The sequence below is a fragment of the Nitrospirillum amazonense genome (assembly GCF_007828045.1).
Taxonomy (GTDB): domain Bacteria; phylum Pseudomonadota; class Alphaproteobacteria; order Azospirillales; family Azospirillaceae; genus Nitrospirillum; species Nitrospirillum amazonense_C.
In genome coordinates, this window is record NZ_VITN01000002.1 from 398,388 (window position 1) to 454,809 (window position 56,422).

A 56,422-nucleotide genomic window follows, 5' to 3' on the forward strand; every position below is an offset into this window, starting at 1 on the left:
CCGCCGGCCCTGGTACAGGGCTATGCCGTGGTCAGCCAGGATTCCGGACACGACAATGGCCGCAACACCGATCCGACGCACGGCGGCACCACCGCCTTCGGCTTCGACCCGCAGGCGCGGGCGGACTACGGCAACGCCTCGCTGAAGCCCGTGGCCGATGCCGCCAAGGCCCTGGTCGCGGCCTTCTACGGTGCCGCCCCGCACCGCTCTTACTTCGTCGGCTGCTCGAAGGGCGGAGAGGAAGGCATGGTCTTCGCCCAACAGCATCCGGAGGAGTTCGACGGCATCCTGGCCAGCGCCCCCGGCTTCGCCCTGCCCCGCGCCGCCCTGGCCCAGGCGTGGGACGTGCAGGCCTTCGCCGGACTGGCCAAGGGGCCGGATGGCCAGCCGTCCTTCCCCTTGCTGTCCGCCGCCTTCAGCGACGCCGACCTGAACCTGGTCCGCGACGCGGTGCTGGAGGCGTGCGACGCCGACGATGGCGCCAAGGACGGTATCGTCGGCACCTTCGCCCAGTGCACCGCCGCCAAGGTGGCACCGGCGCTGAAGGCCCGCACCTGCGCCGGCGCCAAGGCGGACGGCTGCCTCAGCGCCGACCAGGTCACCGCCATCACCCGGTCCTATGGTGGACCGCGCACCAAGGCCGGGCAGGCGATCTACAGCGACTGGCCCTGGGATGCCGGCGTGGCCGCCCCGGGCTGGCGCATTTGGAAGCTGGGCCTGGCCGACAAGGTGCCCAGCCTGAACGTAGCCCTGGGCGGCGCCTCGCTGGCCTCGGTCTTCACCACGCCGCCCACGCCCCTGCCGCCGGATCCGCAGGCGCTGCTGCGCTGGCAAATGGGCCTTGACATCGACCAGACGGCGGCGCGGCTGACGGCCACCAGCGCCACCTTCCCCCGGTCCGCCTGGCAGGACGTGTCGGCACGCTCGGCTGATCTGTCCGGCCTCAAGGCACGGGGCGCCAAGCTGATGGTGCCGCACGGCGCCTCCGACCCCGTGTTCTCCATCAACGACACCCTGGCCTGGTGGCGGGAGGTGGACGGCCGCGAGGGGGGCAAGGCCGCCGCCTTCGTCCGTGTCTTCCCGGTGCCGGGCATGAACCATTGCGCCGGCGGCCCGGCGACCGCGCACTATGACGCCTTCGGCGCCCTGGTGCGCTGGGTGGAGCAGGGCCAGGCGCCGGACCGCATCCTGGCCAGCGCCGGGCCGGACACCCCCTGGCCCGGCCGCACCCGGCCCCTGTGCCCCTACCCCAAGGTGGCGCGCTATAAGGGCACGGGGGACCTCAACAGCGCCGACAGCTTCGACTGCGCGTTGTGAGGCCCTACGCCGCCACCCTACGCCGTCTCTGGGGCCCCAGCCTCGGGGGCGGCGCCTTCCGGCTGGCGATGATGCCGGCCGACGCACAAGCCCACGCTGATGACCAGGGCCAGGATGGCCAGGCCCTCCAGCACGGTGGGCCAGCGTTGGTCCCACAGGAATCCGTACAGCAGGGCGAACAGCGTCTCGAACAGGATCATCTGCCCCATCAGGGTCAGGGGCAGCAAGCGGCTGGCCCGGTTCCAGAGGGCGTTGCCTACCACGCTGGCGCCAATGGCCACGCCGGCGCTGACGCCCCAGAATAGGGCCCAATCGCCGACGGCATGCGGCGTGGGGTGCCAAAGGAAGGCAGGCGCGGCCAGCAGCAAGGCCAGGGCCCCGGTGGCGACACCGGTCAGCAGCGACCAGTCGTGCGCCGACACGGCCGGCAGGCGGGCCAGCCAGCGGCTGTTCAGCACGGCGTAGAGGGTCCAGGACGCCAGCGCGCCACCGGCGCACGCCAGGCCCAAGAATCGTTCCGTAATCGAAATAGACCCGATAACCGGCCGCCCCATCAGGTCGATGCCGATGAGCGACACCCCGGCCACCCCCAGAAGCAAGGGCAGGATCAAGGCCCGCAGCGGAACCGCCCCTTGCTCCCGGCTACCCACCAGGGTGACGGCCATGGGCAACAGGCCGATGACCAGCGAGGTGGCGGCGACGCCGGCCAGGTGCACGGCGCTGGCCAGGAAAATGTAATAGACGATGTTGCCCAGCAGGCTGAGGCGTAGCAGCGCCAGCCATTCCCCACGCCCCACCTGGCTTTTGAGCGTCGGCCAGCGCGATAGGATCAGCACCCCCGAAACCAGGCCGTACAGCAGATAGCGCGAGGCCGCCAGCTGCAGCGGGGAAAAAGCCTGGAGCACCCGGGGCCCCAGGAACACCACGCCCCAGAACGCCCCCGCCATCACGCCGCAGCCGATCCCGGCCAGCATGGTCCTATCCGTCTTCATGGCCCTTACCCTTTCGTCGCCCTGAAAATGGCGACGGGGCGGCCAAGCCTATAGACGGATCCTGTCATTGTTTGGGCTCGGACTATTGCCACTCAAGGATAATCCTGCCGCGTGTGCAGAACGGCCAGCACCTCAATGTGCGTGTCCAGCACCTGATAAATCACGATGTAATTCGGATGAGCGACGATCTCACGTGTGCCGGGAACCCGGCCGGGACGGAAGAGATACGGATGCTCGGCTGCCGGAAGGACGGCATCCTCAATGATCTGCCGCATCCGACGGGCAGCGAAGGGCCTACGTCGCGGACATGGCATTGCGCTGGGCGACACGCTCTTCAGCGCGCCGGATAATCTCATCCATCTCCGCCATGACAGCGTCATGCGGAATAAGGGGACGGCCATCTTCCTGGCTAGCGCGCACCTTCTCCCGGAACCAGCGGTCGTAGCGGGCCGCTGCTTCTTCGGATTCATGTTCCGACACAATGGGCGATAGGGCGCTCATGAATACATGAATAACAGAATTCGGGCCGGGGCACAGGCAGTCTTTGGAACCAGCACGTCCCTTACTGTCCCCTCCCATGCTGGCGGCGGTAGGCGGCGGGGGTCAGGCCCACGGCGCGGCGCAACGCGCGGGTCAGCGCGCTCTGGTCGGCGTAGCCGGACTGGTATGCGATCTGGGCGATGGGCAGGGTGGTGCCGGCCAGTTGGTCCATGACGCGGGCCAGGCGCAACGACGCGACGTAGGCCTGGGGGGTCTGGTCCAGTTCCTCCCGGAACAAGGCGTGCAGGCGGCTGGCGCTGAGACCCGCCGTGCGGGCCATGCCCTCCACCGTCCACGGCCGCTCCGGCGCCGCCTCCAGCCGGGCCAGCAGGGCATGCAGGCGCGAGGCCGGGCGGGCCGGTTCCGCCATTAGCGTATCCAGCAGCAGGGGCGTCCAGTGCCGGGCAAGGCCGTCCAGGGTCCGGCCGCCCCCATCGGCATTGCCCGCGGTCAGGGTGATGAAGTCCAGCAGGCGGCGCACGGCCGGCGTCATGGGCAGGAAAGTACGGCGGCCCAACCGTTCCAGCATGCGCTCGTCCGGCGCACCGGCCCCCTCGCCACCGGCGCAGTCCACGATCAGGAAGCGATTGTCGCCCTCGGCCCGCTGGCAGTGCACTTCCCCCGGCAGGACGAAGGCGGCGACAGCGGCATCCACCCGTCCCCCACGTCCGCCCACCTCCATCTCCAGGGTTCCCTGGCAAGGCAGCACGATCTGGGCATGGTCATGGGTATGGCAGAACCCGGCCGACTGATACCGGCGGAAGCTGAGATGGCTGTCGGCTGAGAGGGCGGTCATGGCATGCGGGCGCAAATGCGGCCAACGGGGGTTGAGAGGTCAACCCATGGTGTCACGGTTGGCAGGCCCGGGAAAGCGCCACCAAGGGCGAAGCCCCCATACCAGTCCGCCGATCGAAGGTTCCTCGGCGGGGTGATCGGGGGATGTAAAGGAAAAGATCCTGAAACGGCGGCGGCGGCAAGCGCACGCATTCGCCTGGCAACTATCTGTTAACCAATAATTTTCGGAAAAATAGCCAGAACTTGGCATCGCTATCGTCGATTAAAAATAAATTTAAACTCATGAAATCGTATTTAATTTCTTAAAACGCCATCACGCCCTCTAATCGAATGATTAGCGATATTGATTGTGACCGGCGCCGGAAAGGTCGGATCGACATACGCTAGAGAAACGACCCCAATTTCTCAAGCTTTAGTCTTTGGGAAATGCACCCTGTCGGCCCGGAAGCGGCTGCCGGGCGCGGCATTTCGATGCCGCGAACAAGAAAAACCATCAAATGTGGGAGGGACTCTCGTGACCTTGATGACGAACCATGGCTCCACGTCGGCATGCCGGGGCCCCCGCGGGCGCGTGACGCCCATGACCGGGGGCCTCTGGGCCATGACCGCCGTCTGCGCCCTGCTGGCCTTGGCGCCGGCCACGGCCCGCGCCAGCGACGCCGACGAACTGCGCAAGCTGCGCCAGCAGATGCAGGAGGCCCAGGCCCAGATGGCGGCCCAGGCCAAGGCCATGCAGGCGATGCAGGACCGGCTGAACACGCTGGAGGCGCAGCAGACCCAGACGGCAGGCCAGACAGCCGCCAGCACCCAGACGGCGGCACAGGCGGCCCAACAGGCCCAGGCCGCCCAGTCAGCGGCGCAAGCAGCGCAGAAGGTGGCGGACGCAGCCGCCCATCCTCAGTTGCCCAAGGACGGCAGCCTGACCTTCTACGGCATCACCCTCTACGGCACCGTCGACATGGGCTTCTCCTACCAGTCGCACGGCGCGCCGCTCAGTCCGTACTACCCGCCGGGGCTGGACTATCTGGTCAGCAAGAACGGCAACAAGGGCATCGCCTCACTGGCTCCCAACGGGCTCAGCCAATCCAAGGTCGGCCTGCGCGGGTCGGAGGAATTCGCCGACGGATGGTCAGCCCTGTTCAAGGTGGAGACGGGCTTCAATCCCCAGTCGGGCCAGTTGGCCGATGGACCGCGTTCCATGGCCGCCAACAATGGCCTGGCGCTGACCAAGCAGACGGCGAACGGCGATTCCAGCCACGCCGGCCAGGCGTTCAACCGTGCCGCCTATGTAGGGATCAGTTCTCGAGAGTGGGGCACCGTCACCGTCGGCCGCCAGAACACACTGCTGGCCGACAACATCTTCGCTTATGATCCGTTGCAGGCCTCCTACGCCTTTTCCGTCATCGGCTTCTCCGGCCTGACGGGCGGTGGGGGCAGCACGGAGGATTTCCGCCTCGACAACGCCGTCAAGTACACGAACCAGTTCGGCCCCCTGCGGGTCGGTGCCCTGTACCAGTTCGGCGAGGACAATGGCGGCATGCATGGCAATGCTCTGCAACTGGACGCGGGCGCCGATATCGGCGGCCTGTCGTTCGATGCAACCTACGCGCAGAAGCAGGACATGGTGTCGGCCGGCAACCTGACCGCGGCACAGATGACGCAGGCGACGGCGCTGGGCTACAACCCCGGCAACTCCTTGGCGGCCACTATTTCCGACAACACCTCGTACGCGCTGATGGGCTCGTACACGCTGGATCCGCAGTGGAAGCTGTTCGCCGGGTACGAGTACATCGACTTCGCCAATCCCTCGGTCCCCTTGCGCGCCGGCTCGACCGACATCGGCGGGTATACCCTGGCTTTCGTGAACAACAGTGCCTTCGTCCACGACAAGATCATCCAGATCACCTGGGCGGGCGCGCGCTACGCCGTCACGCCCAAGGTGGACTTGTCGGCAGGATTCTACCACTACGACCAGAACAGCTTCGGGGCCAAAAGCTGCGCCGACGCCAGCGCCGCCACCTGTTCCGGCACGCTCAATGCCTATTCCCTGGTGGCGGATTATCGCTTCGCCCGCCGCTTCGACGCCTATCTGGGCGTCATGTACTCGGAAGTCGCGGGCGGCATGGCGGCGGGCTATCTGCACACCGACAACATCTCTCCCACCACGGGTGTCCGGTTCAATTTCTAGGACCTGTCCCATGCTGAAGCGGGCGGCGGAAGCCGCCGCCCGCACGCCGCCTCATCAGTACCGATCCTCATCGATGCGCTTATCGTTGATGGCATGCTCCACCGCGTGCCGCGCCTCTTCCAGATGATGGAAGGCGGCATTGCGCCAACCCGCGGCATAGGGGTTGTCTTCCTCGGATCGCAAGTCATGCTCGGCGGTGGCGATCAGGTCCAGCGCCTTGGTGAGACGGCCCCGGTGGTTGATGTTGGTGTCGATGGGCGGGTTCCAGTTGGGGTCCCTGCCATCGTCATAGCTGGCGTGGCGGATTTCGCCGATGGCACCGTTCACATGGTCGATGGCGGCGAACTGGTCACGCACCACGTTGTATTCCGCCGGGCGATCCAGCAGGGCGCGGGCCATGCGCAGGTCCGACAGGGCGTGCAGATAGGCGGGGTGGGCCGGCTGCGCGTGCGCCGGATGGGGTGCGGTGGCGCAGGCCGACGCGGCCATCAGAACCAGGGCGGCACCCAAGACTTTGACATGCTTCATGATGGTTTGCTCCTTCCTTCCAGGCGGCGGTTACCCCCAACCGGGCCCGTCCGTCCTTTCGTCCGCCCACGGTCGCGGCGGATTGGAGCCGAAATGGGGCGCGGCAGCGGCGTGTCCACGGCACGCCCCGCGCCAAAACCGCGCACCCCAAAGATGCATGACCGATAGGCCAATACGCCAGCATCCAGCATAATCATTTGAAATATATAGATAATTGACGAAGGCTCAGCCCGCGCCTGTCGCAGCGGCCAGGCCTTTGGACGGCGACGGGTCGCCCTATTCCCGCCGTATCACCCAGCGAGAACCGGTCCACGACCTGCATCAACGCGAGGTGCCCGGCACCATGGAAAGCACTGTGATATTGGGCGGCCTGTCCGGAATAATGAGCGCCTACAACCTGTCCCAGGGCCAGCTGGGCTGGTCCATGCTGCTGGCCCTGAAGCAGACCCTGGACCGGCACCTGGCCCAGGATGAAGCCGAGGACGGAACGCCCGCCGACGGCGGGCCTTCTGGCACGCCCTCCTAACCCCGGCTCAGGCGGTCAGGCGGCCGCCGGCGCTGGCCTTTTCCCACAGCAGGGGCGCCGGTTTCCAGAACTGGCCCTGGTAGCCGTCCAAGAAGCCCTCCATCAGGCGCAGCACGTTCTCCAGCCCCAGGCCGTCGGCGTGGAACATCGGCCCGCCCTTGTGGGCCGGGAAGCCATAGCCGTTGAGATAGACGACATCGATGTCCGACGCGCGCTGGGCGATGCCCTCGCCCAGCAGGGCCGCCCCCTCGTTGGCCAGCGCCAGCAGGCAACGGGCCACGATCTCCTCATCCCCGACGACACGGGGGCTGAGGCCGAATTCCTGGGCGACTTCCTTGGCATGGGCCTGGGCCAGGGCATCGACCTCCGGGTCCGTTTCCCGCGCCCGGGTGGCCGGATCGTACTGGTAATAGCCCTTGCCCGTCTTCTGCCCGAACCGGCCAAGCGCGCAAATCTTGTCGGGGAAGGTGGAATAGGGGCGTTCATCGCCCAGCGCCTTGCGGCCGGCGCGGATGGCCCGGCCGATGTCGTTGCCCGCCAGATCCATCATGGCGAAGGGGCCCATGGCCATGCCCCAGCGTTCCAGGGCGCCGTCCACCTGCCAGGGCAGCACGCCTTCGTCCACCAGGAAGTAGGCCTGGCGCAGGTATTCCTCGACCATGCGGTTGCCGATGAAGCCGTTGCAGACACCGGCGACGACGCCGACCTTGCCCAGCTTGCGCGACAGCGCCATGGCCGTGGCCAGCACCTCGGGCGCGGTCTCGGCCCCCCGCACCACCTCCAGCAGGCGCATCACCGGCGCCGGGCTGAAGAAGTGCAGCCCCACCACCTTCTCCGGCCGGCAGGTGATGGCGGCGATAGCATCCAGGTCCAGGGTGGAGGTGTTGCTGGCCAGGATGGCGTCCGGCCCGCAGACCTTGTCGAGCGTGCGGAAGATGTCCTGCTTCACGCCCATATCCTCGAACGCGGCCTCGATCACCAAATCGACGGCGGCGCAGGCGGCCAGATCCGTGGCGGTGTGCAGGCGGCCCAGGCGGCGGTCGCGCTCCGCCTCATCCAGCCGGCCCTTAGCCACCGCGGCGTCGTAGCCCTTGGTGATGCCGGCGACACCCTTCCGCACCCCGGCCTCATCCCGGTCCAGCAGGATGACCTCCAGCCCGGCGTTGACGGCCACGGTGGCGATGCCCGCCCCCATGGTGCCGGCACCGATGACCGCCACGCGCTCGATGGCCCGGGGCTGCACGTCGGGGCTCAGCCCGTCGATGCGGGCGGCACGGCGCTCGGCGAAGAAGGCGTATTGCAGCGCCTTGGATTCCGGCGTCACCACCAGCTCGCGGAACAGGTTGAATTCCTTCTGCAGACCCTGGTTAAAGGGCAGCTCCACCGCCGCCCGCACCGCCTCGATGCAGGCCAGGGGCGCCGGCAGGGGGCGCTTCAGCCCATCAATCTGGCGCTGGAACCAGTCGGCGCCGGCGTCCGCCGGCAACGCCGCCCGTTGCAGGGACAGGCGCGGCTTGGCGCCGTCGCGCGCCGCCTGCCTGGCCACGGACACCGCGTCCTCGATCAGATCACCGGTGGACAAGGTGGCCAGGCCCAGCTTGGCCGCCGTGGCGGCGTTCACCGGCGTGCCGGACAAGATCATGTCCAGGGCCGCCTTCACCCCAATGGCGCGGGGCAGGCGCTGGGTGCCGCCGGCCCCCGGCAGGATGCCCAGCTTCACCTCCGGCAGGCCCAAGGTGGCATTGGCGGCGACCACGCGGTGGTGGCAGCCCAGCGCCACCTCCAGCCCGCCGCCCAGGCAGGTGCCGGCGATGGCGGCCACCACCGGCTTGGCCGCCTGGTCCAGGTCGATGATCACATCGGGCAGCGTGGGCACGGCCGTGGCCCCGCCCCGCGTGCCGGCGGCGAATTCCTCGATGTCCGCCCCGGCCGAGAAGTGGCGCGTGCCGCCGGTCAGCACCACGGCCTCCACGTCCGGCCGGGTCATGACCATCGCCAGGGCGGCGCGCAGATCGCGGCGCAGGGCCAGGTCGAAGCTGTTGACCGGGGGGCGGTTCAGGGTCAGGACGGCGACGCCGTCGCGGATATCGATGTGCACCGGCATGGGACGCGCTCCTTCTTGGCGGGGATTGGGCTCAGACGGACTCGACAAGGGCGGCGATACCCTGCCCGCCGCCGATGCACATGGTGACCAGCGCACGCCCGCCGCCCACTCGACGCAGCTCATAGACCGCCTTCACCAGGTTGATGGCGCCGGTGGCGCCCACGGGGTGGCCCAGGGAAATGCCGCTGCCGTTAGGGTTCACCCGGTCGGGGTCGAAGTCCAGTTCCCGCGCCACGGCGCAGGCCTGCGCCGCGAAGGCCTCATTGGATTCGATGACGGCCAGATCCTGGACCGACAGGCCGATGCGGGCCAGCAGCTTGCGCGTCGCCGGAATGGGCCCGATGCCCATGTAGGCCGGGTCCACCCCGGCGTGGGCATAGCCCATCAGGCGGGCCAGCGGCGTCAGGCCCAAGCGCTTCACCGCCTCGCCCGAGGCCAGCACGACGGCGGCGGCGCCATCGTTGATGCCCGAGGCGTTGCCGGCGGTGACGGTGCCGTCTTTCTTGAACACGGTGCGCAGCTTGGCCAAGTCGCCCGGCGCCAGGTCGGGGCGCACATGCTCATCCGTGGCGAACTGCACGGCCTGGCGCTTCACCGTGATCTCGATCGGCAGGATCTGTTCAGTGAAGCGCCCCTCGGCCTGGGCGCGGGCGGCGCGGCGGTGGCTTTCCAGGGCCAGCGCGTCCTGGTCATCGCGGCTGATGCCATAGCGCTGGGCCACGTTTTCCGCCGTCACGCCCATCAGATTGCGGTCGAAGGGATCGGACAGGGCGCCGTTGAGATAGTCGACCATCCGGGCGTCGCCCATCTTGCTGCCCCACCGGGCATCAGGCAGCAGGTAGGGGGCGCGGCTCATGTTCTCCGCCCCGCCGGCCACCGCCACGTCGCAGTCACCCAGCAGGATGGATTGCGCCGCCGACACCACCGCCTGCAGGCCGGACCCGCAGAGGCGGTTCACGGTCAGGGCTGGCACCTCCACCGGCAACCCGGCGCCGATGCCGGCCACGCGGGCCAGATAGGCGTCGCGCGGTTCGGTTGGGATGACCTGGCCGAAGACGACATGGCCCACGGCGTCGCTGGCCACGCCGGCGCGGTCCAGCGCGGCGCGGGCCACCCTGGTGGCCAATTCACCGGGCCCCACATCCTTCAAGGATCCGCCGAAATCGCCGATGGCGGTGCGCACACCGGAAACGATGAACACCTCGGTCATGTTGTCATTCCTTGTCTCATGAAGGCACGGCTCAGAAGCCGGCGGGGTCGAAGGTCTGGGTCAGGTCGCTGCGCCGGCCGACGATGCCCAGCCAGACATCGACACGGGGCACCTCGGTCTCGAAGAAGTAGCGGCAGGCGGCCAGTTTGCCGGCGCGGAATGCCGCCTCGTCCGGGTCATCGGTGGCAGCCAGGCTGCCCGCCACCACCGCCTGGTCCAGCCACTGCCAGGCCACCACGGCATGGCCGAAGGCCGACAGGAAGGATGTCGCCTGGGCCAGGCTGGCGACATCGTCGCCGGCGGCCTTCAGGTGGCCCACCAGGGCGCCGATGCGGGCCCAGGTGACGTCCAGCACATGGGCGAAGTCGGCCAGGGCCGGCAGACGCCGCGCCCGCTCCACCGTCGCGATCACCCGGTGCCGCAGCGTGGCCAGGGAGGCGCCGTCATCCTTCAGGGTCTTGCGCCCCATCAGGTCCAAGCCCTGCACGCCCGTGGTGCCCTCATGGATGGGGTTCAGGCGGTTATCGCGGTACAGCTGCTCCACATCGAAATCGCGGGTGTAGCCGTAGCCGCCATGCACCTGGATGGCCAGGTCGTTGGCGGCCAGGGCCCATTCCGAGGGCCAGGTCTTGGCGACGGGGGTCAGCAGGCCCAGCAGGCCGGCCGCCTCATCCCGTCCTTCAGCGGGGCCGTGCAGCTCCTCATCCACCAGCCGGGCGCAATACAGCACCAGGGCCAGCGCGCCCTCGGCATAGGCTTTCTGCGCCAGCAGCAGGCGGCGCACGTCGGGGTGGTCGATGATGGCGACGGGCGGCCCGCCTCTGCTGCCTATCGGGCGACCTTGGCGGCGGTCGCGGGCGTAGTCCACCGCCAGGCGGTAGCCGCGATAGCCCAGCATGGCCGCCCCCAGGCCGACGGAAATGCGGGCGCTGTTCATCATCTGGAACATGATGGGCAGCCCCTGCCCCACCCCGCCGACGCGATAGCCCACGGCCCCGGCCTGGCCGCCCGGCCGGTGGTGCGCGCCCTCGCCGAAGTTCAGCAGGCAGTTGGCGGTGCCGCGATAGCCCATCTTATGGTTCAGGCCAGCCACCACCACGTCGTTGCGCTGGCCAGCGTGGTCCGAGCCCGGGACCAGGACCTTGGGCACGACGAACAGGCTGATGCCCTGGGTGCCGGGGATCAGCTTGCCATCCGGCCCCGGCACCTTGGCCAGGACCAGGTGGATGATGTTCTCGCTGGCGTCCTGGTCACCACCCGATATCCACATCTTGTTGCCGAACAGGCGGTAGCGGGCACCCAGCCCGTCGTCGCCGTCGGGCACGGCGCGGGTGGCGATGTCGGCCAGCGAGGACCCGGCCTGGGGTTCCGACAGGCACATGGTGCCGAAGTAGCGGCCCTCGATCTCCGGCAGGGCGCAGGCCTTGACCAGCGCCTCGTTGGCGTAGCGCACCAGCAGCTTGGCGTTGCCGGTGGTCAGCATGGGATAGGCCGATGTCGCCACGTTGGCGGCCATGAACTGCGCCATGGCGGCGCTGTAGGCCAGCTGCGGCAGCTGCAGGCCGCCGACCTCGGCATCGAAGGGGGCGGCGAACATGCCGACCTCCGCGAAGGCGGCCAGCGCCTGGTGGATGGCGGGCAGGATGCGCACCTGCCCGTCCACCAGGTGCGGCTCCTGGCTGTCGGCCGCCTTGTAGTGGGTCAGGAAGGTGTCCGCCGCCACCCGGCCCGCGATCTCCAGCATGGCATCCACGGTTTCCACGCTGTGATCCTGGAAGTGCGGGTAGGCCAGCAGGCCCCTAAGGTCCAGCCAGTCATGCAGCAGGAAGCCGAGGTCACGGGCGCGCACCGGGGGCGTGGTCATGGGGTGGGTCCTTCCTGCCGGGGATCAGATGACGCTGACGCCGCCATCCACGGCCAGAATCTGGCCGGTGATGTGGCCGCCGGCGGCCGTGGCCAGCAGCAGGGCGGCGCCCTTCAGGTCCTGGTCGTTGCCCAGCTTACCGAGAGGGGTGCCGGCCACCAGGTCGGCCTCATGCTTGGCCAGGGTGCCGCGCGTCATCTTGGACGGGAAGAAGCCCGGCGCCAGGGCGTTGACCGTGATGCCATAGGGCCCCCACTCCGCCGCCAGCACGCGGGTCATGTTGACCAGGGCGCCCTTGGTGGTGCCGTAGGCCACCGTGCCCATCATACGCGGGTTGTGGCCCTGCAATCCGGCGATGGAGGCGACGTTGACGATGCGCCCCCGCTTCAAGGGCAGCATGGCAGCCCGCGCCACGGCCTGGGTCAGGAAGAACACGGCGTTGAGGTTCAGGTCCACCACCTTGGCCCACTGTTCCGGCGTGTGGTCCTGCGCCGGGGCACCCCAGGTGGTGCCGGCGTTGTTCACCAGCACGTCGATGCGGCCCAGGTCGGCCATCACCTTCTCCACCAGCGGGGCCATGGCCTCCTGCCGGCTGAGGTCGGCGGGAATGGCGGTGGCGGTGATGCCCTGGCCGGCCAGGTGGGCCACGGCGGCCTCCAGCTCTTCCGCCTTGCGGGCCACCAGCACGGGATGGGCGCCGAACTCGCCCAACGCCTCCGCGATCTGCAGGCCCAGCCCGCGCGATCCGCCGGTGATCAAGGCCACCTGGCCGGACAGGTCGAACAGGCGATGCAAGGCATCCGTCTTGGGGGCGGCAAGCGAAGACATGATGGGCGTTTCCTCCTGTCGTTCGGCATCCCGGATGCGTTGCCGGGGCCGGTATTTACCCGCGGCCCGACCCCTACGGGGTGGTTGCCGCGCGGGGCACTGTATGCCATTGTTCGTTTGTTGGACAATTGAAATATCGCCCTGAAAACACAAGATCAATTCCGGCACGCGGCGGCTTGTGCTAGAGGGGCTTTCACAAGGACGGGCCGCAGTGAACTGCCGCCTGGGGTTTCATCACCCGCACGGGACCAGTGTCGGGCCAATCCGGCACGGCGGGCAAAGGGGCATTCGGCGCATGGCGTTCGCACGGCTGGCCATTCTGCCCACCTATAAGGTGGTCAGCGACACCATAGAGCGGGAGATCCTGGCCGGCAGGCTGAACGCCGGGGACATCCTGCCGACGGAGACGGAACTGGCCGACCAGTTCGGCGTCACCCGCCACACCGTGCGCGAGGGCATCCGCATCCTGGAGCAGAGCGGCCTGGTGCGGCGGGAGGCCGGGCGGCGTCTTTATGTCGCCGAACCCCACTACGGCGACCTGGCGCCCCGCCTGTCCCGCGCCATGGTGATGCAGCGCGTCACCTTCCGCGAACTGTGGGAGGTGTCCATGGATTTGGAACCCAGCGCCGCCGCCCACGCCGCCGGCCGCATCGACGCCGACCGCCTGGCGCAGCTGCGCGCCAACGTGGAGGCGACGGAGGAGGCCATCGCCGCCGGCGCCTCCATCATCCCGCTGGACGTCGCCTTTCATATCCTGGTGGCGGAGGCGGCGGGCAACCGCGCCCTGCTGCTGGCGCGCGAGCCGGTGACCCAGCTGTTCTATCCCGCCCTGGAACGGCTGTTCCGCCATCCCAAGACGTCGGCGGTGGGCCCCCGCCGCCTGGTGGAAGCCCACCGCCGCATCGTCGAGGCCCTGGCCGACGGCGACGCGGCGGTGGCGCGGGAATGGATGCGCAAGCACATGGTGGATTTCCGCCGCGGTTACGACACCGCCGGCCTGGATCTGGACCAGGCCCTGGACCCCACCGCGGCGCCGCCCGCCGCACCCCCGCCGCGACGTTGAAACCACCACCGCGAGGCGAGACATTTTCCCGCTTCGCGCACGCAGCAATTGCGAACACAACCGCAGTGCCGGACCTTAATAGGTCGATAACCATAAACCGTTGGTGGTGCTGACAGATTCCGAATCGGACGACCGTTTCGGATGGAACGGATGCGCGCGCGCCTTTTTAACCACGAATGGCGGTTGAACCCGGGGCACGGCTGGCCTACGCCATACGCATGTCACAGGATGGCAACCATGCGCCCGCCCGGACAATTCGCCCGGCGCACGGGAAATATCCCATTCATTTCAGCGCACTAGATCCATATACGGCTCGACGCGCCCGCGCGTACGCGGACCGGCGGGGTGCCCGCCCTTGGACCAATTGTCCAATCCCCCCTACACAATGAACTCGATAAATGACGCGGCGGAGGTCTAGTTCTTTTGCAGTGCGAAACCTCACGCGATGCGGCGGGTGGTGTTCCTTTTCGTGCGGGCCGGCGAGGGCCGGCATTGAGAAGCCAACACCACAATCCAAGCGCGCCAATGGCTAAGCGCCCAAAAATTAGAATCATGAGTTGACGATCAATCACGGCTTTACGTGGACAGAATGACTGCGACCCTTAGAATTTTGCGGAGCCTTCGCGGCCGCACAAAATCCCTGGCGGCACTTATGGCCGCTGCGCCCTTCCTCAACGGCTGCGACATGGCCCTGCTGGATCCGGCGGGCCCCATCGGTGCCGAGGAAAAGTCGATCATCATCCTGGCCACGTGCCTGATGCTCATCGTCGTTGTCCCCGTCATCGCCATGATCTTCCTGTTCGCCTGGCGCTACCGCGCCTCGAACAAGGCGGCGACCTTCAAGCCGGACTGGGACCACTCATCCAAGATCGAGCTGGCGGTGTGGGGCATCCCCTGCGTCATCATCGCCGTGCTGGCCTACGTCACCTGGGTGTCCTCGCACACCCTGGAGCCCAGCCGTGAGCTGGTCGCCGACAAGAAGGCCGTCGAGGTCGAAGTCGTCTCGATGGACTGGAAGTGGCTGTTCATCTACCCCGAGCTGAACATCGCCTCGGTGAACGAGCTGGCCTTCCCCGCCGGCACCCCGGTCCACTTCAAGCTGACCTCGGCCACGGTGATGAACTCCTTCTTCATCCCGCGCCTGGGCAGCCAGATCTACACCATGCCCGGCATGGAGACGAAGCTGAGCCTGCTGGCCGACGCCGCCGGCGACTTCGACGGCCTGTCCGCCAACTACAGCGGCGGCGGCTTCTCCGACATGCATTTCGTGGCCCACGCCATGACCGACGACGCCTTCGCCCAGTGGGTGGAAAAGGCGCGCGCCGGCGAGGGCAAGCTGACGATGGCCAAGTACCGGGACCTCGCCAAGCCCAGCGAGAAGGACCCGGTCTCCTACTACGCCGAGGTCGAGCCCACGCTCTACCACGACATTCTCAACAAGTGCTCGGACGGTTCCACGTGCATGGACGCGGCGGTCAGCCTGGCGATGGCCAAGGAAGTGGCCGGCGGCGACCTCCAGCTGTGCAATCCCGCCAAGCCGAGGGGTTAATCCATGTTCGGTAAACTGACTCTCGAGGCCATTCCCTACCACGAGCCCATCATCATGGGCGCCGTGGCGATGATGGTCCTGGGTGGCGCCGCCCTGTTCGCGGGCATCACCTTCTTCCGCCTGTGGGGCCCGCTGTGGTCCAAGTGGCTGACCTCGGTCGACCACAAGAACATCGGCATCATGTACATCATCCTGGCGCTGGTCATGCTGCTGCGTGGCTTCGCCGACGCCGTGATGATGCGCACCCAGCAGGCGATGGCCTCCACCGGCGCCGCCGGCCCGCTGCCGCCCGAGCATTTCGACCAGATCTTCACCGCCCACGGCGTCATCATGATCTTCTTCATGGCGATGCCCTTCATGGTCGGCCTGATGAACATCGTCGTGCCGCTGCAGATCGGCGCCCGCGACGTGGCCTTCCCCTACCTGAACAACCTCAGCTTCTGGCTGACGGCCTCGGGCGCGCTGCTGATCAACATCTCGCTGGCGGTGGGTGAGTTCGCCCGCACCGGCTGGCTGGCCTACCCGCCCCTGTCGGAGCTGCAGTACAGCCCGGGCGTCGGCGTCGATTACTACCTATGGGCCCTGCAGATCTCGGGCGTCGGCACCCTGCTGGCGGGCGTGAACATGATCACGACCATCCTGAAGATGCGGGCCCCGGGCATGACGCTGATGCGCATGCCGATTTTCACCTGGACCACGCTCTGCTCCAACATGCTGATCGTGGCGGCCTTCCCCATCCTGACGGCCACGCTGGCGATGCTGTCGCTGGACCGTTACCTGGGCATGCACTTCTTCACCAACGACGGTGGCGGCAACGCCATGATGTACGTGAACCTCATCTGGGCCTGGGGCCATCCTGAGGTGTACATCCTGGTCCTGCCGGCCTTCGGCATCTTCTCCGAAGTCATCTCCACCTTCTCGTCCAAGAAGCTGTTCGGCTACACCTCGATGGTCTACGCCACGGTCTGCATCACCGTGCTGTCGTTCATCGTGTGGCTGCACCACTTCTTCACCATGGGCGCCGGCGCCAACGTGAATGCCTTCTTCGGCATTTCCACGATGATCATCTCCATCCCCACCGGCGCCAAGATCTTCAACTGGCTGTTCACCATGTACCGCGGCCGGGTGCAGTTCACCGTTCCGGTGCTGTGGACCCTGGGCTTCATGGTCACCTTCGTCATCGGCGGCATGACCGGCGTCCTGATGGCGGTGCCCGCCGCCGACTTCGTCCTGCACAACAGCCTGTTCCTGATCGCCCACTTCCACAACGTCATCATCGGCGGCGTGCTGTTCGGCTACCTAGCCGGCTTCACCTACTGGTTCCCCAAGGCCTTCGGCTTCAAGCTGAACGAGACCCTGGGCAAGGTGTCGTTCTGGTGCTGGCTGGTCGGCTTCTACCTGGCCTTCATGCCCCTGTACGCCCTGGGCCTGATGGGCATGACCCGCCGCATGAACCATGTCGACAACGTCGTCTGGCACAACTACCTGCTGGTCGCGGCCCTGGGTGCGGCGGTCATCGCCTGCGGCATCGGCGCCTTCGTCCTGCAGATCCTGGTCAGCGTGCTGAACCGCAAGGCCCTGCGCGACCTGACCGGCGACCCGTGGAACGGCCGCACGCTGGAGTGGGCCACCTCGTCCCCGCCGGCGTTCTACAACTTCGCCGTCGACCCGGTCGTCACCAGCCGCGACGCCTTCTGGGAGCAGAAGCAGACCACCGGCGCCGGCCTGCAGCCCCTGCCCGCCTACGGCAAGATCCACATGCCCCACAACACGGGCACGGGCGTCATCCTCGGCGGCTTCATCGCCGTCCTGGGCTTCGCGCTGATCTGGCACATCTGGTGGCTGGCGGTCGCCGCGTTCGCCGCCGCCGTGGCGGTGGGCATCGGCCACACCTTCAACGAGAACCGGGACTACTACGTCCCCTCCGAGACGGTGGCCGAGACCGAGGGCAAATACTTCAAGCAACTGACGTCGCAGGTCTAAGACGATGAGCAACGCACATTCCGTCGCGGCCGCCGACGCCGCCCTCCTGCACGGGGTGGAGGCTCATGACGAGCACCACCACGATGACGGATCCAAGACCACGCTGGGGTTCTGGATCTACCTGATGAGCGACTGCATCCTGTTCGCCGCCGTGTTCGCGGCGTTCGCGGTGCTGCGCGGACAGACGGCCGGCGGGCCGGACGCCAAGGAGCTGTTCAGCCTGCCCTACGTGGCCGGTGAAACCGCCTTCCTGCTGGTGTCCAGCTTCACCTACGGCATGGCCATGATCGCCGCCGAGAAGCAGAAGCAGTCGGCCACCCTGCGGTGGCTGGGTGTCACCCTGCTGCTGGGCCTGGGCTTCATGTTCATGGAACTGCATGAGTTCGCCGAGCTGATCGGCGAGGGTGCGGGCCCGGACCGGTCGGCTTTCCTGTCGTCGTTCTTCACCCTGGTCGGCACCCACGGGCTGCACGTCCTGTCCGGCATGGTCTGGATGGTGACGCTGATCGCCCACGTGCTGCGCCGCGGCCTGACGCACGCCAACATCGTCCGCCTGACCTGCCTCAGCCTGTTCTGGCACTTCCTGGACATCGTCTGGATCGGCGTGTTCACCATCGTCTACCTGTCGGGAGTGGCCGCGTGATGGCTACCGCACACACCACCGCCCACGGCCATGATCATGGCCACCATGGCGCCCACCACAACGAAGGCGCTCACGGCAGCGTGAAGTCCTACATCGTCGGCTTCGTCCTGTCGGTCATCCTGACCGCCATCCCCTTCGGCCTGGTCATGTCCGGCGCCCTGCCGGCCGGGACCGCCATCCCGGTGTGCTTCGGCCTGGGCATCGTCCAGATCATCGTGCACCTGGTCTATTTCCTGCACATGAACAGCTCGTCGGCCCGGTCCTGGAACATGGCCGCCTTCCTGTTCACGCTGCTGATCGTCGCCATCCTGGTGGTCGGTTCCTGGTGGGTCATGCTGCACCTGAACGCCAACATGATGCCGGGCGCCATGCCCATGGAGTAAGGCGTCTTTCCCGGGGGTGGTCACACCGCCCCCGGGAACGCTTCCTTATAAAACCGCGCTGTTGACCACCGTCAGGGCGACCACGAGACCACCCCGGCCCCCGCGGCGGGATGGCCCCGTGGTCGCCTTCGTCATTGCCGGCCCCCCGTTGAACCGCTAGTCCTACCGGAAAAGACATCCGTCGCCGGGAGGGACTAGGGACAGGATGGAAGAGATTTCGATCCAGGACACGACCAACAAGAAGAACCTGCTGCTTCTTGTCACCCTGCGATGGCTGGCGGTCGGCGGTCAGGTGGCGACCATCGCCATGGCCCAGGCCTGGTTCGATATCGAACTGCCCGTCATTCCCATGGCCGGTGTGGTCCTGTTCCTGGTCCTGCTGAACCTGGTCAGCCTGTACCGCAGCCGCACCAGCCCGCACATCGCCAACGGCGAACTGTTCCTGGGCCTGCTGCTGGACGTGGCCGCCCTGACGGTTCAGCTGTACCTCAGTGGCGGCGCCACCAACCCCTTCGTCTCCCTGTTCCTGCTGCAGGTCATCCTGGGGGCCGTGCTGCTGCAGCCGGCCCTGACCTGGACCCTGGTGGGGCTGACCAGCGCCTGCTTCGTCGGCTTGACGGCCTACCACCGCGACATCGCCCTGTTCTCCCAGGGGCTGGCCTCGGCCGGGGGCGCCTGGCCCCGGGTGTTCGACCTGTACCTGGCCGGCACCTTCATCTGCTTTCTGCTGGCGTCCGTGCTGGCGGTCAGCTTCGTCACCCGCATCAACGGCAACCTGCGCCAGCGGGACGCGCGCCTGTCCGATCTGCGGCAGAAGTCGGTGGAGGAGGACCACATCGTGCGCATGGGGCTGCTGGCCTCGGGTGCCGCGCATGAGCTGGGCACGCCGCTGGCCACCCTGTCCGTCATCCTGAACGACTGGCAGCACATGCCCGCCAATGAACGGGACGCCGAACTGCTGGATGATGTGGCGGAGATGCAGGCGGCGCTGGCCCGCTGCAAGGAGATCGTGTCCCGCATCCTGCTGACGGCAGGCGAGGCGCGGGGCGAAGGGGCGGAGCGCACAACCCTGGTGCGCTTTCTGGACGCCGTGGTGGCGGACTGGCGCCGAGCCCACGCCGACCGCGCCATCGACTACACCAACCACATCACCGACGATGTGGCCATCGTGTCCGACACCGCCATCAAGCAGAGCCTATTCAACGTCTTCGACAACGCGTTGGAGGCCAGTCCCGCCTGGGTGGGCATCGATGTCGCCTGCCATGACGGCCTGCTGACCGTCACCGTGCAGGACCGGGGGCCGGGATTCGCGCCAGACATCCTGGCCCGTTTCGGCAAGCCATACCAGTCCACCAAGAACAAACCTGGTCGCGGCCTGGGCCTCTTCCTTACTGTGAACGTGGCGCGCAAACTGGGGGGGCGGGTAACCGCCGACAACAACCCCGCCGGCGGCGCCACCGTGGAGCTGCGTTTGCCCATCGAGTCGCTGGTGATCGAGGATGCCGATGACGGACGATAACCTTATTGCCGATGAGGACGCCCCCGTCCTGCTGATCGTGGAGGACGACCCCTCCTTCGGCCGGGCGCTGAAACGGTCGTTCGAGCGGCGGGGGTATCATGTGGTGAGCTGCGACCGGGCGGAGGCCCTGCCCGACCTGCTGACCAATGAGGCCCCCGACTTCGCCGTGGTGGATTTGAAGCTGGCTGGCGCCTCCGGCCTGGAATGCGTGAAGATCCTGCACGCCCATGATCCGGAGATGAAGATCGTGGTGTTGACCGGCTTCGCCAGCATCGCCACGGCGGTGGAGGCGATCAAGCTGGGGGCCTGTCACTACCTGGCCAAACCGTCCAACACCGACGACATCGAGGCCGCCTTCGGCCGCGCCGAGGGCGACAGCGGCGTCAGCCTGACCACCCGCGCCACCTCCATCAAGACGCTGGAGTGGGAACGCATCCACGAAACCCTGGCCGACACCGGCTTCAACGTCTCGGAAGCGGCCCGGCGCCTGGGCATGCACCGCCGCACCCTGGCTCGCAAGCTGGCCAAGCAGCGTGTAAGTTGATAGCAGTTGACGGCACAACTTTGCTCGGTTGGAAATAGGCCCCGCTAAAAAGCGGGGAGGTGTCATGGATCTGTTCAGCCTGGCGGGCAAGCGGGCGCTCATCACCGGATCGACACGGGGCCTGGGCCACGCCATCGCCCTGGAAATGGCCCGCGCCGGCGCGACGGTGGTCATCTCCAGCGAAGTGCCGGACGATTGCGCCCAGGTGGCGGCGGCGTTCGGAGCCCAGGGGTTGAGCGCCCTGGCCATTCCCTGCGACGTCAGTGACGACGACGCCTTGGACAACCTGGCGGCCGCCGTGGAAAACCACCTGGGCGGCGTGGACATCCTGGTCTGCAACGCCGGCCTGAACCTGCACCACGGCCCCAGCGCCACAACGCCGGACACCGCCTACGACCGCGTCATGGCCATCAACCTGCGCAGCGTCTTCCGGCTGTGCAACCACGTCGTCCCGGCCATGGCGGCGCGGGGCGACGGCGCCGTCATCCTGATGTCCAGCCTGTCCGGCCTGCGCGGCAACCGTAGCCTGGGCGTCTATTCCATGACCAAGGCGGCCCTGGCGCAGATGGCGCGCAACATGGCGGTGGAGTACGGCCCCGGCAATGTGCGGGTTAACGCCATCTCCCCCGGCCTGATCGATACCGACCTGTCGGCGGTGTTCAAGGCCGACCCGGCCCGTTTCGAGAGGCGTATGGCCCAGACGCCCCTGCGGCGCATGGGCACGCCGCGCGAAGTCGCCGGTACCGCCGTCTATTTGGCTTCAGCCGCCGGCGCCTTCGTCACCGGCCACAACCTGGTGGTGGATGGCGGTACACTGATTACGGATTGACCGGCATCGGGGGGATGTTCAGACCGCCAGCGCACCGCCGGCGGGCCCCGCCGGCCCGTCCAGCACGGCGTCCGGCGCCGCGCGCCCGCGTAAATGGCCCAGTAAAGCACCCGCGATATCCAATTCCGCCGTCGTTGGCCCGGCGTCGAACCGACTGGAGAAGCCTGCCAGCAAGTCCGCCGCGTCGGTGGCCAGCCCCTGACGGATCTGCAGCCGGGCCAGGCTGATCCCCAGCCGCAGCTGCCAGGACAAGGTTCCTTGACCATCCGCCATGGCCAGGGCTTGGCGATAAAGGGCCTCTGCCGCCTCCCCCTCGCCAAGGCGCACCAGCATCTCGCCGCGCAGACGCATCAGTTCCGGCTGGGCCCAACCTTCCTGGTTGGCCTGGGCGCGGGACAGCGCGGCTTCGACCATCGCCAGCCCGCCGGCCAGATCGCCGGCCCGGGCCAAGGCCAAGGCCGCCTCCCGCACCAGGACGCCGTAGCGGGGGTGAGACAGGTCCCCCAGGGCGGCCATCCGGACGCGCAACTCATCCAGCATGGGGGGCGCTACCCCGTCTCCGGCGAATTTCAAGCGCAGGATCAAGTCCAGGCACCGCGCCCAGGGCTGCCAAATCATCAGGCCATGCCGGTCCGCCAGCGTCAGCAGTTGGTCGTTGTGTCGCCGCGCCGCTTCCCAGTCGCCCGTCAGCATGGCCAAAGGGCAGGCCGACTGCCCCAGCACCAGACAAGAAGTATAGGCATGGTCCATCGCCGCCGCCTGCTCCATGCAACGGCGCAACTGCTCCATCCCCTGGCGCACGTTCCCCTGCAACCAGAGCATGCCCGCCAAGGTGCTGCGCGCCGCGATTTGCTGGTCCAACTGGAAACGGATGCGCTGCCCCGTGGCCGGCCCGCCTTCCGCCAGGTCCAGCGCCGCCTCCGTATGGTGCCGGGCGGCCATCTGGTTCCCCAGCACGTGAAACGCGGCACCTACCATGCGCTCCGCCGCCGCCAGCGCGAACCGGTCGCCACCGCTTATCGCCTCAATCCGCATGGCCGCGGCCAAGTCCAGCGCCTGGCGCACATTCCCCTGATCAAAATGGATGGAATAGAGTCCCACCTGGGCCTGCTGCCGGGCATGCTGGTCGCCCAGCGCGGCGGCGGCGGCCAGGACCGCCGTCCACATTCGTATCGCTTGCGGCGGCGGCTCGGCACCCGTCACGGTGATCGCCGTGGCCTGCAGCACATGCAGGTCGAGGCTTTGCCGGTCATCGGCGAAGGGCTGCGGGGCAGCCAGCGCCCGAGCCGTCCAGCGCTGGCATTCCGCCCACAGGGATTGGCACTTCCATAACGGCGCCACCGCCAGAACAAGGGCGCGGCCCATGCCGATCCCACCATCGCCGGCTTCCCCGAAGAACCAATCCAGGGCCTCCCGGATATTATCCAACTCGGCCCCGTGGCGGGGCAGCATCTCATCAGCCGGACGGGCCGACCATGCCGGCAGGATCGCCTGGAACCGGCGCAGGTAATGGGCGGCATGGGCCGCCCGTGTCTCCGCCCCCAGGCCGCTGGCCTCCAGCCATTCCCGCGCGTAGGCGCGCACGGTGTCCAACAGGCGATAGCGCACCTCCGCCCCCCGGCGGTCGGCCAACACCAGGGACTTGGCCACCAAATCGTCGACGACGTGCCCGCTGGTGCCCTCGCCGTCCATGTCGGCCGGAGGCACGACCGCCACAGCGGCTGCCGTGTCAAAGCCACCGACGAACACCGACAGCCGGTTCAGCGCCGCCCGCTGCGCGCCGGATAGCAGGGCATAGCTCCAATCGAAGGCCGCCCGCAGGGTTTGATGGCGCGGCGGGGCCGTGCGGCGCCCGCGCACCAACAAGCCTAGGCGGTCGTCCAGCCGGCGTGCCACACCGGCGATGCCATAGGCGGCCACCTGACCCGCCGCGAGTTCCAAGCCTAGGGGAATGCCGTCCAGACGCTGGCATATCTCCGCAGCCGCCGGTGCCTCGGCGTCGGTCAGCGTGCCGCCGGACGCCGCCATTCGCGCCGCGAACAGTTGCACCGCGGAATGCGCGAGCGCCTGGCGGGCGCCCAAACCTTCGGCCCGGATGGGCACCGCCAGTGGCGCCAGGCGGTGGACCTGCTCCCGCGCCAGCCCCAACGGTTCCCGACTGGTGGCCAGGATGTCGAGACCGGACGCGCCGGCCAACAGGGTGTCGGCCAGCGCCGCGACCGCCGCGATCACCGGCTCGCAACTGTCCAGTACCAACAGCATGCGCCGGGGCTTCAGGAAGGCCAGGAGGGCCGGAACCGGGTTGGCGGCTTGGATATGGGGCGCCAGGCGGGCGGCCACGGTGGCCGGCACCAGACCGCCCTCCCCCACGGTGGAAAGGTCCACCAGGGCCACGCCGTCGGGGTATCGCCCGGCCACGGCCGCCGCCACGGCCAAGGCCACCGTCGTCTTGCCCATGCCGCCGGCCCCGGCGACGGTCAGCAGACGCTGCCGGCCAAGACGCCCCGCCAGCATGGTTATGGTGTCATCCCGGCCCAGCGGCCGAGCAAGCTGCCGCGAGAGGGCGAAGGCGGCGAAGGCCGGGGCCGACGGCGCAGCCCTGCCCGCGCCCTCTTTCAACACGTGGGCGACAAAGCGGTAGCCCTGACCCGGCACCGTGCCGACATAGGGGCCGTCGTCGCCATCCTGGCCCAGGGCGCGGCGCAGATTCGCCATCTGGACGCGCAGATTGTTTTCCCCCACATGCAGGCCCGGCCAGACGCGGCTTTCCAGTTCCGCCCGACCCAGCACCGCCCCCGCCCGTTCCACCAGCGCCAACAGCAGATCCAGGGCGCGGCCGCGCAAATCGATGGGCTGCCCCGCCGTCAGCAGCCGGCGGGCCGGATAAAGGCTGTATGGGCCGAACCGGTAGACGGTTTCTGCCGACGGTGTTGTCGTTGCTTGTTCAGGCATGGACCAAGCCGGGAGTGGGCTGCGGGGCCAATCCGAACAAAGTTGGTTAATAAAGGCAACTATTCCCCAGACACCCTATACGCCTGCCTTAGATGGAACCGCGTTCAGCCAGCTCCAGTGTCCAGGGGGCGGAGCCGGCGGTGAAGCGGTGCGCCAGGAAATCCAGCAGCACCGCCACCCGGGCGGCGCGCGGGCCGCCCGCCGGCGTCACCAGGTTGATGGCCAGGGGTGGCGGTGCCCAGTCGCGGCAGGCGACCACCAGACGGCCGTCGCGCACCGCCTCCCACGCCAGGAAATCCGGCTGCATGGCCACGCCCAGCCCGGCCAGCAGCGCGTCCTGCAGCGCGTCGGCGTTGGTCGCGCTCAATGGGCCCTTGACCCGCACCGATTCCTCGGTGCCGTCCAAATGGACGAAGCGCCAGGTCTCCCCCGTCGCCAGGTAACTGTAGACCAGGCAGGCGTGGTCCTTCAGGTCGCGCGGCCGGGCGGGCATGCCGCGGCGGGCGAAATAGCTGGGCGCCCCGACCACCCAACGCCGCACGGGGCACAGACGCCGGGTCATGAGGCTGGAGTCCGCCAGTTCGGCGATGCGCAGCGCCACGTCCACGCCCCCCGCCACCAGATCAACCAGCCGGTCATCCAGCTGCAAGTCCACCGTGACGTCGGGGTAGGCCGCCAGGAAGGCCGGCAAGGCCGGCGCCACATGGCGCACGCCGAAGGACATGGGGGCGGCCAAGCGCACCCGCCCGTGCGGCTGGCTGGACTTGGCCTGGGCCTCCGCCTCCACCGCCTCCCCCTCCGCCAGGATCTGGGCCGCGCGCACCGCCAGCACCCGCCCCGTCTCGGTCAGGGAGAAGCGGCGGGACGTGCGGTGGATCAGCCGTTCACCCAGCCGTTCCTCCAACCGTTTCATCGCCTTGGAGACGGTGGCGTTGGAGACGCCGAAGTCACTGGCGGCGGCGGCGAAGGACCCGGTTTCCGCCACCTTGGCGAAGATGGCCCAGGCCTCAAGGTCGGGGATGGGCATGCGGGCTCTCCAGCATCACGACATCAAAAATGGAAATGATGAAGTTCCATAGTTTCTATTTTCGCCAGCGTCAACCGGGACCATCTTAGGTCCTGTCAGCGGCGCCCACCGACGCCGCGCCGAAGATGAAAGCAAGGAGCTTTGTCATGATTGAACGTCGTCCGTTCGCCAAGCTGGGTGGCGCCAACCATGGTTGGCTGAAGGCCAAGCACCACTTCTCGTTCGCCAGCTACTACGACCCGGCCAACATGGGCTGGGGCAGCCTGCGGGTCTGGAACGATGATGAGATCGCGCCCAAGTCCGGCTTCCCGCCGCACCCGCATGCGGATATGGAGATCATTACCTATGTCCGCGACGGCGCCATCACCCACCAGGACAGCCAGGGCAACGAAGGCCGTACCGAGGCCGGCGACGTGCAGGTGATGTCGGCCGGTTCCGGCATCCGCCACGCCGAATACAACCTGGAGAACGAAACCACCCGCATCTTCCAGATCTGGATCCAGCCGGAGACGCGGGGCGGCACACCCTCCTGGGGGGCCAAGCCTTTTCCCAAGGCCGACCGGTCCGGCAAGTTCGTGACCCTGGCCAGCGGCTTCACCAATGATGAGGGCGCCCTGCCCATCCGCGCCAAGGCCCGGGTGATGGGCGCCACGGTGAAGGCGGGCGAGCGGGTGACCCTGACCGTCGATCCCAGCCGCCATGTCTACCTGGTTCCGGCCACGGGCGTGGTGGAAATCGACGGCGTCCGGATCGAGGCCCGTGACGGCGCCGCCATCACCGACCAGGCCACGGTCGAGGTGGTGGGTGTGGAAGACGCCGAGGTGGTGCTGGTCGACGCCGCCTGACGCGTATCGGGGCGCCGCCGCAGCTGGCGGCGCCCCGGCCCTCGGCCCCGTATCACCGCCCCATGGGGTTGGAACGGCGCGGCGAGGCCCTAAATGCTTGATGCTGGCCGCCGATACCGGCGGCTCCTGGCGATAGTCGTGCAACCGTTCAAGACGGGGGCAACTCTACAAGACAGGAGCGAAACGGGCTGTTACGCCCCACGCATCCTCACGATCCACGACGGGAGTTCCGACCCATGAGCACCAAGCCGAATTTCCAGGGCGTCCCAGGCGCGCTGACGCCGCTGCTGGCCGACATGTTCGCCCTGTACCTGAAGACCAAGAATTTCCACTGGCACATCTCCGGCCCGCACTTCCGCGAATACCATCTGCTGCTGGACGCGCAGGCGGCGGAGATTTTCGCCACCACTGACGCCATCGCCGAGCGCGTGCGCAAGGTGGGCGGCACCACCCTGAAGTCCATCGGGCAGATCGCCAAGCTGCAGCGCATCAAGGACAACGATGCCGAGAAGGTGGGCGCCCTGGACATGCTGCGCGAGCTGCACGAGGACAACGTCACCCTGGCCGGCATCCTGCGCGAGGCGCATGAGGTTTGCGACGAGGCGGGCGACGTCGCCTCCGCCAGCCTGCTGGAAAACTGGATCGATGAGGCGGAAGAGCGCGCCTGGTTCCTGAACCAGACCATCACCAAGGACTGATGCCCTTGTTCCGGCCCGCTTTTCTTTCGGCCGGTTCATCATTTCAGCGCACAAACAGCCAAATCGCGTTCAACCCTGCAAGTCACCGGCCCCCGGTCGCCCCTACCTTGGGCGCCGTCGGGGGCCGGGTCCCGGTTCCGGACACACCAAGGAACAGCAGGGTCATGACTCTGAACACCCGCATCTCCCCCTCCCCAGCCAGCGATGGCCAGCCGGCCGCCGATGGCGAGCCGAACACCGCCCGCCGCGCCGTGTTGATGGGCGGCGGCGCCCTCGCCGCCCTCGTCCTGCCCGGCGGCGCCGCGACGGCCCTCGCCGCCCCCACCGATACCGTTTCTCCCGCCACCGGTCCGCACGCGGCCGATCAAGGAACCCATGCCATGAGCTTCATCACCACCAAGGACGGCGTCCAGATTTTCTACAAGGACTGGGGTCCCAAGACGGCTCAGCCCATCGTCTTCCATCACGGCTGGCCGTTGAGCGCCGATGACTGGGACAACCAGATGATGTTCTTCCTGGCCCACGGCTACCGCGTCATCGCCCATGACCGCCGCGGCCACGGCCGCTCCACCCAGACCGACACCGGCAACGAGATGGACACCTACGCGGCCGACGTCATCGCCCTGGCCGCCGCCCTGGATCTGAAGAACGCCATCCACGTGGGCCATTCCACCGGCGGTGGCGAGGTGGCACACTATGTCGCCCGCGCCGAAAAGGGCCGCGTCGCCAAGGCCGTCCTGATCGGCGCCGTTCCGCCCATCATGGTGAAGTCCGACAAGAACCCCGGCGGCCTGCCGCTGGAGGTGTTCGACGGCTTCCGCGCCCAACTGGTGGCCAACCGCGCCCAGTTTTACCGCGACATCCCGGCCGGCCCCTTCTACGGCTTCAACCGCGCCGGCGCCAAGGTCTCGGAAGGCGTGATCAACAATTGGTGGCGCCAGGGCATGATGGGTGGCATCAAGGCCCACTACGACTGCATCAAGGCCTTCTCGGAAACCGATTTCACCGAGGACCTGAAGAAGATCGACGTGCCGGTGCTGATCCTGCACGGCGACGACGACCAGATCGTGCCGATCGCGGACTCCGCCCTGCTGTCGGCCAAGCTGGTCAAGAACGGCACCCTGAAGGTGTACAAGGGCTACCCCCACGGCATGGCCACCACCCATGCCGACGCCATCAACGCCGACCTGCTGGCCTTCATCAAAGGCTGATCCGAAGAACCGCCGGGGGCGCGGTCTACGCCGCGTCCCCGGCGGCGGCGTCTTCCGCTGGGTTCCCGCTGGCCGCAGTCCCGTTGCCCGCAGTCCCGTTGCCCGCAGTCCCGCTGGCCGCCGCGGGCGGGCACGCCAGATAGACCATCAGCGACGCCCCCGGCATCGACGGCAGCGCCAGGGGTACGAAGTCGTATTCCTGCCGGCCCCGCACCGGATGGTTCACCCACTTGCGGCCGGCGCATAGTGCCCGCACCTCCTGCCCCGGCCATACCCGGCGGAAGGTTTCGCTGGCCGCCAGCAAATCGTCGATCAGATCCCGGAAGCGCGGGTCGTTGGCATGGGCCGCACTCTGCCCCCGGAAGATGGAGGCCAGCGCGCGGGCGGTGGCGTTCCAGTCCGCCCGCTCCTCCGGCATCGGGGAACGGGTGAAATAGCGCCACAGCATGTTGCGCCCATAGGCCGGCGCCGCCGCATCGAAGCGGAACAGGTCGGCCGCCCCCTGATTCCAGGCCAGCACATCCCAGCGCGCATCCACGATATAGGCCGGATCCGGCTCCAGCCGGCGCAGCAGCGCCAGCGACTGCGCATCCACCCCGTCGCTGGCGCCTTCCAGGCGGGCGGGGGGCCGCCGACCCGCGAGGGTAAACAGGTGGTCGCGCTCCACCGCCGTCAGCCGGAGGGCGCGGGCCAGGTTGGCCAGCACCTGGTCGGACGGGCGCACGTCGCGCCCCTGTTCCAGCGCCGTGTACCAGGCGGTGCCGATGTCGGCCAACTGCGCCACCTCCTCCCGCCGCAAGCCGGGGGTGCGCCGGCGCCGGCCAACTGGCAGGCCGACAGAGGCCGGATCCAGATGCTGGCGCCGGTCACGCAGGAAATCGGCGAAGGCCGTGTTGCCGCCGGCGGCGGCGCCGTTGGCCAAGGAGGGACCGTCCATAGCCTGATAGTCTCAATAGTAGGATAACCAGATTCTTCTTATAGGATATGGGATCGATCATCTTCAGGTCCAGACCGGTCGGGCACAGCACAGCGCCCATGCCCCCAACCCCGCCCCCAAAAGCCTGGAGAATGACCATGACAAACACCCTTCCCACCGATTCGCGCGTGGCCCTCGTCACCGGTGCCAACAAGGGCATCGGCCTGGAAATCGCCCGGGGCCTGGGCCGTCAGGGCATCACCGTGCTGCTGGGCTGCCGCAACGAGGCGCTGGGCCGCGATGCCGCCGGCCACCTGACGCAGGAAGGCCTGCACGCGCACGCCCTGACCCTGGACGTGACCGACGCGGCCTCCGCCCAGGACGCGGCGGGGCGGATCGCCCAACGCTTCGGCCGGTTGGACATCCTGGTGAACAACGCGGGCATCGCGGCGCGGGAAGAGGCCGACGCCGCACGCGAGGGCAAGCCCCTGGTGGACGTGGAGGTGATGCGGCGCGTCTATGAAACCAACGTCTTCGGTCCCGTCGCCGTGACCCAGGCCATGCTGCCGCTGCTGCTTCAGGCCCCCGCCGGGCGCATCGTCAACGTTTCCAGCGGCCTGGGCTCGCTGACCAATATGAGCGATCCCAGGCATCCGTACGCTGGGCTGGCCGTCCCGGCCTATGCCTCATCCAAGGCGGCGTTGAACGGCATCACGGCGCAGTTGGCCAAGGTGCTGAAGGACACGCCCATCAAGGTGAACAGCGCCTGCCCCGGTCACTGCGCAACCGACCTCAACCGCCACAGCGGGCCGCGGACGCCGGCGCAAGGGGCGGTGACGCCTATCCGTCTGGCGCTGCTGCCGGCCGATGGGCCGACCGGCGGCTTTTTCAACGACGAAGGCGCCTTGCCCTGGTGACGGCGCCCTGGTAACGGCGCGCCGGTGAGACGCGGCACCGGATCGGCGGGTGGCGACCTCGCCGATCCGGTGCAGCTTAACTGGAATCCGGTTACGCACCTTAACCGGACGTGACCGTGGCTTTCAGGTTCAGCGTGCCAACGGGCGACGTGCCGTAGCAATTCTCGGCCGCCCAGGTGCAGCCGGCGCCGCTGACCATGTCGAAGCCGCCGCCGGACTGGCGCATCAGCACGTGGCCGGCGGCGTTGCCGTTCACTTGCGCCAGCCGTGACTTGCCGGTGGTGGCCATGGCCCCGCCGGACGACTGGTCGCAATTGTCCAGCACCGTCAGGTTACTGAACCAGCCGCGCACCATGTAGGTGGCCCCGCCGCCCTCATTATAGCCGGTGCAGTTGCGCAGCCGCATCTGCACCAAGCCGTAGACATGGGCGCCGTTGGGGTCGCCCGGCGACAGCGACCGGCAGTTGTTCTCGAAACCCACCTGCTCGATGGCCGCACCGCTGGAGGTGCCGTTGTTGTAGTAGAAGCCGTAGCTGCCGTTATCGCGGCAGTAACCGCCAAAGATGCGGACGTCGGTGGTGCCGCCGTACGTCGAGTCAAAGTTGGTGGCCATCATTCCGCACTTGGTATTCTGGGCGAAGAAGCAGCCCACCACGGTGATGGCGGAGCAGACGCCGCCCTTGGACTGGGCAAAGACGGCGCCGTTCTGTTTGCAGTCCTGGAAGAAGCAGCCGACCAGCAGGGATTCGAAGACGTTGCCCTCGAACAGCAGGCCATTCAGACCCGCGCCTTCGATGCACAGCCCGTCCAGCGTGACGTTGTAGAAGAAATAGGAACTGCCGTAGGCGATGATGCGCAAGCCGTTGCCGTCCTTGCCGCTGCCCAGAATCTTCATGGCGCCCAGGATGCGGAAGTAGCGGACGGTGTTGACCGCCTGCAGGCTCATGATGTCGGTGCCGTTGGTGATGGTCGACACCAGCGTGGCGCCCTGCGCCTGCAACCCCCACGGCCTGCCCGCGTCCTGGGTGGACACGAAGGAGATGGTCTTGGCGATGGCGTAGGTGCCGGCCGGCACGATGACCATCAGGCCCTTGGTGGCCGCCGCCGCCAAGGCCTTGGAGAAGGCGGCGCTGTCGTCGGTGACACCGTCGCCGATGGCACCGTAGTCATAGATGGTGGGGGTGGCCTTGGCCGTGGCGGTTTGCGCCACCTGGACGTTTCCCTCCGCAACGGCCCCCCCGGCCTGATCGGGGGCTGATGCCGCGCCCGCGCGCGCGGCGGCCACCGTAGACAAGCCGAAGGGCAGCGCGGCACCGGCCGCGATCAAATGTCGGCGATCCATGACTTACCTCGCTGAAGAACAATGTGTCCCGCCGCTGCCCCTGTTGAAGCCTGAATTTCCTGGCCGTTTAGGAAGTTCCAGCTTAAGGAGCGCTAGACCTATGGGGGAAGAGGGCGGCAGCTCTCTTTCGGCGGTGCCGTATCAGAATTCACCGACATGTACAGTCTCGCAAGACCAAAACGACACCAAGAGAAGTAGCATTCGGCATACCTCGGACAGCAAATATCTGGCCATTTTAGGCCAATTCCATGCACCACTGGAGGCATAGGCGGGTTTTAGTCATATACCGCACTGCAATAGACATATGCCACCCGCGCCATGTGACGAAACTGTGTTCGCCGAATGCCCAATGGCGGGCACACGCCACTGCAAGGCATTGTTCCCCTGCTTGCAAACGGCACCAACCCGTTTGATAGATTGCCTTTATGTTAAATTGTATGTAATCACCACTTGCTCAATCGGTATCGACCTAACCAAACAGTTCCGTCCAACCAGTAGCCTTTCGGTAGGAAACAAGCGGCCGGCCCCACGCCACGGTGATGCCATGATCCCGTGCGACTAACGGGGCGGACGACTTCTTAACCATAAAAAAAGGCGGCGGCCCCAGCCTACCGGGGACCACGGCCTTCGAAGGCAGGCTCCCCGGGAGGGACCACCCCATAGATGCGCGTGACCGGCCCCTTGGCTTCACAGCCGGAGGGCGGGCTGACGGAGGTCGTCCCTTATGGAGGTTTTTTGTGGTGTGCGCAAAACTTTGGCATCGGGCAGGCCTGGTCGGGCTGATGCTGCTGTCAGGCTGCACCGCTTGGCTGCCGCCATGGGAGCAGGCCAAGCCCGCCCCCCAGAAGATCGCGGTCACCCGACCGGCCCCCACCCGCGCCAAGGCCCCGGCGGCCCCCGCCGCCAGCGGGACCGCCTCGACGGGTGACACCGCCCGCGTGGCGGCCGCCCGCCGCACGCCCCCCTCCCCCATCCCGTCCCAGACGACACCAGCGGCGGCCAGTGCCGCCGTGGCGTCCGATGTCGACCTGGTGGGTATGGACGAATCCCAGTTACAGGCCTTGATGGGTCCGCCCTCCTCGCAGCAGGACTTGTCCCCGGGGAAGGAATGGCTCTACCGCCACGGGACTTGCACCGTCGACCTGACACTGTACCCCGACATCAAGACGCAGGCTTACCGCGTCCTAAGCTATGAGGTGACAAGTGACAATGACACCGGCGACCGCAAACGCTACTGCCTGGCCGACCTCCGGTCCGTGGCTCAAGCCAAATGATGTCCTGCCGACCGTGCCGGCCCGCGTGGTCCTTGTCGATGATGACGAGGCCTTCCGTGAGGCGGCCACGGGCGAACTGGAGGACCTGGGCTTCACCGTCACCGGCTTCGCCGATGCGAAGTCGCTGATCAACTACCTGGCCAGCCCCGACGGCTCGGGCCTGGATGACGGCGCCGCCGACATCCTGGTCATCGACTGGTGCCTGGAGCGCACGCTGGGCATCGACCTGCTGCCCGACCTGCGGCGGCGCGGCTGCCGCATCCCGGTCATCTTCCTGACCGGCATGTCCATGCCCGCCAACGAGACGCTGGCCCTGGATCGCGGCGCGGTCGACTTCATCGACAAGACCCGCGGCATGTCCGTCCTGGCCCGCCGCATCCGCCTGATCCTGCAACCGCCCGTGGCCGCCGCCCCTACCCCTACGGCTAAGTCGGGCGATGAGATCGTCTGCGGCAAGCTTACCCTTAAGCCTAAGGTCAACCGAGCCTTTTGGCAGGGTCGCGACGTGATGCTTACGGTTACCGAATTTAGTATCGTCGAGTTCATGGTGGCCAATTTGGGCGAGCACGTCACCTACCGGGCCATTTACGACCGCGTGCATTGGAGCGGGTTCGTCGCCGGCAGCGGCGAGGATGGCTTCCGGACCAACGTGCGCTCGTCGATCAAGCGGATCCGGAGCAAGTTCAATGCTATCGATCGTGGCTTTGCGGAAATTGAGAATTTCGCGGCCTTCGGCTACCGATGGCGTGACCCGGCAAGCGTCGATGCCACAGCGTCTGAGATGGGCCGCCCGCAGGATATCCGGATCACTCACGGTTAGACTGGGCTTCCTGCTCGTCATCTTCGCCGCCCTTCCCTTCATCCTCTACGGCCAGTTCGAGACGGCGGATCGCAAGGAAAGGGAGATTGTCACCAAGAACCTGCGGTACAGCAGCTGGCTCATCGCCCAGGCCTTGAAGCCGCTGCTGAACCGCGAAAGCGGCCCGCCCACCGCGTCCTTGAACGAGGAGCTGGCCAAGTACGGCGGTGACGGCACCAACCTGAAACTGATGTTCCAGCCCAAGGGTGGGGCCGCCGGCCAGGACGGCGGCTTCTACTTTTTGGCCTCGGCGCCCAAGGTCGGCGCGGCCGACCTTGGCGCCATCCTGGACAACCTGCAGCGCCACGGCATCGTCTCGCAGGTGGCGGAAAGCTGCACCTGGGACAAGCCGGTCGACATTCGCTATACCCAGCCCACCGGGCATGAGGAGATCCTGACCTCCGTCGTGCCCATCCAGAGCCGCTGGGGCTGCTGGGTCCTGGTTTCCTCCCACGTCACGTCGGAGTTGCTGGCCACCGCCATCGGCCGCCCCTACTGGCAGACGCCGCAGGTGCGGCTGTCGTTGATGCTGTACCTGGCCGTGGCCGTCATCGCCCTGCTGACCGCCCTGTCCGTACGCCGCCACATCCGCCACTTCCGCCACGTCGCCCGTGAAATCCGGCAGGGCCGTGTGGCCGGCAACACCTTCGCCAGCCGCAACGCCATTCCCGAACTGGACAGTGTGGCCCGCGACTTCGACGGCTTGGTGCACGACCTGCACCATGTGGCCGGCGTCATTCGTCAGACGGCGGAGGACAACGCCCATTCCTTCAAGGGGCCGGTCGCCACCATCCAAGCCTGCCTGGAACCGCTGAAGCGCCTGATCCCGGCGGAGCACGCCCGGGGCAAGCGCGCCGCCGAATTGATCGAGCTGTCGCTGGACCGGCTGAAGGCGTTGATCTCCGCCTCGCAATGCCTGGATAACACCATGGCGGACATGATCGAGTCCCCGCGCGAGGCGGTGGACCTGACCCAGATCGTGGCCGACATCCTGAAAAGCTACCGCGAGGTGCTGGTGGCGCGACAGATCCGCCTCAGCCGCCAGTTGCCCCCCGACGTGCTGGTCCGCGCCGGCAAGGTCGCCCTGGCCGTGGTGGTGGAGAACATCCTGGACAACGCCGTCAGTTTCACCCCCGACGCGGGCGCCATCGCCGTGCGCCTGCAGGAGGAGGACGGCGTCATCAACCTGACCATCGAGGACAGCGGCCCCGGTATCGACCCGGACAAGATCGACAACATCTTTGATCGCTATTTCTCCCTGCGCCCGCCCGATCACGCCCGCCGCGACGCCAAGGCGGGATCGCCCGGCCACGCCGGCCTGGGCCTGTGGATCGTGAAGCGCAATGTCGAGGCGCTGGGCGGCACGGTCACCGCCACTAACCGCATCGGTGGCGGCCTGAAGGTCCACATCGTCCTGCCGTCCGCGACGTAAATTCCCGTCAACACAGCTCTTAAGGGAAAATCGTGGCGATGATCGCTCTCCATTATAGTGTGGCGCGCCGTCATCGCTCGCTTTAGTTGTGATCGCTTGACAACCACACTTGGAGCGGCGTCGGACACGGGGGGGGCGTATCGCCACGAGCACGAGCCCCGACATCCTGCTGGTCACCACCGACCAGTACCGCTTTCCCCAGCCTGGCCGCGCTGCTGGCCCGGCTGGAGGCGCGGGACCTGCCGCCTCCGGCGCCCCGACCCCCAACCACTTCGCCCATAACGTGCAGCGTCGCCCCGAAACGGGCGGCGTTGCCGCATCTGCGCCAGCGTGACGCACCCGCTCTTGAAAGCGGACACCACCGTCCTACCCTTCCTAGGCGTAAAGGCGGAGGCCCGATGCGCCTGGTGGCCTCCTGCAAATCTCCCGGCCACGGCTTGGTCACTGGCCCCGGTTCGGCCTGCCCCGTAGCGTCATCTGCAAAGGTTCCCACCCTGAAGCGGAGCGGTCATAAAATGCATGACGTGACGGAGCGCGTGTCCACCCGAGCCCTGCGGACCACGCAAATCCATCCGGTTCTTCTGTCCGGCGGCGCCGGCACCCGGCTGTGGCCCCTCTCCCGGGCGATCCATCCCAAGCAATTCCTGGCCCTGACCTCGGACCGAACCCTGTTGCAGGAGACGGCTGCGCGCAGCCTGGGCGACGCCGGCTTCGCCGACCCCGTCGTCATCTGCAACGAGGAACACCGGTTCATGATCCACGAGCAGTTGCACGGGATGGGGATCGAACCGCAGACCATCATCCTGGAGAGCGCCGCCCGCAACACGGCGCCCGCCATCGCCGCCGTCGCCCTGTGGTTGATGGACCGCGATCCCGACGCCCTGATGCTGGCCCAGCCCTGTGACCATCTGATCGGCGCGCTACCCGACTTCTACCTGGCCGTGGCCAAGGGCGTGCCGGCGGCGCAGGCCGGCCATCTGGTCACCTTCGGCGTCGTGCCCGACAAGCCGGAAACCGGCTACGGCTACATCCGCACCGGCGCCCCGCTGGCGGGCGTGGACGGCGTGCGCGCGGTCGAGCATTTCGCCGAGAAGCCCAATACGGAGACGGCGGAGCGCTATCTCGCCAGCGGCAACTACCTGTGGAACAGCGGCATCTTCCTGATGTCGGCCCGCCAGTACATCGCCGAGCTGGAGCGCCTGCAGCCGGACATGGTGACCGCCGTGCGCGAGGCCATTTCCGCCGGCAAGGAGGATAATGGCTTCTTCCGCCTGGATGAGGCCTGCTTCACCGCCGCCGCGTCCCTCTCCATCGACCATGCGGTCATGGAGCACACCGACAAGGCCGCCGTCATCCCGGTGGAAATGGCCTGGTGCGATGTCGGGTCCTGGCGGTCCCTGTGGGACGTCAGCCACAAGGACGATGCCGGCAATGTCGAGCAGGGCGACGTCATCCTGCAGGACGTGAAGAACAGCTACGTCCACTCCGACGGCCGCCTGGTGGCCGCCATCGGCGTGGAGGATCTGGTGATTGTCGCCACGGACGACGCCGTGCTGGTGGCCGACGCCGCCCACGCCAAGAACGTGGGCAAGGTGGTGGAGCAACTGCGCCGCCGCAACCGTTCGGAGGAGACCCACCACACCACGGTCTACCGGCCGTGGGGCTATTACCGCGCCGTGGACGTCGGCTACCGCTTCCAGGTCAAGCGCATCATGGTGAAGCCGGGTGCGCGCCTCAGCCTGCAGAAGCACCACCACCGCGCGGAACATTGGATCGTCGTCCAGGGCACCGCGCTGGTGCAGCGCGACGGCGAAAACCGCCTGGTGCGGGAGAACGAGTCCGTTCACATCCCCATCGGCATGGAGCACCGCCTGGAGAACCCCGGCAAACTGCCCCTGCACCTGATTGAAGTGCAATCTGGCGCCTATCTGGGCGAAGACGACATCGTGCGTCTGTCCGATACCTACGGCCGCGCGTGAGCGCGGCCCCATTTTCCCGGGACCCAACCCGGGGAGAGGGAGCCAATTGACGCGGAAACGGGCGGGGAACGGGGGGCAACCCGTTTTTAAACCAAGACGCGGTCCCGCAAGGGCAACGCGCCAAGCCCGAGGTCAAATCCGATGCCTGAATACCATCGACGCCATCCCATCCCGTCGTTCGGGAGGGTGATGTACGATCGCCCTCTCGCCCGGCTTCACCCGGCCGCGGAGACGACGGAGGCCGGCGGCCTGAAACGGCGCCTGCTGCTGGCTGCGGCCGGGCTGGCGCTGACCGGCGGTCTGGCCGCCGTCCCCGCCAACGCCCAGACGGAAACGTCGCCGGACGACACGGTGGCCACCCGGCAGCACCCCGAATTCGATCCGCCGGGCATCCGGATGGGTGGCTTCATCCTCTATCCCAGCGTCACGCTGGACGAGGTCTTCGACAGCAACATCTATGCGACGCAGGGGCATGACACCAGCGACCTGATCACGGTGCTGCAGCCCAAGCTGGAGCTGAAGTCGAACTGGAACGTGCACCAGTTGAACCTGCACGCCAGCGGCGACATCGACTGGTACGCCCAGCACAGCCGCGAGAACTACGCCAACTACGACATCGGGGCGGACGGCCGGCTGGAGGTCTACCACGACGCGTGGATATCCGGCGGCGCCGACTACAGCCTGTGGCACCTGCCCCGCACCTCGCCCAACAACATCGTCGGCCAGGCCGACCCGACCGAATACAACCAGGCCTCGGCCAGCGTGGTCGGGCACAAGGAATTCGGCAACCTGTTCGTCGAGCTGGGCGACAGCTACAACCGCTACGACTTCGCCAACGCCCAGACCTTCGATGGCCGCACCATCCTGTGGGAACGCCAGAACCACGATGAGAACGAGGTCAGCGTCCGCACCGGTTACACCATCCAGGGCCTGTATGAGCTGTATGTGAAGGGCGCCTACAACACGCGCAACTATGACAGCACGTCGGACATGAGCGGGTTCAACCGCAATTCCAACGGCTACACCGTCCTGGTCGGCGGCAAGTACAACCTGACGGGCATCACCTCCATCGACCTGTTCGCCGGATACCGGTCGCAGGACTATGACGACGTCCGCCTGGGCACCTTCTCCGCCCCCACGGGCGGCGCCAAGATCACCTGGAACGTGACGCCGCTGACGACCGTGACCGGCGAGATCACCCGCGACATCGATGAAACCATCGTCGTGGGGGCGGCCGGCTATTTCGCCACCAAGGAAACCGTGGCGGCGGACCATGAATTGCTGCGTAACCTCATTCTTCACCTGCAGCTAAGCCATGAGGCCGACGATTTTCAAAATATAGGCCGAACAGATGATGTCTATGGCGTTGGTCTTGGCGCGAAATACATGATGAACCAAATGACCGCCATCAACGTCCGCTACAACTACCAAATCCGATCGTCTAATGGCACCGGAATCGGGTACGCGGATCACAACATTTTGGTTGGCTTAACCCTTCATCTGTAAGGGAATACTGACTGTATCCATCGTGATCACAGCGCAGGCGGGGGCGGCCCCCGTTTGATCACAACCGCCGCCCCCCACTTTTGATAAAACTATCGTGTGAGCCCCACGAAAAACGGGCCGTCACCACAAGTCCCACAAACGAGACCCCGGCGCCTAGGCGGCCGGGCTGCCTCCGATCAAGCAGAAGGTGCCGGAATGCTGCCTTCCCGCCTCCCCCGCAAATCCTCGTCCCGGCTGGCCATCCTGGCGGTCGTGGCCGGGGCCTTAGCGCTTCCCTACGCGGCTTACGCCCAGAACGCCGGCCAGCCGCCGGCGCCCAACGTCACCGCTGGGGGTGCCGCTGGGGATGCCATTGCCAGCAACGACCCGGCGTCCAAGCCCGGCGCGCCCGCCGGTCCCAATATGGGTGGTCCCGGCATGGGTGGTGGCGTCGCCGCCGCCGACTATCAGCTGGGCCCGGGCGACCGGGTGCGCATCACCGTGTTCGGCCAGCAGGATCTGTCCGGCGAGTACGCCGTCGATGGTACCGGCACCCTGTCCTTCCCCCTGGTGGGCCAGGTGCACGCCGGCTCGCTGACGGCAGGCCAGTTGGGCAAGGCGCTGGAAGGCAGCCTGTCCCCCAACTACATCAAGAACCCCCATGTGAGCGTGGAAGTGCTGAGCTACCGGCCCTTCTACATCCTGGGCGAGGTCAAGACCCCCGGCAGCTACGCCTACGTCTCCGGCATGACGGTCCTGAACGCCGTCGCGCTGGCCGGCGGGTTCACCTACCGCGCCCGTGACGACGACTTCCGTCTGCAGCGCACCGCCAAGGACGGCAGCAAAACCCAGGTCGACGCCGAACCGACGACGCCGGTCCAACCCGGCGACGTCATCACAGTCCGGGAGCGCTATTTCTGATGACTTTGCCCGAGCAGCCCCGCGCCCTGGGTGGTGGTCCCATCCTCCCCCGGCGCCTCACCGCCGCCCCGCCGGCCCCCCGCCCCGTCTACATGCCCCCGCCGCAGCAACAGCAGCGGGACGTGCTGGACACCTACCGCAAGATCTGGGCGCACCGGCGCCTGGTGCTGGCCTGCACCATCGGCACGGCCCTTCTGGCCGGCATCGTCGGCTGGAGCATGCCATCGCGCTACACCTCGGAATCCCGGGTGCTGGTGGGCGTACCGCAGCCCTCGCTGGAAGGCATCGGCCCCACCATGGCGTCCATGACCTTCAACGCCGAGCGGGTGCAGAGCGAGGGGCTGGTGGCCCAGTCGCGCGAGCTGGCCCAGAAGGTGGTCGACCGGCTGCACCTGAACGACGATCCGGAGTTCAATCCGGACGCCAAGACAGCGGCGCCGCAGATCCCGGCCTGGGCCCGGCTGCTGCCCACCAGCGTGGCGGAATGGCTGACCAAGCCCAAGGCCAAGCCGCCGGAAACGCCGGAACAGCAGGCCCGCACGGCCGCCATGATCAACAACCGCACGGTCGACATCCTGCTGTCCAAGCTGGACATCGCCACGGTCGGCCGTTCGGATGTCCTGAAGATATCCGCCACCACCCGCGATCCGGAAACCGCCTCGCTGGTCGCCAACGCCGTCGCCGACGCCTACCTTGCGGAACAGCGCGACGTGAAGGTCGGCACCGCCAGCCGCGTCGAGGAGTACATGGAGAGCCGCATCGCCGACCTGCGCAAGCAGGTCGATGATAGTGAGCGCGCCATCGAGGACTACCGCAAGCAATACGGCCTGTACGATCAGCAGAACGGCACCGGCATCATGGGCCAGCGCCTGACGGAGCTGAACACCCAGCTGATCACCGCCCAGACCGCCAAGGCCGACGCCGAGGCGCACCTGAACGACGCCCAGAACCTGATGCGCCAGGGCATCACCGGCGACAGTGTGCCGGAGGTGCTGAACAACCCGCTGATCCAATCGCTGAAGCAGCAGCAGGCCGCCGCCGAGCAGCGCTTGGCCCAGCTGTCCGCCACCTACGGCGACAAGCATCCGCAGGTCACCGACGCCAAGGCGCAGATCGCCGACGCCCAGCGCAAGATCAAGGCGGAGATGCAGGGCATCATCAACGGCCTGCAGAACGTGGCCCGCACGGCCAACGCCCGCTACGCCGCCGTGCTGCGCGACTTCAACGAGGCCAAGGGCTCCTTGGGCTCCGACAACCAGAACGCCATCCACCTGGAGGCGATGGAGCGTGACGCCGCCGTCAACCGGCATCTGCTGGAGACCATGCTGACGGAAGAGAAGCGTCTGATCGGCCGCCAGCAGCTGGAGGCGCCCGACGCCCGCGTCATCTCCCGCGCCACCCCGCCGGTGTCCGCCAGCTATCCGCCCAAGGCCCTGATCCTGTTGCTGGGCACCCTGGTGGGCGCTGTCGCCGGCATGCTGATCGCGCTGTTGATGGAGGAGGCCGACCAGACCTTCCGCCAGAGCAGCCAGATCGAAAGCGCCACGGGCATCCCGGTCGTGGCCCTGGTGCCGGAGGTCAAGGGCAAGTCGCCCACCGCCCAGGTGCTGCGCGAGCCTGTGTCCCCCTTCGCCGAGACCCTGCGCAAGATCCACATCGCGCTGGAGTTGTCGGAGATGGAGTACAGCCCCCGCACGGTGCTGCTGTCCTCCGCCGCGCCCGGCGAAGGCAAGAGCGTCATCATCGCCGCCCTGGGCCGGCTGCTGGCCAGCCACGGCCGGCGCATCCTGATTGTGGATTGCGACTGGCGCTCCCCCTCGCAACACAAGCTGTTCAACGTGTCGAACAAGCACGGCCTGGCCTCGCTGCTGACCGATGACAGCGTGGTGCTGGACGACTGCATCCACCACGATACCCTGTCGGGGCTGGAGCTGATCACCGCCGGCCATTGGACGTCCAAGGACACCCGCATGCTGACGTCCGACCGGATGCGGGTCCTGCTGCAGACCTTCGCCAAGAACTATGACCTGGTGCTGATCGACACCGCACCGGTGCTGGTGGGGGCCGAGGTGCTGGCCATGTCGCGGATGGTCGACAAGGTGCTGTTCACCGTGCGCTGGGACCACACCCGCCGCAACGCCGCCCTGCAGGCCCTGCGCCAGCTGGTGGAGGTGCAGTGCGACCTGACCGGCGTAATCATGTCCCGGGTCGATCCGCGCCGCTACCGCCAGTACGGCTACGGCCCGCTGAACTACGACTACGCCCGCCCCCTGGCCGATCACTTCGGCTGAGCCACTCTGGTCAAGGCCACTTCGGTTAAGGATAGCCCCATGGAGCAAGAGGCCCTGCGTGACTTGCCGCCAGAGGGGGTGAAGGGGATGGATCTTCCTCCTTCCTCCGTCCCCTCCCCCCAGGCGGCCCTTTTGACCCGCGCCTATCCGCCGGAGCTCATCGGCTCTGCCCCGCAGTGCGCCGATCTGGCGGAATGGCTGACCCGGCTGGGCTGCGAGACCACGGTGTTCACCGGCCTGCCCTATTATCCGGGCAACGAGGTCTTCACCCAGTACAAGGACTTCAAGGGCGGTCACGAGGTGCTGAACGGGGTGCGGGTGGAACGCCTGCGGGCCATGATCCCCCGCAAGGGATCGGCCAAGGCCCGCATTCTGGCCGAGGCCAGCTTCCTGCTGGCGGGGCTGTGGGCCCGCGCCTCGGGCCGGCTCAAGCCCAAGCCCCTGGTCATCAGCCTCTGTCCTTCCATCCTTACCGTCGCGCTGGGCTGCCTGGTCCGCCAGCGCGACGGCCGGCATGTCGCCATCATCCATGACATCCAATCCGGCATGGCCCAGGGGCTGAACATGGTGTCCAGCGGCGGCCTGGTGAAGGCGATGCGCTGGTGCGAGCGCACCGTGCTGAACCGGGTGGACCTGATCGTCGTGCTGACGGACCACATGGCCGAACAGCTGCGGGACCTGGGCGTGACGCAGGACATCGAGGTGGTGCCCATCTGGGTCGACACCGACCGCCTGTATCCCGAGACGCCCAAGGTACCGGCCAACGACGGACCGGCCATCATCCCGGCACCCAAGATCGCCGCCCGGCTGCTCTACAGCGGCAACTTCGGCCTGAAGCAGGGCCTGGGCCAGGTCCTGTCCATGGCGGAGGAGTTGCAGCGCCAGACCGACGACGTGGAGATCATCCTGCGGGGCAGCGGCGCCCTGCGCGCCACCCTGGAGGAGGAGATCGCCGCCCGCGCGCTGCGCCGGGTCCGCGTCACCGGCCTGCTTCCCCCCGACCAGCTGCGCCAGGGCCTGACCGAGGGCGACATCCACCTGGTGCCGCAGGAGCCGGAGGCCGCCGCCTTCGCCATCCCGTCCAAGATTTTCAACATCATGGCGGTGGGCCGCCCCTTCGTCACCACGGCCAACCCGCACAGCCCCCTATGGCACCTGCGGGAACGCAGCGGCGCCTTCATCTGCGTACCGCCCCACGACACAGCGGCCTTCACCGAGGCCGTGCTGCGCCTGGTGCGGGATGCGGGCCTGCGCCGGGAACTGGGGGAGCGCGGCCGGCGTTTCGTGGAACAGCACTATTCCCGGTCCCACGTCCTGGGGGGATTGGTCCGGCGATTGGACGCGCTCTATGCCAAGTAAGTCCCCAGCAGGAGCCCAGGCCAGACCCCTGGCCGAGGGCCCCCGCTCCTTCGTCATCTTCGAGCCGGACGCGGAGGGCCACCCCTGCGAGTGGCTGAAGCACCTGATGCACTTCGCCGCCTCGGACAAGCGGGACTACCGCGTCACCTTCGTCGTGGCGCGCGAACTGTATGACGAGTTGGCGGCCGATGGCGCCGCCAGCCGCCAGGATCGCGTGCAGGTGCTGGCGCTGGAGCCGTCGGAGCAGGCGCTGTGCCGCCACCCGCTGCTGCCGGTGCGCGGCTTCGCCCGCTGGTGGGTCATGCGCCGGTACCTGGAGCGCACGGGCTCCGAGGCCGGGCACTTCCTGTCGCTGGACCATTTGACCCTGCCCCTGGCGTTGTCGCTGGGCGCGCGGGGCCGCCGCCTGTGCGGCATCCTGTTCCGGCCATCGGTCCACTACCGCGCCCTGGGCAGCTATGAGCCCAGCCTGAAGGAATGGCTGCGCGACGCGCGCAAGGCCCTGCTCTACCCCCTCATGCTGCGCAATTCCGCGGTCCATCGCGTCCTGACGCTGGACCCGTATTTCCCGACCTACGCCCACGACCACTATGGCCAGGGGGGGAAGGTGCGCACCGTGGTCGATCCCGTCCATCCCTTCGTGAACGAGACGGCGGAGGAACGGTCGCTGGCCGACAGCATGCCCACCGATCGCGTCACCCTGCTGCTGTTCGGATTCTTGAGCGAGCGCAAGGGCGTGCTGTCCTTGCTGGACGCGTTGTGCCAACTGCCGGCGGAGGCGGCGGCCAAGGTGGGCGTCATGATCGCCGGCAAGGTGGACCCCGCCTTGCGCGACCGGGTATATGCCGCCCTGAAAAAGGTGATCCAGGAACAGCCCGAGCTGTGGATCCACCTGGAGGACCGCCGCCTGACCAGCGGTGAGATCAACGCCCTGATCAAGGAGGCGTCGGTCGTGCTGGCCCCCTACCAGCGCTTCGTGGGGTCCAGCGGCGTGCTGCTGTGGGCGGCGCAGGCGGGCAAGCCGGTGCTGACCCAGGATTTGGGCCTGCTGGGCTGCTTGGCCCGCACCCATAGGCTAGGTCTCGCGTTGGATACCACCGATAGCGAAGTCCTCTCCAAAGGCATAGAATATATATCGGAGAGCGACACCCGTAGCTATTTCGATCAAGAGGCGGCGGCCAATTATATCCGTCATCAGAGTCCTCAGAACTTCGCTTCCGAAATATTCTCCAGCCTGATGGGCACTCCCTGATCGGAGTATTTCCGGGATCAATTGCCGCAGGTGCGAGCAGGTCCCAGCTTGGTCACAGGACTTCTTGATTCAAGCGTGGCCTGATTTAGGCGAACTCGGCTGTTGATCAGCCACCCTTGGCCAGACCGTCGCACCTGCGTGGGCGGCCGTGGCCACCGGTCGCCGCATTCAGGAACCCAACCCATGCCCCCAGCCCTGTCCGAAGCCCTTTCCACCCCCCTTGTCACGCTGCGGGAAACCCAGGCGGTCGCCGTTCCCGCAGCGGACACCCATCGTCTGCGCAACGGCCGCCCCCTGGCGCCGCAGGTGATCACCGGCACCGTCGCCGCCGTCGACGCCCTGGCCATCCTGGCCACCGGCCTGGCCGCCTCCGACTTGGCGGACGGCACCGTGGCCCGTCCCCTGTTCGGCCTGGTGCTGATCATCGGCCTGGCGCTGGGCATGTACGCCCTGCGCTGGACCGGTGCGCGGCAGCTGCACCGCCTGTGCAAGCCGACCGACGGCCTGCTGCCCCTGGCCCTGGCCTGGGCGGCCACCGCCGGTAGCCTCGTCGCGCTGCTGTACCTGCTGGGGGCCTTCGACCCGCCCATGACCAGCTGGCTGGCCATCTGGTCGCTGCTGGCGCTGGGCGCCCTGGTGGCGGGCCGCCTGGCGACCTGCCTGACCGTAGGCTCCTGCCAGCGCGCCGGGCGCCTGACCCAGGCCGTGGCCATCGTCGGCACCGGGCCGGAGGGCCAGCGCCTGCTGCGCCGCTACCGCGCCAACCCGCGCGACGACCGCCATGTGGTGGGCGTTTATGATGACAACCGCGCCAGCCACGCCCGCTTCTGCGTCGGCTACCCCATCCGGGGCGGTTTGGATGACCTGCTGGGCGAAATCCGCGAGGGCCGGGTGGACCGGGTAATCCTGGCCATGCCGCTGTCAGACGACAATCACGCCCTGGCCGCGGCCCTGGCCAAGCTGAGCTTGGCGCCGGTGGACGTGGGCATCAGCCTGGACCAGGTGGATATCCACCGCCAAGCGGGCGGCTGGCGCGAGGGTGCCGGCGATGAGCCGCCGGTGCTGGACCTGCTGAGCCACCCGCTGACCGGTTGGCGGGCCATCGCCAAGACGGTCGAGGACCGGGTGCTGGCCGCCATCATCCTGGTCATGATCTCGCCCATCATGCTGGCCATCGCCTTGGCCATCAAACTGGAAAGCAAGGGCCCCGTCCTCTTCAAGCAGAAGCGCCACGGCTATAACAACCAGCTGATCGAGGTGTACAAGTTCCGCTCCATGTACCACCACATGGCGGACGCGAACGCCGAGAAGCTGGCGCAGCGCAACGACCCCCGCATCACCCGCCTGGGCCGCATCCTGCGCCGCACCAGCCTGGATGAGCTGCCGCAGTTCATCAACGTGCTGCGGGGCGAGATGTCCATCGTCGGCCCTCGCCCGCACGCCCAGTCGGCCAAGGCCGGCGGCCTGCTGTACCGCGACGCCGTCGCCCATTACGACAGCCGCCACCGCATGAAGCCCGGCATCACCGGCCTGGCCCAGGTCAGCGGATGGCGCGGCGAGACCAGCACGGTGGAGCACATCGTGAAGCGGGTGGAGCACGACCTCCGCTACATCGAGACCTGGACCGTGCTGGGCGACCTGAAAATCATCGCCCGCACCATCACCAGCAGCATCTTCACCAAGAACGCCTACTGACATCAACGGCATCGGGCTCGCCTCGTGCCGTTGTAGGACGCGCCCCGTCCCCATGAAAACGCACCCGCCGGAAGGTTCCGGGGAACGCGGTGGACTGGAAACTGAGGAAGCCAAGCGGGCGGATGCCCGCACCCGGCGCCTGAGGGCGCCGGCGATAGACCACCACAGAAGGGACCGTAGCCCATGCGCTGCCTCTGGATCACGCTGGCCGACCCCGATCCGCCCCACAACGGACAGTTCATCTATTCCGGGGGGCTGATCGGCAGCCTGGCACAAGCGGGCGCCGATATGGCGGTGCTGGGGCTGAGCCGTCCGGACGGCAAGCGTGCCGATGGCGCGCGCGAGACGCCCGGCGCCGGCGCCATCGCCTGGCACCTGGCGGAGCATAAGCCCCGTTCCCGCTGGAGCAGCCTGCGATCCCCCCTGCCCAACATCGCCCACCGCTGCGGCACGCCGGACATGCATGCCCGGGTGCGCCGCCTGCTGGCGACGGAATCGTGGGACAGCGTCGTGCTGGACGGCATCGGATCGGGATGGGCGCTGGCGGACTTCCTGCGCCGCTACCCCGACCGCCACAACCGGCCCAAGCTGGTGTACGTCTCCCACAACCACGAGGAATCGTTGCGCGCCCAACTGGCGCAAAACCAATCCAACCTGCTGAAGCACCAGGCCATGCGCTTCGATGCCGCCAAGGTGACGCACCTGGAACGCGCCATCGTGAAAGAGGCGGACCTGATCACCGCCATCACCCCCGACGACGCCGACCTCTATCGCGAACACTGGCCCGACAAGGCCATGGCCGTGCTGACCCCAGGCTATCGCGCGACGGAGCGCGAGAAGAAGCCCATCAGCCGCGACCTGCCCCGCCGCGCCGTCATCGTCGGCAGCTTCGACTGGATCGCCAAGCGCATGAACCTGGAAGAGTTCATCAGCGTGGCCGATGCCATCTTCGCCGCCAACGGCGTGGAGCTGGAGGTGGTGGGTAGCGGCGACGCCACCTTCCTGGCCAGCATGCGCAAGCGCGTCCTGGCCACCCGCTTCACCGGCACGGTGGACGACGTGCGCCGCCACATGGACGCGGCCCGCATCGCCCTGGTGCCGGAACGCAACGGCGGCGGCTTCAAGCTGAAGGTCCTGGATTACGTCTTCAACCGCCTGCCCATCCTGGCCCTGAAGGGCTCCGTAGCCGGCGTGCCGCTGGAGCAGGAGGAGAGCATCCTGCTGTACCCGGGACATGAGGATCTGGCCATGGGCGTGGTCCAGTCCATCGACGACCTGGACCGCCTGAACAACCTGCAGGACGCGGCCTATCGCGCCTGCCGCGACAGTTTCCACTGGACCAGCAGGGGGCCGCAGTTGCTGACGGCCATCAGCGCGGCATGACGACCTGGACAGAATGGGCGGGATACGGCGCCGTTCCCCAAGACAGCGCCGCGCAACGCCAGCCGCTGGGGGTTGTGGATTGGGTGTTGCTGGTGGGATTCCTGCTGGGTATCTATACCGGCTTCGCCATCCAGATCACGCCCAACGTCCCCTTCCCCGCCGCCATTTCCGGCATCACCGGGGTCATTCTGCTGTGGCGCCGGCGGCACCGCATCTCGCCGGCCGGCCTGGCCGCCTTCCTGGGCGTGACCCTGCTGCTGCTGGCCTCCATCCTGTACGCGCCGGGGCTGGACCTCTTGTCCAAGCGCACCACCGGCCTGCTGCAGATGATCTATTCGCTGGCCATCTCCTACGCCCTGTTCCTGACGGTGGTGGAGGCGGGACCGGCCGCCTTCTGCCGGCTGATGCTGGTCTTCATCCTGACCATCATCGTCGGCACCCTGCTGGAGACCTACGCCGGCCTGGCCGCCATCAGCGACGCCGTGCGGCAGAAGATCTATACCTCCGGCGTCTATGATGCCGACATCCGGGACGAACTGCTGTACGGCAAGGTAAGGCCCAAGCTGTTCACCTCGGAACCATCGGCCGTCACCTTCTCCTACACCCTGTTCTCCTTCTGCTGGCTGCTGACCAGCACCTGGAAATACAGGCGCTTCGGCTATCTCGCCATGATGGCGGCGGCCATGGTGGCCATGCCCGGACCCACCCTGCTGCTGATGCTGCTGCTGCTGGGCCTGCACGAGATGGTGCCGAAGGGGGAAGAGCACACCCGCACCCTGCTGAGCGTGCGTCTGATCAAGATCGGCGTCATCGCCGCCTTGGCCCTGATCGCCTTCGCCATCATCGCCAGCTCGGTCTATGCCGCCCGCCTGGACAACATCGCCAATGGCGATGACGAGAGCTTCTTCTACCGCGTCATCGGCCCCTTCCTCGTGACGGTGGAGGTGCTGAAGAACCACCCCATCCTGGGCATCGGCCTGACGGGCGAGCAGATGATCGCCGACAGCATCGCCACCGTCTTCCTGCGGTCCGGTGCCTTCTCCCCCCTGTGGAGCATCCCGGATCCGCAGGAGGTGATGACCAATTACTTCTGGCTGCACTGGGTCTACCTGGGCATATGCGGCGGCGTGGTGCTGATGCTCGCCATCACCGGCTGGCTGCGCAGCCTGGGTGTCCACGCCCTGGCGCTGTGCTGGCTGGGCTGGGCCATCCTGGGCCAGGCCTCCGGCGCCTATGTCAGTCCCAAGACCTGGACCGTGCTGATGCTGATCGCGGCCTGCAGCATCCTGCACGCCGAGGCCCACAAGCGGAAGACGGCGCCGTCGGCGCCCATCCCGGCCCCTCCCCCACCACCCCGGCCTTATCCGCCGGGCACGCTGGTCGCCATCGGCGGCAATGGCCGACCCCGACATCGTCCCTAGTTAGCTTCCCCTGGCCGGCACAGCTGAAAAAGACCGGTTCTGACACCATAGCCACCAAGCCCCGAGGCAGAGTGATGACCCTTGTGACCCAGTGGACGGCCCCTGACATCGGCGCATGGGCGCCGCAGCGATCCTGGGGGGTGGAGGCGCCCGGACCGGGCATGGCCCGCACCGACTGGGTCCTGCTGGTGATCTTCCTGCTGGGCATCTATACCGGCTTTTCCATCCAGATCACGCCCAGCGTGCCCTTCCCCGCCGCCATCGCCGGCATGGCCGGGGTCATTCTGCTGTGGCGCCGGCGGCACCGTATCTCTCCCACCGGGCTGGCGGCCTTCCTGGGCGTGACCTTGCTGTTGCTGGCCTCCATCCTCTACGCGCCAGGCCTGGATTTGCTGTCCAAGCGCACCACGGGCCTGCTGCAGATGATGTATTCGCTGGTCATCTCCTACGCCCTGTTCCTGACGGTGGTGGAGGCGGGGGCGTCGGCGTTCTCGCGCCTGATGCTGGTGTTCATCATCACCATCGTCATCGGCACCCTGCTGGAAAGCTATGCCGGTCTGAACCGCATCAGCGACGCCGTGCGCCTGGCGATCTATCACCAGGGCATCTACGAGTCAGACATCCGGGACGAGATGCTGTATGGCCGCGTGCGGCCCAAGCTGTTCACGACGGAACCGTCGGCCGTCACCTTCGCCTACACCCTGTTCGCCTTTTCCTGGCTGCTGACCAGCGACTGGAAGTACAAGCGCCTGGGCTATCTGGCCATGACGGCCGCTGCCATGGTGGCCATGCCCGGGCCCACCCTGCTGCTGCTGGTTCTGCTGCTGGCGCTGCACGAGCTGGGCCCCAGCGATGACGCCAGCCAGTCCACCACCACCCGCATCCTCAAGCTGGCGGCCGTGGGCATCCTGGCCATAACCGCCTTCGCCATCGTGGGCAGCACGGTCTACGCCAACCGCCTGCACGAGATCGCCTCAGGCAATGACGAGAGCTTCTTCTACCGCGTCATCGGCCCCTTCCTGGTGGCGGTGGACGTGGTCAAGCACCACCCCATCCTGGGCGTGGGCCTGACGGGGGAGCAGCTGGTCAGCGACAACATCGCCGACGTCTTCCTGCGCTCCGGCGCGTTCAGCCCCTTGTGGAACATCCCTGAGCCCAACGAGGTGCTGATCAACTATTTCTTCCTGCACTGGGTCTATCTGGGCCTGTGCGGCGGCATCGTCATGATCCTGGCCATCAGCGGCTGGTTGCGCGCGCTGGGCGTGCGCGCCGTCATGATGTGCTGGCTGTCCTGGGCGGTGCTGGGCCAGGCCTCAGGCGCCTATGTCAGCCCCAAGACCTGGACCGTGCTGTTCCTCATCGGCGCCTGCAGCGTGCTGCACGCCCAGGCCAAGCGGGCGGCCGCGGCCCCCGTCCCCGCCCCGCTGGAGCCTGCCATCCTGCCGGCGGCGGCCCTGCCGCCCGCCCCGCCCACCATCCCGCCGCTGGCGGCCCTGCACTGATCCGACGACCACCGACCTGACGACAAGGGGGCGCATCCCATGGACACCTGGCCGATCGCCCCCTCCCCCACCGAGCCGGAGCCCGAGAGCGCGCCCGAGCGTCCGGGGGACGATGCCCTTTCCCCCGTCGACCTCGGCGGCGCCATCGACCTGCCGCCCAGCCCGTCAGAACAGCGGGCCGCCGCCGCCCTGATGCGGGCAGCCTACGCCCTGTCCGCCACGATGTCCGATAAGGCGCCCCAGGCGCCGCGGCAGCCTAAGCCGATTACCGTTGAAAACCGGCTGCCAGCCTCAGGATTGCTGGTTTAGGGGGTCAACGCTACTCTCATAATCGCATCGCCGGCATTAAGTGCAGCTGACGTGTTCTGAAAGCACGATCCATCGGCCGAATGCCTTAAAAACCCAGAATGGACCTCCGCACCCCCATACACCGGCCGAAACCAGCGCAACGTGCCACATTGGCATTGCGATGAAATTAGCATCCATTAAAGGATATGGCGCACATTTCTTTTCTTCGCCAACGAGGTAAACTCCAAGACAGAACTCATATCCCTTGCTTTCACTAAATTTGTGAATGATTGCATCAGGGTACTTATGCTTTATCAAGTTTATTATTTGATCATTCGGATCTGAGCCATTAACAGAAAAATAATACTCTCCCGAGAGCCCTTTATTCATTTCGAGGAAATTCAACAGAGCCGTCAGTGCAGCCTGCTCCACGTCTTCTGCATAGAGTGACGTTGGCGGGAATTTCCACATGAGAAAAAGGCATATAAGTACAGAGCATGATAGAGTCGAAAGAATACTGCATATCCATCCACCCCTAATCAGTTTAATGATGCGCATTGTCGGCTCCCTGATGATGGAGCGAAAAATTATCAGCGCACGCCTCATTATCTTGGCACGCTCTCCCTTGGTCTTGATGCCCCCATTCATGCATAATAACAAATCTCATTGTCTTTTCAGGTGATGTGGATCTCAGTCCGGGGATTTCGGCTTGTGCGGCAGCAGTCATATAAATCTCGCTGTAGTTTCCCCACGTATGGCCACCAATAATCCTCCTGCCATCGCCTTCTGATGCCGCTTTTTGCGCCTCCTTTAATGAATCAAATTTATGAACACTTTTATCCGGCCATCGAACTGCGAATTTCGGAACAAATCTGAAATCTGGAAATAAGTTTCCCATAATTTGGCTCTGGGTTGGCAACACACCCGCCGCGCGCAATTCCTTTATTTGGTTATTGAACAACCTCTCGGCGTCTTTTGGCTTCAGAATTGTTTCCGCCTTTACGTCGAAGACCTCATCCTTTTTCTCCGCATCTTGAGCTTGCAGCTGGGTGTTGGTTTTTACATCGAAGCCCTCGTGGGACGGTATAACGTCCGTTACCCTGCCGCCATCAGCCGTCCAGCGCCCATCCTCATCACGGGGCTGATTATCCCTGTACTTCGCCAGGTTGTCATTGGCCCGCGCCAACCGGACGGCGGCGTCCCAATCCAGTTCGGGCAGGCGCAGGTGCACGGCACGGATCATGGCCTGGGTCAGGTCGCCCCGATTCAGCGCATCGGCGATCTTGGCCAGGCCGGGCAGCACGGTGGTGCCAGGGTCCGCGCCGGCATAGGCGCGCTGGAGCAGCACCGCCACCTCGGCCGCCGGGCGGGCCTGGAAGCCGCCGGCGCCCTTGGCCAACAGGGGCACGCCGGCCAGGGCCAGGCCCTCGGCCGTGCAACTGACGCCCAGGCCGCCGGGGCCGTTGCTCACGCGGTGTCGACGCTGCCAGCCATCCATGATCGCCCTCCCTGTTGTTGGAAGGGCAACATATGTTCTTTATTTGTTCTTGTCAACTTGCGCGCGAGTACCGGCGACGGATGTCGCCGGCCCGACCCCCGCTTTTCGGAACCTGCTATTCCTGAGCCAGCTCGGCCGCGATGTTGGCCAGGGTGCCGGGGGATTCCTGCCGTGGCAGGAACAGGAAGTTGTTCACATAGTCGGCGAATTGGCTGCGCGCCAAGCCGGGGCGGTAGTCCTGGATGTCCTCCGGACGCTGCATGGTGGCGACATCGAAGTCGTCCAGGGTGCGCAGCTTGTTATGGTACAGGAAATAGCCCTGGTAATCGATGGCGTCAAAGAAGCGGGCGATGCGGTCGATGGAACCCCGGGCGTGCCGTTCCTCGATCTCCACCAGGATGCGGGGGCGGGAACGGGCGATGGTGTCCCGGCTGCCCTCCAGCACCGCCTCCTCATGCCCCTCCACATCGATCTTGATGAAGGCGACATCGCCGGAATAGACGGCGTCCAGGGGGGAGGAGGTCACCTTCAGCTCGCGTTGCGCGGGCTGGTCGGCCAGCGCCGTGGGCGACAGGGTGGACAAGCCGGTCTCCGGCTGTCCCGCCACCACGGGGATGTGCAGTTGCGCCATGCCCGAGGTTTGCGACAGAGCCGTGGGGTAAACCACCACGTCGTCACCGAACTTGGCCGCCAGGCGCTCCGCCAGCCAGGGCACCGGCTCGAAGGCGTACACGCGCCGGGCATGGGGCCGCATGAAGTGAATATAGCAGCCTTCGTTGGCGCCCACGTCGATGGCGTCGCGCCCGGGCTCGCAAAGATGGCGTACCAGGCGGGTTTCGGCTTCACCGAAATGCTCGAAATACTTGTGTTCAAGCCACAGCATCATCGGCGTGGGACAGACGGTGCGAACCAGTTGCTTCGCGCCGCGTCTCAGCGCACCGGGGATCATTCAGCCACCTCCTCGGCGAAGGTCGTCGATACCGGCTGCGGCGGGTGCCGGGAGAACAGGGACCGGACCAAGCTGGTCATGGCGTCCCGGCTTGGCCGCATCAGCAGGAAGGCCACCCCGGCGGTGAGCATGCCCACCACCGCGGCCACCGCCAGGGCCACCAGGGGCGCCGCCAGCAGGCTCTCAGGCATCACGCCGTTCCTCAAGATCCAGACGACGCCGGCCACGGCCAGCGACGCCACCACCGAGGGCGTGATGCGCAGATATAGATCGCGCTGGGTCACCGGCCCCTGCCCCGCCGCCAGGTAGAAGCAAACCGGCAGACGTATGACCAGGCCGATGGCGGCATACGCCCCCGCCACGCCCACGGCACCATAGGGGATGCCGGCGACGAAGGAGGCGATGGCCAGGGCCACGTCGATGGCGGTGGAGCGCAGCAGATCGCGGGACCGCCCCTGGGGCAGGTAGATCAGGCCGGCCGTCATCAGCGTCGGCTGCACCGCAGCCACCAGGGCGAAACAGGTGATGAGGGGGGACATCGCCTCCCACTTCGGGCCGAACAGCAGGTTGGTCACCCAGTCGGAGGCCACGGCGGCACCGGCAGCGGCCGGCATGGTAACCATGGCCACCCGCTCGATCAGGACACCGAACGCCCGGCGGAAGCGCTGCGGCTCATCCACCAGGCGGCTGAGAGCCGGCATGGCCACGGAATAGAGCGGCGCGTTGATGCTGTTGATGGGGACCAGCACCAGACGCGCGGCGCGTTCATACAGGCCCAGGGTCGCGGCGCCAAACAATCGTCCCACCAGGATCTGATCGATGCTGCGGGCCAGGGTGGCCAGGATACCGCATCCCGAGACCGACAGGCCGAAGCCCAGCAGCTCAGGGATGCCCGGCGTGCGCCGGGGCAGCGACGGTCGCCATCGGCATAGGATCCAGCAGCCGGTCATGACCAGCAGCGGGGCGGCCAGGCGTTGCGCCACCAGGGCCCAGTGGCCCCAGCCCTGGAAGGCCAGGACCACGGCGACGACGAAGGCCATCAGCTCACTGCCCGTCTCGGCGATGGCGATGGCGGAGAAACGCATCTGGCGGCGCAGCAGGGCCCAATGCTGGACCGTGGCGCCGCTCATGACGAAGCCCAGGGCCAGCCAGCGGGTGACGGCTTCCAGGTCGGGTTGCCCGTAGAAGCGGGCGATGGCGGGTGCGCCCAGGGCCAGGCAGCCGGCGATGAGGCAGCCGGCGCCGGTGTTGATCCAGAACAAGGCGCTGACCTGTTCGTGGGTGATGTCCGTCTTCTGCATGGTGGCGGCGGACAAGCCCAGTTCCTTCACGATCTCGAACAGGGCGGTCATGGCGCCGACCATGGCGATGAGGCCGAATTCCGCCGGCGCCAGCACGCGCGCCAGCACGATGACGGATCCGAACTGGGCCACCAGCTTCACCACCTGGGCCCCCAGCATGACCGTGCCCCCGCGGGTCGCCCGGCGGCCGATGTCACCGATCAGGTGGGCGGTATTCAGATCGCCGTTCCGATCACGCATTAACACCTCTCACCGGCGGCCCTGAAGTGCGGACCGCCGTTGTTGGGGTGGAACCAATGCCCGGCCCGGCGAGGGCAATCGCCGAACCGGGCATTGGCGGCGACGCCCCGGGCGGCGGGGAGAGCCGGCGCCCCGGGGATCGTCGCTGTCAGGCATGGACCACCGGCGCGCCCCGGACGGAGCCGATATTCTCCACATACCAGCGATAGGTCTGGGCAAGGCCGTCGTCGATCGACGTCGGCGCCCGCCAGCCCAAGGCCTCCAGGCGGCTGTTGTCCATGATCTTCCGGGGCGTGCCGTCGGGCTTGCTGCGGTCGTGGACGATCTGGCCCTGGAAACCCACCACCCGGCAGATCCGTTCCGCCAGCTCGGCGATGGAGACCTCCTGGCTGCTGCCCAGGTTCAGCGGCTCCTCCTCGGAATAGTGCTTCATGACGAAGACCATGCCGTCGGCGGCGTCATCGACGAACAGCAGTTCGCGCAAGGGCGTGCCGCTGCCCCAGATTTCCAAGGTCTTGGCGCCTTCCTGCTTGGCCTTGTGCGCCTTGACCATCAGGGCCGGCACCACATGGCTGGCCATCAGGTCGAAGTTGTCGCCGGGACCGTACAGGTTGGTCGGCATGACCGAGGTGAAGTCGCAGCCGTACTGGCGGCGGTAGGCCTGGCACAGCTTGATGCCCGCGATCTTCGCGATGGCGTACCACTGGTTGGTCGGCTCCAGCGGGCCGGTCAGCAGCGCCTCTTCCGGGATGGGCTGGGGCGCCATCCGCGGATAGATGCAGGAGGAGCCCAGGAACAACAGCTTCTCCACGCCCGAGCGGTGGGCGCTGTCGATGATGTTCGCCTCGATCATCAGGTTGTCGTAAATGAACTCCGCCGGCCGGGTGTCGTTGGCATGGATGCCACCGACATGGGCCGCCGCCAGGAAGACGGCGTCCGGACGCAGATCCTTCATCCACTTGTCCACCTGGCCGCTGTTGCGCAGGTCACAGTGGTGGCGGCCGACGGTCAGGACATCACATCCCTCCCGCTCAAGCCGCCGCACCAGGGCGGAGCCCACCAGGCCGCGGTGACCCGCGACCCAGACGCGCTTATTGCGCAGCTCGTAAGGGGGCTTGTGCATCGTGCTGTCCTTCCCACTGCTTGACGGGGGTGCGATCCAGAAGGGCGCGGTCGGCGTTCACCATCTCGAACACCAGTTCCTCGAAGGCGATCTTGTGCTCCCAGCCCAGGACCGTCTTGGCCTTGGTCGGGTCGCCCAGCAGGAAGTCCACCTCGGCCGGGCGGTAGTAGGCCGGATCGACCGCCACCAGCACCTTGCCGGTGCGACGGCAGTAGCCGCGCTCGTTCACGCCTTCGCCGCGCCACACCAGCGGGCGGCCGATGCAGTGGAAGGCCAGTTCCACGAACTCGCGCACCGAATGCGCCTCACCGGTGGCCAGCACGTAGTCGTCGGGCTTGTCCTGCTGCGTCATCAGCCACATGCCCTCGACATAGTCGCGGGCGTGGCCCCAGTCGCGCCGGGCCTCCAGGTTGCCCAGGTACAGGCAATTCTGCAGGCCGCGCTCGATGGCGGCCACGGCGCGGCTGATCTTGCGGGTGACGAAGGTCTCGCCACGCTCCGGCGATTCATGGTTGAACAGGATGCCGTTGGAGGCGTGCATGTTGTACGCCTCACGGTAGTTCACCGTGATCCAGTAGCCGTACATTTTGGCCACCGCGTAGGGGCTGCGCGGATGGAAGGGCGTCGTCTCCGACAACGGCTCGCTGCTGATGCCGCCATAGAGTTCGGAGGTGGAGGCCTGGTAGAAGCGGACATCGTCCTGCATCTTCAGCGACCGCACCGCCTCCAGCAGACGCAGGGTGCCGGTGGCGTCCACATTGGCGGTGTATTCGGGCATCTCGAAACTGACAGCCACGTGGCTCATGGCGGCCAGGTTGTAGATCTCGGTCGGCCGCGTCTCGGCGATCAGGCGGGTC

Annotated in this window: 48 protein-coding genes (2 of these 48 only partly in view); 29 read left to right on the forward strand and 19 right to left on the reverse strand. The window is 67.1% G+C overall.

Annotated elements, in window-relative coordinates; genetic code table 11:
* Nucleotides 1-1,317, forward strand: the 3' portion of a protein-coding gene (locus FBZ89_RS04255; RefSeq protein WP_211115095.1) for a tannase/feruloyl esterase family alpha/beta hydrolase. The gene continues 426 nt to the left of window position 1, outside the view; the window shows 1,317 of its 1,743 coding nt (coding positions 427-1,743); its start codon lies off the left edge, out of view; its stop codon occupies nucleotides 1,315-1,317.
* Between the two features lie 17 nt (nucleotides 1,318-1,334).
* On the opposite strand, the gene FBZ89_RS04260 is transcribed toward FBZ89_RS04255, so the two are convergent.
* The 4 genes from FBZ89_RS04260 to FBZ89_RS04275 all read right to left on the reverse strand — a co-directional run bounded on the left by FBZ89_RS04260 (nucleotide 1,335) and on the right by FBZ89_RS04275 (nucleotide 3,645).
* Nucleotides 1,335-2,309, reverse strand: a complete 975-nt coding sequence (locus FBZ89_RS04260; RefSeq protein ID WP_145748771.1) for a DMT family transporter — start codon at nucleotides 2,307-2,309, stop codon at nucleotides 1,335-1,337.
* A gap of 92 nt (nucleotides 2,310-2,401) precedes the next feature.
* Entirely contained in the window at nucleotides 2,402-2,584 is a 183-nt protein-coding gene (locus tag FBZ89_RS04265; protein WP_211115096.1) for a type II toxin-antitoxin system RelE/ParE family toxin, read from the reverse strand.
* Between the two features lie 19 nt (nucleotides 2,585-2,603).
* Nucleotides 2,604-2,810 carry a type II toxin-antitoxin system RelB family antitoxin gene (gene relB, locus FBZ89_RS04270; RefSeq protein ID WP_145748990.1) on the reverse strand — a complete coding sequence of 69 codons (207 nt, stop codon included), beginning with the start codon at nucleotides 2,808-2,810 and terminating at the stop codon, nucleotides 2,604-2,606.
* Nucleotides 2,811-2,871: 61 nt separating this feature from the next.
* On the reverse strand, nucleotides 2,872-3,645 hold the full coding sequence (locus tag FBZ89_RS04275; RefSeq protein WP_145748773.1) for an AraC family transcriptional regulator: 774 nt from the start codon (nucleotides 3,643-3,645) through the stop codon (nucleotides 2,872-2,874).
* Nucleotides 3,646-4,224: 579 nt separating this feature from the next.
* Between FBZ89_RS04275 and FBZ89_RS04280 the strand changes: the two genes are divergently transcribed.
* Nucleotides 4,225-5,832 carry a porin gene (locus FBZ89_RS04280; protein ID WP_246172033.1) on the forward strand — a complete coding sequence of 536 codons (1,608 nt, stop codon included), beginning with the start codon at nucleotides 4,225-4,227 and terminating at the stop codon, nucleotides 5,830-5,832.
* Nucleotides 5,833-5,886: 54 nt separating this feature from the next.
* Here FBZ89_RS04280 and FBZ89_RS04285 read toward each other — a convergent pair whose 3' ends face one another.
* Nucleotides 5,887-6,360, reverse strand: a complete 474-nt coding sequence (locus FBZ89_RS04285; protein WP_145748774.1) for a hypothetical protein — start codon at nucleotides 6,358-6,360, stop codon at nucleotides 5,887-5,889.
* 343 nt (nucleotides 6,361-6,703) lie between these two features.
* Here FBZ89_RS04285 and FBZ89_RS04290 point away from each other — a divergent pair, with 343 nt between their 5' ends.
* Nucleotides 6,704-6,886 carry a hypothetical protein gene (locus FBZ89_RS04290; protein WP_145748775.1) on the forward strand — a complete coding sequence of 61 codons (183 nt, stop codon included), beginning with the start codon at nucleotides 6,704-6,706 and terminating at the stop codon, nucleotides 6,884-6,886.
* 7 nt (nucleotides 6,887-6,893) lie between these two features.
* Here the strand turns inward: FBZ89_RS04290 and FBZ89_RS04295 are convergent, their stop codons facing one another.
* Genes FBZ89_RS04295 through FBZ89_RS04310 form a run of 4 tightly spaced genes read right to left on the reverse strand, consistent with a single transcriptional unit; the run spans nucleotide 6,894 to nucleotide 12,892 of the window.
* On the reverse strand, nucleotides 6,894-8,990 hold the full coding sequence (locus tag FBZ89_RS04295; protein WP_145748776.1) for a 3-hydroxyacyl-CoA dehydrogenase NAD-binding domain-containing protein: 2,097 nt from the start codon (nucleotides 8,988-8,990) through the stop codon (nucleotides 6,894-6,896).
* Nucleotides 8,991-9,021: 31 nt separating this feature from the next.
* Complete coding sequence (gene bktB / locus FBZ89_RS04300) at nucleotides 9,022-10,200, reverse strand: beta-ketothiolase BktB (RefSeq protein ID WP_145748777.1); 1,179 nt, start codon at nucleotides 10,198-10,200, stop codon at nucleotides 9,022-9,024.
* Between the two features lie 31 nt (nucleotides 10,201-10,231).
* The gene (locus FBZ89_RS04305; RefSeq protein WP_145748778.1) at nucleotides 10,232-12,064 is read right to left on the reverse strand and encodes an acyl-CoA dehydrogenase; all 1,833 of its coding nucleotides are present in this window, start codon (nucleotides 12,062-12,064) and stop codon (nucleotides 10,232-10,234) included.
* A gap of 24 nt (nucleotides 12,065-12,088) precedes the next feature.
* On the reverse strand, nucleotides 12,089-12,892 hold the full coding sequence (locus tag FBZ89_RS04310; protein WP_145748779.1) for an SDR family oxidoreductase: 804 nt from the start codon (nucleotides 12,890-12,892) through the stop codon (nucleotides 12,089-12,091).
* 295 nt (nucleotides 12,893-13,187) lie between these two features.
* Between FBZ89_RS04310 and FBZ89_RS04315 the strand changes: the two genes are divergently transcribed.
* The 8 genes from FBZ89_RS04315 (at nucleotide 13,188) to FBZ89_RS04350 (ending at nucleotide 21,405) form a co-directional block, all read left to right on the forward strand.
* Nucleotides 13,188-13,955 carry a FadR/GntR family transcriptional regulator gene (locus tag FBZ89_RS04315; protein WP_145748780.1) on the forward strand — a complete coding sequence of 256 codons (768 nt, stop codon included), beginning with the start codon at nucleotides 13,188-13,190 and terminating at the stop codon, nucleotides 13,953-13,955.
* Between the two features lie 652 nt (nucleotides 13,956-14,607).
* The gene (gene cyoA / locus FBZ89_RS04320; RefSeq protein WP_211115097.1) at nucleotides 14,608-15,504 is read left to right on the forward strand and encodes a ubiquinol oxidase subunit II; all 897 of its coding nucleotides are present in this window, start codon (nucleotides 14,608-14,610) and stop codon (nucleotides 15,502-15,504) included.
* A 3-nt stretch (nucleotides 15,505-15,507) separates the two neighbouring features.
* Complete coding sequence (gene cyoB, locus FBZ89_RS04325; RefSeq protein ID WP_145748782.1) at nucleotides 15,508-17,487, forward strand: cytochrome o ubiquinol oxidase subunit I; 1,980 nt, start codon at nucleotides 15,508-15,510, stop codon at nucleotides 17,485-17,487.
* A 4-nt stretch (nucleotides 17,488-17,491) separates the two neighbouring features.
* The gene (gene cyoC / locus FBZ89_RS04330) at nucleotides 17,492-18,130 is read left to right on the forward strand and encodes a cytochrome o ubiquinol oxidase subunit III (protein ID WP_145748783.1); all 639 of its coding nucleotides are present in this window, start codon (nucleotides 17,492-17,494) and stop codon (nucleotides 18,128-18,130) included.
* A complete protein-coding gene (cyoD, locus tag FBZ89_RS04335; protein WP_145748784.1) occupies nucleotides 18,130-18,513 on the forward strand; it encodes a cytochrome o ubiquinol oxidase subunit IV in 384 nt (127 codons plus the stop codon). Before cyoC ends, cyoD begins: the two co-directional genes overlap by 1 nt.
* A 205-nt stretch (nucleotides 18,514-18,718) precedes the next feature.
* Complete coding sequence (locus tag FBZ89_RS04340) at nucleotides 18,719-20,032, forward strand: ATP-binding protein (RefSeq protein WP_145748785.1); 1,314 nt, start codon at nucleotides 18,719-18,721, stop codon at nucleotides 20,030-20,032.
* Complete coding sequence (locus FBZ89_RS04345) at nucleotides 20,019-20,576, forward strand: response regulator transcription factor (RefSeq protein WP_145748786.1); 558 nt, start codon at nucleotides 20,019-20,021, stop codon at nucleotides 20,574-20,576. The genes FBZ89_RS04340 and FBZ89_RS04345 overlap by 14 nt, the downstream gene beginning before the upstream one ends.
* Before the next feature lie 64 nt (nucleotides 20,577-20,640).
* Complete coding sequence (locus FBZ89_RS04350) at nucleotides 20,641-21,405, forward strand: SDR family NAD(P)-dependent oxidoreductase (protein WP_145748787.1); 765 nt, start codon at nucleotides 20,641-20,643, stop codon at nucleotides 21,403-21,405.
* A gap of 18 nt (nucleotides 21,406-21,423) precedes the next feature.
* On the opposite strand, the gene FBZ89_RS04355 is transcribed toward FBZ89_RS04350, so the two are convergent.
* Nucleotides 21,424-24,357, reverse strand: a complete 2,934-nt coding sequence (locus tag FBZ89_RS04355; RefSeq protein ID WP_145748788.1) for an ATP-binding protein — start codon at nucleotides 24,355-24,357, stop codon at nucleotides 21,424-21,426.
* A gap of 88 nt (nucleotides 24,358-24,445) precedes the next feature.
* Entirely contained in the window at nucleotides 24,446-25,384 is a 939-nt protein-coding gene (locus FBZ89_RS04360) for a LysR family transcriptional regulator (RefSeq protein ID WP_145748789.1), read from the reverse strand.
* A 146-nt stretch (nucleotides 25,385-25,530) separates the two neighbouring features.
* On the opposite strand from FBZ89_RS04360, the gene FBZ89_RS04365 reads away from it, so the two are divergent.
* The 3 genes from FBZ89_RS04365 to FBZ89_RS04375 all read left to right on the forward strand — a co-directional run bounded on the left by FBZ89_RS04365 (nucleotide 25,531) and on the right by FBZ89_RS04375 (nucleotide 28,138).
* The gene (locus FBZ89_RS04365; RefSeq protein WP_145748790.1) at nucleotides 25,531-26,229 is read left to right on the forward strand and encodes a pirin family protein; all 699 of its coding nucleotides are present in this window, start codon (nucleotides 25,531-25,533) and stop codon (nucleotides 26,227-26,229) included.
* A gap of 236 nt (nucleotides 26,230-26,465) precedes the next feature.
* Entirely contained in the window at nucleotides 26,466-26,927 is a 462-nt protein-coding gene (locus FBZ89_RS04370) for a Dps family protein (RefSeq protein ID WP_145748791.1), read from the forward strand.
* Between the two features lie 164 nt (nucleotides 26,928-27,091).
* Nucleotides 27,092-28,138: an alpha/beta fold hydrolase gene (locus tag FBZ89_RS04375; RefSeq protein WP_425465951.1), complete on the forward strand. Its 1,047-nt coding sequence runs from the start codon at nucleotides 27,092-27,094 to the stop codon at nucleotides 28,136-28,138.
* A gap of 25 nt (nucleotides 28,139-28,163) precedes the next feature.
* Here the strand turns inward: FBZ89_RS04375 and FBZ89_RS31850 are convergent, their stop codons facing one another.
* Complete coding sequence (locus tag FBZ89_RS31850; RefSeq protein WP_145748792.1) at nucleotides 28,164-29,075, reverse strand: helix-turn-helix transcriptional regulator; 912 nt, start codon at nucleotides 29,073-29,075, stop codon at nucleotides 28,164-28,166.
* A gap of 137 nt (nucleotides 29,076-29,212) precedes the next feature.
* Here FBZ89_RS31850 and FBZ89_RS04385 point away from each other — a divergent pair, with 137 nt between their 5' ends.
* Nucleotides 29,213-29,971 (forward strand): SDR family oxidoreductase, encoded by a 759-nt coding sequence (locus tag FBZ89_RS04385; protein ID WP_145748793.1) that lies wholly within the window; start codon nucleotides 29,213-29,215, stop codon nucleotides 29,969-29,971.
* Between the two features lie 100 nt (nucleotides 29,972-30,071).
* On the opposite strand, the gene FBZ89_RS04390 is transcribed toward FBZ89_RS04385, so the two are convergent.
* Entirely contained in the window at nucleotides 30,072-31,313 is a 1,242-nt protein-coding gene (locus FBZ89_RS04390; RefSeq protein WP_145748794.1) for a glycosyl hydrolase family 28-related protein, read from the reverse strand.
* A 782-nt stretch (nucleotides 31,314-32,095) separates the two neighbouring features.
* On the opposite strand from FBZ89_RS04390, the gene FBZ89_RS04395 reads away from it, so the two are divergent.
* From FBZ89_RS04395 to FBZ89_RS04460, 14 genes are all read left to right on the forward strand, one after another.
* On the forward strand, nucleotides 32,096-32,587 hold the full coding sequence (locus tag FBZ89_RS04395; RefSeq protein ID WP_145748795.1) for a hypothetical protein: 492 nt from the start codon (nucleotides 32,096-32,098) through the stop codon (nucleotides 32,585-32,587).
* Nucleotides 32,523-33,407 (forward strand): response regulator transcription factor, encoded by an 885-nt coding sequence (locus FBZ89_RS04400; protein WP_145748796.1) that lies wholly within the window; start codon nucleotides 32,523-32,525, stop codon nucleotides 33,405-33,407. The genes FBZ89_RS04395 and FBZ89_RS04400 overlap by 65 nt, the downstream gene beginning before the upstream one ends.
* Nucleotides 33,352-34,878 (forward strand): sensor histidine kinase, encoded by a 1,527-nt coding sequence (locus tag FBZ89_RS04405; protein WP_186457193.1) that lies wholly within the window; start codon nucleotides 33,352-33,354, stop codon nucleotides 34,876-34,878. The genes FBZ89_RS04400 and FBZ89_RS04405 overlap by 56 nt, the downstream gene beginning before the upstream one ends.
* A 515-nt stretch (nucleotides 34,879-35,393) precedes the next feature.
* Entirely contained in the window at nucleotides 35,394-36,857 is a 1,464-nt protein-coding gene (locus tag FBZ89_RS04410; protein WP_145748798.1) for a mannose-1-phosphate guanylyltransferase/mannose-6-phosphate isomerase, read from the forward strand.
* Between the two features lie 189 nt (nucleotides 36,858-37,046).
* Nucleotides 37,047-38,363, forward strand: a complete 1,317-nt coding sequence (locus tag FBZ89_RS04415) for an outer membrane beta-barrel protein (protein ID WP_186457194.1) — start codon at nucleotides 37,047-37,049, stop codon at nucleotides 38,361-38,363.
* 195 nt (nucleotides 38,364-38,558) lie between these two features.
* Complete coding sequence (locus tag FBZ89_RS04420; RefSeq protein ID WP_145748800.1) at nucleotides 38,559-39,263, forward strand: polysaccharide biosynthesis/export family protein; 705 nt, start codon at nucleotides 38,559-38,561, stop codon at nucleotides 39,261-39,263.
* A complete protein-coding gene (locus tag FBZ89_RS04425) occupies nucleotides 39,263-41,554 on the forward strand; it encodes a GumC family protein (protein ID WP_145748801.1) in 2,292 nt (763 codons plus the stop codon). The genes FBZ89_RS04420 and FBZ89_RS04425 overlap by 1 nt, the downstream gene beginning before the upstream one ends.
* Before the next feature lie 39 nt (nucleotides 41,555-41,593).
* Nucleotides 41,594-42,913 (forward strand): glycosyltransferase, encoded by a 1,320-nt coding sequence (locus tag FBZ89_RS04430; protein WP_145748802.1) that lies wholly within the window; start codon nucleotides 41,594-41,596, stop codon nucleotides 42,911-42,913.
* On the forward strand, nucleotides 42,903-44,165 hold the full coding sequence (locus tag FBZ89_RS04435) for a glycosyltransferase (protein WP_186457195.1): 1,263 nt from the start codon (nucleotides 42,903-42,905) through the stop codon (nucleotides 44,163-44,165). The genes FBZ89_RS04430 and FBZ89_RS04435 overlap by 11 nt, the downstream gene beginning before the upstream one ends.
* Nucleotides 44,166-44,348: 183 nt before the next feature.
* Entirely contained in the window at nucleotides 44,349-45,860 is a 1,512-nt protein-coding gene (locus FBZ89_RS04440; protein ID WP_145748804.1) for an undecaprenyl-phosphate glucose phosphotransferase, read from the forward strand.
* 183 nt (nucleotides 45,861-46,043) lie between these two features.
* Entirely contained in the window at nucleotides 46,044-47,243 is a 1,200-nt protein-coding gene (locus tag FBZ89_RS04445) for a glycosyltransferase (RefSeq protein ID WP_145621193.1), read from the forward strand.
* Nucleotides 47,240-48,664, forward strand: a complete 1,425-nt coding sequence (locus FBZ89_RS04450; RefSeq protein ID WP_145748805.1) for a hypothetical protein — start codon at nucleotides 47,240-47,242, stop codon at nucleotides 48,662-48,664. Before FBZ89_RS04445 ends, FBZ89_RS04450 begins: the two co-directional genes overlap by 4 nt.
* A 74-nt stretch (nucleotides 48,665-48,738) precedes the next feature.
* Nucleotides 48,739-50,166, forward strand: a complete 1,428-nt coding sequence (locus FBZ89_RS04455; protein WP_145748806.1) for a hypothetical protein — start codon at nucleotides 48,739-48,741, stop codon at nucleotides 50,164-50,166.
* Nucleotides 50,167-50,205: 39 nt separating this feature from the next.
* A complete protein-coding gene (locus FBZ89_RS04460; protein ID WP_145748807.1) occupies nucleotides 50,206-50,475 on the forward strand; it encodes a hypothetical protein in 270 nt (89 codons plus the stop codon).
* A 36-nt stretch (nucleotides 50,476-50,511) separates the two neighbouring features.
* Here FBZ89_RS04460 and FBZ89_RS04465 read toward each other — a convergent pair whose 3' ends face one another.
* The 6 genes from FBZ89_RS04465 to gmd form a co-directional block, all read right to left on the reverse strand.
* Nucleotides 50,512-50,925: a hypothetical protein gene (locus tag FBZ89_RS04465; protein WP_145748808.1), complete on the reverse strand. Its 414-nt coding sequence runs from the start codon at nucleotides 50,923-50,925 to the stop codon at nucleotides 50,512-50,514.
* 73 nt (nucleotides 50,926-50,998) lie between these two features.
* Nucleotides 50,999-51,952, reverse strand: a complete 954-nt coding sequence (locus FBZ89_RS04470) for a hypothetical protein (RefSeq protein ID WP_145748809.1) — start codon at nucleotides 51,950-51,952, stop codon at nucleotides 50,999-51,001.
* A gap of 115 nt (nucleotides 51,953-52,067) precedes the next feature.
* Nucleotides 52,068-52,901 (reverse strand): FkbM family methyltransferase, encoded by an 834-nt coding sequence (locus tag FBZ89_RS04475; protein ID WP_145748810.1) that lies wholly within the window; start codon nucleotides 52,899-52,901, stop codon nucleotides 52,068-52,070.
* The gene (locus tag FBZ89_RS04480; RefSeq protein ID WP_145748811.1) at nucleotides 52,898-54,442 is read right to left on the reverse strand and encodes a lipopolysaccharide biosynthesis protein; all 1,545 of its coding nucleotides are present in this window, start codon (nucleotides 54,440-54,442) and stop codon (nucleotides 52,898-52,900) included. The genes FBZ89_RS04475 and FBZ89_RS04480 overlap by 4 nt, the downstream gene beginning before the upstream one ends.
* 148 nt (nucleotides 54,443-54,590) lie before the next feature.
* The gene (fcl, locus tag FBZ89_RS04485; protein WP_145610270.1) at nucleotides 54,591-55,565 is read right to left on the reverse strand and encodes a GDP-L-fucose synthase; all 975 of its coding nucleotides are present in this window, start codon (nucleotides 55,563-55,565) and stop codon (nucleotides 54,591-54,593) included.
* Nucleotides 55,534-56,422: the 3' portion of a GDP-mannose 4,6-dehydratase gene (gmd, locus tag FBZ89_RS04490; protein WP_145748812.1), read on the reverse strand. The gene runs 215 nt beyond the window's last position; only the last 889 of its 1,104 coding nucleotides appear in the window; its start codon lies off the right edge, out of view; it ends in the stop codon at nucleotides 55,534-55,536. The genes fcl and gmd overlap by 32 nt, the downstream gene beginning before the upstream one ends.

What these genes read in the sequence shown, in the direction of transcription:
- FBZ89_RS04260 (WP_145748771.1), bottom strand. Translation starts at nt 2,309, where the DNA reads ATGAAGACGGATAGGACCATGCTGGCCGGGATCGGCTGCGGCGTGATG.
- FBZ89_RS04415 (WP_186457194.1), top strand. Translation starts at nt 37,047, where the DNA reads ATGTACGATCGCCCTCTCGCCCGGCTTCACCCGGCCGCGGAGACGACG.
- FBZ89_RS04345 (WP_145748786.1), top strand. Translation starts at nt 20,019, where the DNA reads ATGACGGACGATAACCTTATTGCCGATGAGGACGCCCCCGTCCTGCTG.
- FBZ89_RS04290 (WP_145748775.1), top strand. Translation starts at nt 6,704, where the DNA reads ATGGAAAGCACTGTGATATTGGGCGGCCTGTCCGGAATAATGAGCGCC.
- FBZ89_RS04455 (WP_145748806.1), top strand. Translation starts at nt 48,739, where the DNA reads ATGACCCTTGTGACCCAGTGGACGGCCCCTGACATCGGCGCATGGGCG.
- FBZ89_RS04475 (WP_145748810.1), bottom strand. Translation starts at nt 52,901, where the DNA reads ATGATCCCCGGTGCGCTGAGACGCGGCGCGAAGCAACTGGTTCGCACC.
- bktB (WP_145748777.1), bottom strand. Translation starts at nt 10,200, where the DNA reads ATGACCGAGGTGTTCATCGTTTCCGGTGTGCGCACCGCCATCGGCGAT.
- FBZ89_RS04375 (WP_425465951.1), top strand. Translation starts at nt 27,092, where the DNA reads ATGACTCTGAACACCCGCATCTCCCCCTCCCCAGCCAGCGATGGCCAG.
- FBZ89_RS04400 (WP_145748796.1), top strand. Translation starts at nt 32,523, where the DNA reads ATGACACCGGCGACCGCAAACGCTACTGCCTGGCCGACCTCCGGTCCG.
- FBZ89_RS04295 (WP_145748776.1), bottom strand. Translation starts at nt 8,990, where the DNA reads ATGCCGGTGCACATCGATATCCGCGACGGCGTCGCCGTCCTGACCCTG.
- FBZ89_RS04280 (WP_246172033.1), top strand. Translation starts at nt 4,225, where the DNA reads ATGACCGGGGGCCTCTGGGCCATGACCGCCGTCTGCGCCCTGCTGGCC.
- FBZ89_RS04410 (WP_145748798.1), top strand. Translation starts at nt 35,394, where the DNA reads ATGCATGACGTGACGGAGCGCGTGTCCACCCGAGCCCTGCGGACCACG.
- FBZ89_RS04305 (WP_145748778.1), bottom strand. Translation starts at nt 12,064, where the DNA reads ATGACCACGCCCCCGGTGCGCGCCCGTGACCTCGGCTTCCTGCTGCAT.
- FBZ89_RS04480 (WP_145748811.1), bottom strand. Translation starts at nt 54,442, where the DNA reads ATGCGTGATCGGAACGGCGATCTGAATACCGCCCACCTGATCGGTGAC.
- cyoC (WP_145748783.1), top strand. Translation starts at nt 17,492, where the DNA reads ATGAGCAACGCACATTCCGTCGCGGCCGCCGACGCCGCCCTCCTGCAC.
- FBZ89_RS04360 (WP_145748789.1), bottom strand. Translation starts at nt 25,384, where the DNA reads ATGCCCATCCCCGACCTTGAGGCCTGGGCCATCTTCGCCAAGGTGGCG.
- FBZ89_RS04265 (WP_211115096.1), bottom strand. Translation starts at nt 2,584, where the DNA reads ATGCGGCAGATCATTGAGGATGCCGTCCTTCCGGCAGCCGAGCATCCG.
- FBZ89_RS04445 (WP_145621193.1), top strand. Translation starts at nt 46,044, where the DNA reads ATGCGCTGCCTCTGGATCACGCTGGCCGACCCCGATCCGCCCCACAAC.
- FBZ89_RS04370 (WP_145748791.1), top strand. Translation starts at nt 26,466, where the DNA reads ATGAGCACCAAGCCGAATTTCCAGGGCGTCCCAGGCGCGCTGACGCCG.
- FBZ89_RS04350 (WP_145748787.1), top strand. Translation starts at nt 20,641, where the DNA reads ATGGATCTGTTCAGCCTGGCGGGCAAGCGGGCGCTCATCACCGGATCG.
- FBZ89_RS04315 (WP_145748780.1), top strand. Translation starts at nt 13,188, where the DNA reads ATGGCGTTCGCACGGCTGGCCATTCTGCCCACCTATAAGGTGGTCAGC.
- FBZ89_RS04390 (WP_145748794.1), bottom strand. Translation starts at nt 31,313, where the DNA reads ATGGATCGCCGACATTTGATCGCGGCCGGTGCCGCGCTGCCCTTCGGC.
- FBZ89_RS04385 (WP_145748793.1), top strand. Translation starts at nt 29,213, where the DNA reads ATGACAAACACCCTTCCCACCGATTCGCGCGTGGCCCTCGTCACCGGT.
- relB (WP_145748990.1), bottom strand. Translation starts at nt 2,810, where the DNA reads ATGAGCGCCCTATCGCCCATTGTGTCGGAACATGAATCCGAAGAAGCA.
- FBZ89_RS04450 (WP_145748805.1), top strand. Translation starts at nt 47,240, where the DNA reads ATGACGACCTGGACAGAATGGGCGGGATACGGCGCCGTTCCCCAAGAC.
- FBZ89_RS04285 (WP_145748774.1), bottom strand. Translation starts at nt 6,360, where the DNA reads ATGAAGCATGTCAAAGTCTTGGGTGCCGCCCTGGTTCTGATGGCCGCG.
- FBZ89_RS04465 (WP_145748808.1), bottom strand. Translation starts at nt 50,925, where the DNA reads ATGTGGAAATTCCCGCCAACGTCACTCTATGCAGAAGACGTGGAGCAG.
- FBZ89_RS31850 (WP_145748792.1), bottom strand. Translation starts at nt 29,075, where the DNA reads ATGGACGGTCCCTCCTTGGCCAACGGCGCCGCCGCCGGCGGCAACACG.
- FBZ89_RS04440 (WP_145748804.1), top strand. Translation starts at nt 44,349, where the DNA reads ATGCCCCCAGCCCTGTCCGAAGCCCTTTCCACCCCCCTTGTCACGCTG.
- cyoA (WP_211115097.1), top strand. Translation starts at nt 14,608, where the DNA reads ATGGCCGCTGCGCCCTTCCTCAACGGCTGCGACATGGCCCTGCTGGAT.
- cyoD (WP_145748784.1), top strand. Translation starts at nt 18,130, where the DNA reads ATGGCTACCGCACACACCACCGCCCACGGCCATGATCATGGCCACCAT.
- FBZ89_RS04275 (WP_145748773.1), bottom strand. Translation starts at nt 3,645, where the DNA reads ATGACCGCCCTCTCAGCCGACAGCCATCTCAGCTTCCGCCGGTATCAG.
- cyoB (WP_145748782.1), top strand. Translation starts at nt 15,508, where the DNA reads ATGTTCGGTAAACTGACTCTCGAGGCCATTCCCTACCACGAGCCCATC.
- FBZ89_RS04340 (WP_145748785.1), top strand. Translation starts at nt 18,719, where the DNA reads ATGGAAGAGATTTCGATCCAGGACACGACCAACAAGAAGAACCTGCTG.
- FBZ89_RS04395 (WP_145748795.1), top strand. Translation starts at nt 32,096, where the DNA reads ATGCTGCTGTCAGGCTGCACCGCTTGGCTGCCGCCATGGGAGCAGGCC.
- FBZ89_RS04435 (WP_186457195.1), top strand. Translation starts at nt 42,903, where the DNA reads ATGCCAAGTAAGTCCCCAGCAGGAGCCCAGGCCAGACCCCTGGCCGAG.
- FBZ89_RS04405 (WP_186457193.1), top strand. Translation starts at nt 33,352, where the DNA reads ATGCCACAGCGTCTGAGATGGGCCGCCCGCAGGATATCCGGATCACTC.
- FBZ89_RS04365 (WP_145748790.1), top strand. Translation starts at nt 25,531, where the DNA reads ATGATTGAACGTCGTCCGTTCGCCAAGCTGGGTGGCGCCAACCATGGT.
- fcl (WP_145610270.1), bottom strand. Translation starts at nt 55,565, where the DNA reads ATGCACAAGCCCCCTTACGAGCTGCGCAATAAGCGCGTCTGGGTCGCG.
- FBZ89_RS04355 (WP_145748788.1), bottom strand. Translation starts at nt 24,357, where the DNA reads ATGCCTGAACAAGCAACGACAACACCGTCGGCAGAAACCGTCTACCGG.
- FBZ89_RS04460 (WP_145748807.1), top strand. Translation starts at nt 50,206, where the DNA reads ATGGACACCTGGCCGATCGCCCCCTCCCCCACCGAGCCGGAGCCCGAG.
- FBZ89_RS04430 (WP_145748802.1), top strand. Translation starts at nt 41,594, where the DNA reads ATGGAGCAAGAGGCCCTGCGTGACTTGCCGCCAGAGGGGGTGAAGGGG.
- FBZ89_RS04425 (WP_145748801.1), top strand. Translation starts at nt 39,263, where the DNA reads ATGACTTTGCCCGAGCAGCCCCGCGCCCTGGGTGGTGGTCCCATCCTC.
- FBZ89_RS04310 (WP_145748779.1), bottom strand. Translation starts at nt 12,892, where the DNA reads ATGTCTTCGCTTGCCGCCCCCAAGACGGATGCCTTGCATCGCCTGTTC.
- FBZ89_RS04470 (WP_145748809.1), bottom strand. Translation starts at nt 51,952, where the DNA reads ATGGATGGCTGGCAGCGTCGACACCGCGTGAGCAACGGCCCCGGCGGC.
- FBZ89_RS04420 (WP_145748800.1), top strand. Translation starts at nt 38,559, where the DNA reads ATGCTGCCTTCCCGCCTCCCCCGCAAATCCTCGTCCCGGCTGGCCATC.